This is a genomic window from Bradyrhizobium sp. LLZ17 (assembly GCF_041200145.1).
GTDB lineage: Bacteria > Pseudomonadota > Alphaproteobacteria > Rhizobiales > Xanthobacteraceae > Bradyrhizobium.
On the sequence record NZ_CP165734.1, the window covers coordinates 6,763,146 to 6,816,544 of the forward strand.

The 53,399-nt window shown below is 64.7% G+C and carries 59 protein-coding genes, 3 pseudogenes and 1 riboswitch (1 of these 63 only partly in view); of the genes and pseudogenes, 28 read left to right on the plus strand and 34 right to left on the minus strand.

Annotated features, from left to right (window positions below; genetic code table 11):
- The first annotated feature begins 3 nt into the window (after nt 1-3).
- From AB8Z38_RS32410 to AB8Z38_RS32420, 3 genes are all read left to right on the plus strand, one after another.
- Nucleotides 4-942, plus strand: coding sequence for an SMP-30/gluconolactonase/LRE family protein (locus AB8Z38_RS32410; RefSeq protein WP_369721650.1), 939 nt, complete (start codon nt 4-6; stop codon nt 940-942).
- 117 nt (nt 943-1,059) lie between these two features.
- Nucleotides 1,060-1,653, plus strand: coding sequence for a GNAT family N-acetyltransferase (locus AB8Z38_RS32415; protein WP_369721651.1), 594 nt, complete (start codon nt 1,060-1,062; stop codon nt 1,651-1,653).
- 15 nt (nt 1,654-1,668) lie between these two features.
- Nucleotides 1,669-3,315, plus strand: a complete 1,647-nt coding sequence (locus AB8Z38_RS32420) for a GMC family oxidoreductase (RefSeq protein WP_369721652.1) — start codon at nt 1,669-1,671, stop codon at nt 3,313-3,315.
- Between the two features lie 1,013 nt (nt 3,316-4,328).
- Here the strand turns inward: AB8Z38_RS32420 and AB8Z38_RS32425 are convergent.
- Complete coding sequence (locus AB8Z38_RS32425) at nt 4,329-5,171, minus strand: MoxR family ATPase (RefSeq protein ID WP_027529387.1); 843 nt, start codon at nt 5,169-5,171, stop codon at nt 4,329-4,331.
- Nucleotides 5,172-5,261: 90 nt separating this feature from the next.
- Nucleotides 5,262-5,507 (minus strand): GlsB/YeaQ/YmgE family stress response membrane protein, encoded by a 246-nt coding sequence (locus tag AB8Z38_RS32430; RefSeq protein ID WP_045002165.1) that lies wholly within the window; start codon nt 5,505-5,507, stop codon nt 5,262-5,264.
- Between the two features lie 122 nt (nt 5,508-5,629).
- On the opposite strand from AB8Z38_RS32430, the gene AB8Z38_RS32435 reads away from it, so the two are divergent.
- From AB8Z38_RS32435 to sseA, 3 genes are all read left to right on the plus strand, one after another.
- Nucleotides 5,630-6,805, plus strand: a complete 1,176-nt coding sequence (locus AB8Z38_RS32435) for a VWA domain-containing protein (protein WP_369721653.1) — start codon at nt 5,630-5,632, stop codon at nt 6,803-6,805.
- Between the two features lie 128 nt (nt 6,806-6,933).
- Nucleotides 6,934-7,347 carry a rhodanese-like domain-containing protein gene (locus AB8Z38_RS32440; RefSeq protein WP_369721654.1) on the plus strand — a complete coding sequence of 138 codons (414 nt, stop codon included), beginning with the start codon at nt 6,934-6,936 and terminating at the stop codon, nt 7,345-7,347.
- A 224-nt stretch (nt 7,348-7,571) separates the two neighbouring features.
- Nucleotides 7,572-8,423, plus strand: coding sequence for a 3-mercaptopyruvate sulfurtransferase (gene sseA / locus AB8Z38_RS32445; RefSeq protein WP_369721655.1), 852 nt, complete (start codon nt 7,572-7,574; stop codon nt 8,421-8,423).
- A 3-nt stretch (nt 8,424-8,426) separates the two neighbouring features.
- Here sseA and AB8Z38_RS32450 read toward each other — a convergent pair whose 3' ends face one another.
- Nucleotides 8,427-9,233: a hypothetical protein gene (locus AB8Z38_RS32450; RefSeq protein WP_369721656.1), complete on the minus strand. Its 807-nt coding sequence runs from the start codon at nt 9,231-9,233 to the stop codon at nt 8,427-8,429.
- 367 nt (nt 9,234-9,600) lie between these two features.
- On the opposite strand from AB8Z38_RS32450, the gene AB8Z38_RS32455 reads away from it, so the two are divergent.
- The gene (locus tag AB8Z38_RS32455; RefSeq protein WP_369721657.1) at nt 9,601-10,794 is read left to right on the plus strand and encodes a L,D-transpeptidase family protein; all 1,194 of its coding nucleotides are present in this window, start codon (nt 9,601-9,603) and stop codon (nt 10,792-10,794) included.
- Between the two features lie 156 nt (nt 10,795-10,950).
- Nucleotides 10,951-11,919 (plus strand): NAD-dependent epimerase/dehydratase family protein, encoded by a 969-nt coding sequence (locus AB8Z38_RS32460; RefSeq protein ID WP_369721658.1) that lies wholly within the window; start codon nt 10,951-10,953, stop codon nt 11,917-11,919.
- A 4-nt stretch (nt 11,920-11,923) separates the two neighbouring features.
- Here AB8Z38_RS32460 and AB8Z38_RS32465 read toward each other — a convergent pair whose 3' ends face one another.
- On the minus strand, nt 11,924-12,886 hold the full coding sequence (locus tag AB8Z38_RS32465) for a D-2-hydroxyacid dehydrogenase family protein (RefSeq protein ID WP_369721659.1): 963 nt from the start codon (nt 12,884-12,886) through the stop codon (nt 11,924-11,926).
- 130 nt (nt 12,887-13,016) lie between these two features.
- Nucleotides 13,017-13,232, minus strand: a complete 216-nt coding sequence (locus AB8Z38_RS32470) for a hypothetical protein (RefSeq protein WP_369721660.1) — start codon at nt 13,230-13,232, stop codon at nt 13,017-13,019.
- A 232-nt stretch (nt 13,233-13,464) separates the two neighbouring features.
- On the opposite strand from AB8Z38_RS32470, the gene ettA reads away from it, so the two are divergent.
- Genes ettA through AB8Z38_RS32485 form a run of 3 tightly spaced genes read left to right on the plus strand, consistent with a single transcriptional unit; the run spans nt 13,465 to nt 16,347 of the window.
- Complete coding sequence (gene ettA, locus AB8Z38_RS32475) at nt 13,465-14,823, plus strand: energy-dependent translational throttle protein EttA (RefSeq protein ID WP_369721661.1); 1,359 nt, start codon at nt 13,465-13,467, stop codon at nt 14,821-14,823.
- Nucleotides 14,727-15,113, plus strand: coding sequence for an ATP-binding cassette domain-containing protein (locus tag AB8Z38_RS32480; RefSeq protein WP_369721662.1), 387 nt, complete (start codon nt 14,727-14,729; stop codon nt 15,111-15,113). Before ettA ends, AB8Z38_RS32480 begins: the two co-directional genes overlap by 97 nt.
- A 7-nt stretch (nt 15,114-15,120) precedes the next feature.
- Nucleotides 15,121-16,347: a lytic murein transglycosylase gene (locus AB8Z38_RS32485; protein WP_369721663.1), complete on the plus strand. Its 1,227-nt coding sequence runs from the start codon at nt 15,121-15,123 to the stop codon at nt 16,345-16,347.
- A gap of 83 nt (nt 16,348-16,430) precedes the next feature.
- On the opposite strand, the gene AB8Z38_RS32490 is transcribed toward AB8Z38_RS32485, so the two are convergent.
- Together AB8Z38_RS32490 and AB8Z38_RS32495 are read right to left on the minus strand one after the other, a co-directional pair.
- Nucleotides 16,431-16,715, minus strand: a complete 285-nt coding sequence (locus tag AB8Z38_RS32490) for a hypothetical protein (RefSeq protein ID WP_200512390.1) — start codon at nt 16,713-16,715, stop codon at nt 16,431-16,433.
- 223 nt (nt 16,716-16,938) lie between these two features.
- Nucleotides 16,939-17,268, minus strand: coding sequence for a hypothetical protein (locus AB8Z38_RS32495; protein WP_369721664.1), 330 nt, complete (start codon nt 17,266-17,268; stop codon nt 16,939-16,941).
- Between the two features lie 137 nt (nt 17,269-17,405).
- On the opposite strand from AB8Z38_RS32495, the gene AB8Z38_RS32500 reads away from it, so the two are divergent.
- The 3 genes from AB8Z38_RS32500 to bfr all read left to right on the plus strand — a co-directional run bounded on the left by AB8Z38_RS32500 (nt 17,406) and on the right by bfr (nt 18,754).
- The gene (locus AB8Z38_RS32500) at nt 17,406-17,696 is read left to right on the plus strand and encodes a hypothetical protein (RefSeq protein ID WP_369721665.1); all 291 of its coding nucleotides are present in this window, start codon (nt 17,406-17,408) and stop codon (nt 17,694-17,696) included.
- A gap of 161 nt (nt 17,697-17,857) precedes the next feature.
- Entirely contained in the window at nt 17,858-18,130 is a 273-nt protein-coding gene (locus tag AB8Z38_RS32505) for a bacterioferritin-associated ferredoxin (RefSeq protein ID WP_369726660.1), read from the plus strand.
- A 135-nt stretch (nt 18,131-18,265) separates the two neighbouring features.
- Nucleotides 18,266-18,754 (plus strand): bacterioferritin, encoded by a 489-nt coding sequence (gene bfr / locus AB8Z38_RS32510; protein ID WP_369721666.1) that lies wholly within the window; start codon nt 18,266-18,268, stop codon nt 18,752-18,754.
- A 68-nt stretch (nt 18,755-18,822) separates the two neighbouring features.
- Here bfr and AB8Z38_RS32515 read toward each other — a convergent pair whose 3' ends face one another.
- From AB8Z38_RS32515 to AB8Z38_RS32525, 3 genes are all read right to left on the minus strand, one after another.
- Nucleotides 18,823-19,425: an MSMEG_1061 family FMN-dependent PPOX-type flavoprotein gene (locus AB8Z38_RS32515; protein WP_369721667.1), complete on the minus strand. Its 603-nt coding sequence runs from the start codon at nt 19,423-19,425 to the stop codon at nt 18,823-18,825.
- A gap of 71 nt (nt 19,426-19,496) precedes the next feature.
- Nucleotides 19,497-19,850, minus strand: a complete 354-nt coding sequence (locus AB8Z38_RS32520; protein WP_369721668.1) for a hypothetical protein — start codon at nt 19,848-19,850, stop codon at nt 19,497-19,499.
- Nucleotides 19,851-20,009: 159 nt separating this feature from the next.
- Nucleotides 20,010-21,086, minus strand: coding sequence for an alpha/beta fold hydrolase (locus tag AB8Z38_RS32525; RefSeq protein ID WP_369721669.1), 1,077 nt, complete (start codon nt 21,084-21,086; stop codon nt 20,010-20,012).
- A 122-nt stretch (nt 21,087-21,208) separates the two neighbouring features.
- Between AB8Z38_RS32525 and AB8Z38_RS32530 the strand changes: the two genes are divergently transcribed.
- Both AB8Z38_RS32530 and AB8Z38_RS32535 read left to right on the plus strand, forming a co-directional pair.
- Nucleotides 21,209-21,475 (plus strand): DUF2277 domain-containing protein, encoded by a 267-nt coding sequence (locus tag AB8Z38_RS32530; protein ID WP_369721670.1) that lies wholly within the window; start codon nt 21,209-21,211, stop codon nt 21,473-21,475.
- A 98-nt stretch (nt 21,476-21,573) separates the two neighbouring features.
- Nucleotides 21,574-21,789 (plus strand): hypothetical protein, encoded by a 216-nt coding sequence (locus tag AB8Z38_RS32535; protein ID WP_369721671.1) that lies wholly within the window; start codon nt 21,574-21,576, stop codon nt 21,787-21,789.
- A gap of 3 nt (nt 21,790-21,792) precedes the next feature.
- Here the strand turns inward: AB8Z38_RS32535 and AB8Z38_RS32540 are convergent, their stop codons facing one another.
- The 3 genes from AB8Z38_RS32540 to AB8Z38_RS32550 all read right to left on the minus strand — a co-directional run bounded on the left by AB8Z38_RS32540 (nt 21,793) and on the right by AB8Z38_RS32550 (nt 23,683).
- On the minus strand, nt 21,793-22,311 hold the full coding sequence (locus AB8Z38_RS32540) for a collagen-like protein (RefSeq protein ID WP_369721672.1): 519 nt from the start codon (nt 22,309-22,311) through the stop codon (nt 21,793-21,795).
- Nucleotides 22,312-22,433: 122 nt separating this feature from the next.
- Nucleotides 22,434-22,682, minus strand: a complete 249-nt coding sequence (locus AB8Z38_RS32545) for a helix-turn-helix domain-containing protein (protein WP_369721673.1) — start codon at nt 22,680-22,682, stop codon at nt 22,434-22,436.
- Between the two features lie 233 nt (nt 22,683-22,915).
- Complete coding sequence (locus AB8Z38_RS32550) at nt 22,916-23,683, minus strand: SDR family NAD(P)-dependent oxidoreductase (RefSeq protein ID WP_369721674.1); 768 nt, start codon at nt 23,681-23,683, stop codon at nt 22,916-22,918.
- 110 nt (nt 23,684-23,793) lie between these two features.
- Here AB8Z38_RS32550 and AB8Z38_RS32555 point away from each other — a divergent pair, with 110 nt between their 5' ends.
- Nucleotides 23,794-24,279, plus strand: coding sequence for a J domain-containing protein (locus AB8Z38_RS32555; protein ID WP_369721675.1), 486 nt, complete (start codon nt 23,794-23,796; stop codon nt 24,277-24,279).
- A 78-nt stretch (nt 24,280-24,357) separates the two neighbouring features.
- On the opposite strand, the gene AB8Z38_RS32560 is transcribed toward AB8Z38_RS32555, so the two are convergent.
- On the minus strand, nt 24,358-24,618 hold the full coding sequence (locus AB8Z38_RS32560) for a hypothetical protein (RefSeq protein WP_369721676.1): 261 nt from the start codon (nt 24,616-24,618) through the stop codon (nt 24,358-24,360).
- Between AB8Z38_RS32560 and AB8Z38_RS32565 the strand changes: the two genes are divergently transcribed.
- Both AB8Z38_RS32565 and AB8Z38_RS32570 read left to right on the plus strand, forming a co-directional pair.
- Complete coding sequence (locus tag AB8Z38_RS32565) at nt 24,617-24,955, plus strand: hypothetical protein (protein ID WP_369721677.1); 339 nt, start codon at nt 24,617-24,619, stop codon at nt 24,953-24,955. The two genes, AB8Z38_RS32560 and AB8Z38_RS32565, sit on opposite strands and share 2 nt — an antisense overlap.
- A 197-nt stretch (nt 24,956-25,152) precedes the next feature.
- Nucleotides 25,153-25,587 carry a hypothetical protein gene (locus AB8Z38_RS32570; protein ID WP_369721678.1) on the plus strand — a complete coding sequence of 145 codons (435 nt, stop codon included), beginning with the start codon at nt 25,153-25,155 and terminating at the stop codon, nt 25,585-25,587.
- 131 nt (nt 25,588-25,718) lie between these two features.
- Here AB8Z38_RS32570 and AB8Z38_RS32575 read toward each other — a convergent pair whose 3' ends face one another.
- Nucleotides 25,719-26,411: a glutathione S-transferase family protein gene (locus tag AB8Z38_RS32575; RefSeq protein WP_369721679.1), complete on the minus strand. Its 693-nt coding sequence runs from the start codon at nt 26,409-26,411 to the stop codon at nt 25,719-25,721.
- A gap of 353 nt (nt 26,412-26,764) precedes the next feature.
- Here AB8Z38_RS32575 and AB8Z38_RS32580 point away from each other — a divergent pair.
- Nucleotides 26,765-27,201 (plus strand): annotated as a pseudogene (locus tag AB8Z38_RS32580) (VOC family protein).
- A 307-nt stretch (nt 27,202-27,508) separates the two neighbouring features.
- On the opposite strand, the pseudogene AB8Z38_RS32585 reads toward AB8Z38_RS32580, so the two are convergent.
- A pseudogene (locus tag AB8Z38_RS32585) lies at nt 27,509-28,025 on the minus strand (mismatch-specific DNA-glycosylase).
- Nucleotides 28,026-28,132: 107 nt separating this feature from the next.
- Here AB8Z38_RS32585 and AB8Z38_RS32590 point away from each other — a divergent pair.
- Entirely contained in the window at nt 28,133-28,357 is a 225-nt protein-coding gene (locus AB8Z38_RS32590; RefSeq protein ID WP_369721680.1) for a DUF6429 family protein, read from the plus strand.
- Between the two features lie 155 nt (nt 28,358-28,512).
- Here AB8Z38_RS32590 and thiC read toward each other — a convergent pair whose 3' ends face one another.
- The 6 genes from thiC to AB8Z38_RS32620 all read right to left on the minus strand — a co-directional run bounded on the left by thiC (nt 28,513) and on the right by AB8Z38_RS32620 (nt 34,324).
- A complete protein-coding gene (gene thiC, locus AB8Z38_RS32595) occupies nt 28,513-30,411 on the minus strand; it encodes a phosphomethylpyrimidine synthase ThiC (protein ID WP_369721681.1) in 1,899 nt (632 codons plus the stop codon).
- Between the two features lie 181 nt (nt 30,412-30,592).
- Nucleotides 30,593-31,201: a thiamine phosphate synthase gene (locus tag AB8Z38_RS32600; RefSeq protein WP_369721682.1), complete on the minus strand. Its 609-nt coding sequence runs from the start codon at nt 31,199-31,201 to the stop codon at nt 30,593-30,595.
- Nucleotides 31,188-31,970, minus strand: coding sequence for a thiazole synthase (locus AB8Z38_RS32605; RefSeq protein WP_369721683.1), 783 nt, complete (start codon nt 31,968-31,970; stop codon nt 31,188-31,190). The genes AB8Z38_RS32600 and AB8Z38_RS32605 overlap by 14 nt, the downstream gene beginning before the upstream one ends.
- A gap of 360 nt (nt 31,971-32,330) precedes the next feature.
- Nucleotides 32,331-32,528 (minus strand): sulfur carrier protein ThiS, encoded by a 198-nt coding sequence (thiS, locus tag AB8Z38_RS32610; RefSeq protein ID WP_369721684.1) that lies wholly within the window; start codon nt 32,526-32,528, stop codon nt 32,331-32,333.
- Nucleotides 32,519-33,544: an FAD-dependent oxidoreductase gene (locus AB8Z38_RS32615; protein ID WP_369721685.1), complete on the minus strand. Its 1,026-nt coding sequence runs from the start codon at nt 33,542-33,544 to the stop codon at nt 32,519-32,521. The genes thiS and AB8Z38_RS32615 overlap by 10 nt, the downstream gene beginning before the upstream one ends.
- Nucleotides 33,532-33,660, minus strand: a riboswitch (TPP riboswitch). (Overlaps the previous gene by 13 nt.)
- A 133-nt stretch (nt 33,661-33,793) precedes the next feature.
- A complete protein-coding gene (locus tag AB8Z38_RS32620) occupies nt 33,794-34,324 on the minus strand; it encodes a transglycosylase SLT domain-containing protein (RefSeq protein WP_369721686.1) in 531 nt (176 codons plus the stop codon).
- 239 nt (nt 34,325-34,563) lie between these two features.
- Here AB8Z38_RS32620 and AB8Z38_RS32625 point away from each other — a divergent pair, with 239 nt between their 5' ends.
- Nucleotides 34,564-34,779, plus strand: a complete 216-nt coding sequence (locus AB8Z38_RS32625; RefSeq protein ID WP_369721687.1) for a hypothetical protein — start codon at nt 34,564-34,566, stop codon at nt 34,777-34,779.
- Nucleotides 34,780-34,781: 2 nt separating this feature from the next.
- Here AB8Z38_RS32625 and AB8Z38_RS32630 read toward each other — a convergent pair whose 3' ends face one another.
- Together AB8Z38_RS32630 and AB8Z38_RS32635 are read right to left on the minus strand one after the other, a co-directional pair.
- Nucleotides 34,782-36,110: an ATP-binding protein gene (locus AB8Z38_RS32630; protein WP_369721688.1), complete on the minus strand. Its 1,329-nt coding sequence runs from the start codon at nt 36,108-36,110 to the stop codon at nt 34,782-34,784.
- A gap of 14 nt (nt 36,111-36,124) precedes the next feature.
- Nucleotides 36,125-36,865 (minus strand): response regulator, encoded by a 741-nt coding sequence (locus tag AB8Z38_RS32635; RefSeq protein WP_369721689.1) that lies wholly within the window; start codon nt 36,863-36,865, stop codon nt 36,125-36,127.
- A gap of 180 nt (nt 36,866-37,045) precedes the next feature.
- Between AB8Z38_RS32635 and AB8Z38_RS32640 the strand changes: the two genes are divergently transcribed.
- The gene (locus tag AB8Z38_RS32640; RefSeq protein WP_369721690.1) at nt 37,046-37,633 is read left to right on the plus strand and encodes a hypothetical protein; all 588 of its coding nucleotides are present in this window, start codon (nt 37,046-37,048) and stop codon (nt 37,631-37,633) included.
- Nucleotides 37,634-37,867: 234 nt separating this feature from the next.
- Nucleotides 37,868-38,416 carry a PRC-barrel domain-containing protein gene (locus tag AB8Z38_RS32645; RefSeq protein ID WP_369721691.1) on the plus strand — a complete coding sequence of 183 codons (549 nt, stop codon included), beginning with the start codon at nt 37,868-37,870 and terminating at the stop codon, nt 38,414-38,416.
- 84 nt (nt 38,417-38,500) lie between these two features.
- On the opposite strand, the gene AB8Z38_RS32650 is transcribed toward AB8Z38_RS32645, so the two are convergent.
- From AB8Z38_RS32650 to AB8Z38_RS32685, 8 genes and pseudogenes are all read right to left on the minus strand, one after another.
- Entirely contained in the window at nt 38,501-39,709 is a 1,209-nt protein-coding gene (locus AB8Z38_RS32650) for an ABC transporter substrate-binding protein (protein WP_369721692.1), read from the minus strand.
- Nucleotides 39,710-39,862: 153 nt separating this feature from the next.
- Entirely contained in the window at nt 39,863-40,693 is an 831-nt protein-coding gene (locus AB8Z38_RS32655; RefSeq protein WP_369721693.1) for an ABC transporter permease, read from the minus strand.
- Nucleotides 40,690-41,952 carry an ABC transporter permease gene (locus AB8Z38_RS32660; protein ID WP_369721694.1) on the minus strand — a complete coding sequence of 421 codons (1,263 nt, stop codon included), beginning with the start codon at nt 41,950-41,952 and terminating at the stop codon, nt 40,690-40,692. Before AB8Z38_RS32660 ends, AB8Z38_RS32655 begins: the two co-directional genes overlap by 4 nt.
- Nucleotides 41,953-42,203: 251 nt before the next feature.
- Nucleotides 42,204-43,262 carry an ABC transporter substrate-binding protein gene (locus AB8Z38_RS32665; RefSeq protein WP_369721695.1) on the minus strand — a complete coding sequence of 353 codons (1,059 nt, stop codon included), beginning with the start codon at nt 43,260-43,262 and terminating at the stop codon, nt 42,204-42,206.
- Between the two features lie 66 nt (nt 43,263-43,328).
- Nucleotides 43,329-44,468, minus strand: coding sequence for an ABC transporter ATP-binding protein (locus AB8Z38_RS32670; protein ID WP_369721696.1), 1,140 nt, complete (start codon nt 44,466-44,468; stop codon nt 43,329-43,331).
- A gap of 119 nt (nt 44,469-44,587) precedes the next feature.
- Nucleotides 44,588-46,156: a DUF4403 family protein gene (locus AB8Z38_RS32675; RefSeq protein WP_369721697.1), complete on the minus strand. Its 1,569-nt coding sequence runs from the start codon at nt 46,154-46,156 to the stop codon at nt 44,588-44,590.
- 139 nt (nt 46,157-46,295) lie between these two features.
- Nucleotides 46,296-46,933 (minus strand): annotated as a pseudogene (locus AB8Z38_RS32680) (PQQ-binding-like beta-propeller repeat protein).
- Between the two features lie 27 nt (nt 46,934-46,960).
- Entirely contained in the window at nt 46,961-48,181 is a 1,221-nt protein-coding gene (locus AB8Z38_RS32685; protein ID WP_369721698.1) for a helix-turn-helix domain-containing protein, read from the minus strand.
- Between the two features lie 144 nt (nt 48,182-48,325).
- Between AB8Z38_RS32685 and AB8Z38_RS32690 the strand changes: the two genes are divergently transcribed.
- Nucleotides 48,326-49,117, plus strand: coding sequence for a DUF899 domain-containing protein (locus tag AB8Z38_RS32690; RefSeq protein ID WP_369721699.1), 792 nt, complete (start codon nt 48,326-48,328; stop codon nt 49,115-49,117).
- Between the two features lie 431 nt (nt 49,118-49,548).
- Here the strand turns inward: AB8Z38_RS32690 and AB8Z38_RS32695 are convergent, their stop codons facing one another.
- Nucleotides 49,549-49,887 (minus strand): GIY-YIG nuclease family protein, encoded by a 339-nt coding sequence (locus tag AB8Z38_RS32695; protein ID WP_369721700.1) that lies wholly within the window; start codon nt 49,885-49,887, stop codon nt 49,549-49,551.
- Nucleotides 49,888-50,128: 241 nt separating this feature from the next.
- A complete protein-coding gene (locus AB8Z38_RS32700) occupies nt 50,129-50,830 on the minus strand; it encodes a L,D-transpeptidase (protein ID WP_369721701.1) in 702 nt (233 codons plus the stop codon).
- 275 nt (nt 50,831-51,105) lie between these two features.
- Here AB8Z38_RS32700 and AB8Z38_RS32705 point away from each other — a divergent pair, with 275 nt between their 5' ends.
- From AB8Z38_RS32705 to AB8Z38_RS32715, 3 genes are all read left to right on the plus strand, one after another.
- Nucleotides 51,106-52,158, plus strand: a complete 1,053-nt coding sequence (locus tag AB8Z38_RS32705) for a glycosyltransferase family 4 protein (RefSeq protein WP_369721702.1) — start codon at nt 51,106-51,108, stop codon at nt 52,156-52,158.
- 35 nt (nt 52,159-52,193) lie between these two features.
- A complete protein-coding gene (locus AB8Z38_RS32710; RefSeq protein WP_369721703.1) occupies nt 52,194-52,883 on the plus strand; it encodes a methyltransferase domain-containing protein in 690 nt (229 codons plus the stop codon).
- A 133-nt stretch (nt 52,884-53,016) separates the two neighbouring features.
- A protein-coding gene (locus AB8Z38_RS32715; protein WP_369721704.1) for a hypothetical protein crosses the window boundary here: on the plus strand, nt 53,017-53,399 show its 5' portion. The gene runs 277 nt beyond the window's last position; only the first 383 of its 660 coding nucleotides appear in the window; the start codon lies at nt 53,017-53,019; its stop codon lies off the right edge, out of view.

A 53,399-nucleotide genomic window follows, 5' to 3' on the forward strand; every position in this document is an offset into this window, starting at 1 on the left:
TCCATGTCCGATGTCACGTCCAACGTCCGTGTTCTCGCCACCGACCTCGAATTTCCCGAAGGGCCGGTGGTGATGCCGGATGGTTCGGTCGTGCTGGTGGAAATCCGCGGCCAGCGTTTAACCCGGGTGTATCCTGATGGCCGCAAGGAGATCGTGGCCAAGGTGCCGGGCGGCCCGAATGGTGCGGCGCTCGGGCCCGATGGCAAGATCTACATCTGCAACAATGGCGGCTTCTCCTGGATCCCGACCCGCAACATGATCATGCCCGGCCCGCAGCCGGATGATTATCTGGGCGGTTCGATCCAGCGGGTGGATCTGCAATCGGGCAAGATCGAGACCGTCGTGACCAAATGCGGCGAGCACGAGCTGCGCGGGCCGAACGATCTGGTGTTCGACAAGCACGGCGGTCTCTGGTTCTCCGATTTGGGCAAACGCCGCGCGCGCGAGATGGATGTCGGCGGCATGTATTATCTCAAGCCCGGCATGACCGAGATCGTCGAGGTCGTGCACGGCGTGCTGCCGGCCAATGGCATCGGGCTGTCACCGGACGAGAACACGGTTTACATCGCCGAGACGCCGACGGGGCGGCTCTGGGCTTATGAGCTCTCCGCGCCCGGCACGCTCAAGCCGCGCGACGCGATTTATCGCGGCGAGCGGGGCAGGCCGATCTGCGGGCTCGGCGGCTACCAGATGTTCGACTCGCTCGCGGTGGAAGCGAGCGGCAATATCTGCGTCGCCACGCTCGTCTCCGGCTGCATCTCGGTGATCGCGCCTGATGGCGCGCTGGTCGAGCAGGTGCCGACCGGCGACCGCGTCACCACCAACATCGCCTTCGGCGGCCCCGGGCTCAAGACCGCCTACATCACGCTCTCCGGCAAGGGCGAGCTGATCGCGATGGACTGGCCGCGCGGCGGTTTGCCTCTCAATTTCCTAAACAAATAAACGGTGCTAGTTATCTTCATTGCGAGCGAAGCGAAGCAATCCAGAAATGCGGTCCGCGGAGACAGTCTGGGTTGCTTCGTCGCTTCGCTCCCCGCAATGACGTAAGGAGAGAGTTCAATGCCCTGGCCTGATCCCATCACCCTGCGCGGACAGCATGCCCGTCTGGAGCCGCTGTCGCATGATCATCGCGAGGCGCTGACGAACGCGGTAAAAGACGGAGAGCTGTCAAAACTCTGGTACACGGCGATCCCTCTGCCGGAGAACATGAGCAAGGAGATCGACCGCCGCTTGGGCCTCCAGGCCGCGGGCTCCATGCTGCCGTTCACCGTGTTCGACGGCGGCGGCAACATCGTCGGCATGACGACCTACATGAACATCGATGCCGCCAACCGCCGCGTCGAAATCGGCTCGACCTGGTATGGCAAGAGCGCGCAGCGCGGGCCGCTCAACACGCAATGCAAGCTGCTGCTGCTCACCCACGCCTTCGAGGCCCTGAACTGCATCGCGGTCGAATTCCGCACGCATTTCTTCAACCACCAGAGCCGCCGCGCCATCGAGCGCCTCGGCGCCAAGCAGGACGGCATCTTGCGCAGCCACCAGGTCGCGCCGAACGGCGCACTGCGCGATACCGTGGTGTACAGCATCATCGCCGCCGAATGGCCGACGGTGAAAGCGCATTTGAATTATCAACTCAACGACAAGCCGCGCTAAAGCGGCCGAGGCACCATGGACAGATTTGATTATGTCATCATCGGCGCGGGTTCGGCCGGCTGCGTGCTCACCAGCCGGCTGAGCGAAGATCCCGGCACCAGCGTCTGCGTGCTCGAGGCGGGCCCTTCCGACTGGCATCCCTACATCCACCTGCCGGCGGGTTTCATCAAGACCTTCCACATGAAGAGCATCAACTGGGCCTACCAGCAGGAGGTCGGGGCCTGGACCGGCGGCCGCAGCATCTATGCGCCGCGCGGCAAGACGCTCGGCGGCTCGTCCTCGATCAACGGCCACATCTACAATCGCGGCCAGCGCATGGATTTCGACACCTGGGCGCAGATGGGCAATCGCGGCTGGGGCTATGCCGACGTGCTGCCCTATTTCCGGCGGCTGGAGAAGCGGGTCGGCGAGGGCGAGGAGATTTATCGTGGGCGCGACGGCAACCTCATCGTCACGACGATGAACTGGCGCGATCCGCTGTGCGAAGCCTTCATGGAAGGAGCGGTCTCGCTCGGCATTCCCCGCAACCCCGACTACAACGGCAAGACCCAGGAAGGCGTCTCCTACTGCCAGCGCACCATCGACAGGGGCCTGCGCGTCTCCGGCGCGACCGCGTTCCTCAAGCCCGCGATGAAGCGGCCGAACGTGCATGTGCACACCCACGCGCATGCGACCGAGATCATTTTCGAGGGCAAGCGCGCCGTCGGCGTGCGCTATATGAAGGGCGGCCGCGGTGGCACGCCGGTCGAGGTGCGCGCCAACAAGGAAGTGATCCTGTCGGGCGGTACCTATAATTCGCCGCAGCTGTTGCAGCTCTCCGGCATCGGCTCGCCGGACCTGTTGCAGGCTCATGGCATCCAGGTGCGTCACGCGCTTCCCGTGGGCGAAGGACTGCAAGACCATTACGCCCCGCGCACGGTGGCGCGTGTGAAAGACATCAGGACCATCAACGAGCTACGTCGCGGCCTGTCGCTCTGGGTCGAAGCGCTGAAATGGGCCACCACGCGCGGCGGGCTGCTCTCGCTGTCGCCGACCATGGTTTATTGCTTCTGGCATTCCGGCGAGAGTGCCGAGAGCTCGGACTTGCAGCTCACCTTCACGCCGGCCAGCTACAAGGAAGGCGTGCAGGGTCAGCTCGAGGACGAACCCGGCATGACGGTCGCATCCTGGCAGCAGCGCCCCGAGAGCCGCGGCTATGTCCGTATCCGCTCGGCCGATCCGTTCGCGCCACCGATCATCCAGACCAATTATCTCGACGCCGAGCTCGACCGCCGCGTCATCGTCGCAGGCATGAAGCTCGCGCGGCGCCTTTTGAAGTCGGCGCCGTTGTCGCCCTATTACGCCTACGAGGATTTCCCGGGCCCGAACATCAACACCGACGACGAATTCCTGGCGGCAGCCACCGAGCGCGGCACCACCACCTTCCACCCCGGCTGCACCTGCCGCATGGGTCCGGCGGACTCCACCTGGGCGGTCGTCGACGACCAGCTCCGCGTCCACGGCCTCCAAGGCTTGCGCGTGATCGATGCCTCAGTGATGCCGCGCATGATCTCGGCGAACCTGAATGCATCCACGATGATGATCGCCGACCGCGCCTCCGACCTGCTCCGCGGCAAACAGCCGATGGAAGCCGCGCGCGTGCCGGATGCCGCGGTGGCGTAGAAACCGGCAAGGTAGACCGGATGGTCCTGTAGCCCGGATGGAGCGTAGCGCAATCCGGGATGACTGCACCGGTTTGCACGACTTACCCGGATTTCGCTGCGCCCCATCCGGGCTACTTGGCCGTCGGGCAAAACACCCGCCATCTCGTCAATCCCTCACCGCAAAAACATTCCACTTTACCGAAATTCGGAATTGCGGCATAAATCGAAACAGCCCGGCCTACGGAAGAGGGGCGGTTCGCGAGTCGTTCGAAACGCGGGCCGGGTTGCGGTGGACGCGGCAGCGTCGGCACGAGAGGTGCGGGCAGGGCGGGTAGTCCCTGTGAGTTCGCGGCCGCGTGTAGACGGACGACGCTGAACGCGTACGGCAAAACCGTGTGGTCCTGGCCGTCGTTGCTGCGGTCAAGCCTGTCGCGGAGGTGCGAGCGAGCCCAACCGGGCAGACTGCATCATCCAATTCGCGGGGCGAGGGAGGCCAGAACGAACTCGGCTCCCGGGAGAGCACGGCATAAGCCGTCCAACCATCGCGCAGGGAAGGCCGTGTGTTTGGCTTCACCTGTATGCCGCTGTGCAGTCCTTTTGCGCTATTTGCGCACAGCGGACCGTGGGTGCCAGCCGGCACCCGGCCTTCCCTGCGCCCTCTGGGGGGTGTGAAGGAGAGAGCATAGCTCGGGCGGAATGCGCCGCGAGGATGCGAAGGCGTGTCTGCGACTGAAATGCAAGTTGGTGATTGATGCAGTTGCCCCTTGCTCCGTCATTGCGAGCGCAGCGAAGCAATCCAGAGTCCCTCCACGGAAAGACTCTGGATTGCTTCGCTGCGCTCGCAATGACGAGGTGGAGGGAGGCTCGCACCATACTCTCACCGTCATCGCCCGCGAAGGCGGGCGATCCAGTATTCCAGAGGCGGTTGTGATTGAACCGAGAGGCCGCGGCGTACTGGATTCCCCGCTTTCGCGGGGAATGACGGCGGTGATCGGAGCGGCGGCAGCGCGCCGACGCAGGAAGGCAGTGACTCTAAACTTCCCGCCGGCTCAAAAACGCCAGCCGCTCGAACAGATGCACGTCCTGCTCGTTCTTGAGCAGCGCGCCGTGCAGCGGCGGGATCAGCTTGCGCGGGTCGCGTTCGCGGAGCTGCTCCACGCTCATGTCTTCGTTGAGCAGCAGCTTCAGCCAGTCGAGCAGCTCGGAGGTCGATGGCTTCTTCTTCAGGCCGGGGACTTCGCGCACCTCGAAGAAGATGCGCAGGGCTTCCTCCACCAGGCGCTTCTTGATGCCGGGGAAGTGGACGTCGACGATGCGGCCCATGGTGTCGGCGTCGGGGAACTTGATGTAGTGGAAGAAGCAGCGGCGCAGGAAGGCGTCCGGCAGCTCCTTCTCGTTGTTGGAGGTGATCATCATGATCGGGCGCTGCTTGGCCTTGATGGTCTCGCCGGTCTCGTAGACATGGAATTCCATGCGATCGAGTTCGAGCAGCAAATCGTTCGGGAATTCGATGTCGGCTTTGTCGATCTCGTCGATCAAGAGCACCGGACGCTGCTCGGCGGCGAAGGCGTCCCAGAGCTTGCCGCGCTTGATGTAGTTCTTGATGTCGGACACACGCGCATCGCCGAGCTGGCTGTCGCGCAGGCGCGACACCGCGTCATATTCGTAGAGGCCCTGCTGCGCCTTGGTGGTGGACTTGATGTGCCAGGTCAGCAGCGGCGCGTTCAGCGCCTTCGCCACTTCCTCAGCCAGCACCGTCTTGCCGGTGCCGGGCTCGCCCTTGATGAGCAGCGGACGCTCCAGCACGATCGAGGCGTTGACGGCGACCTTGAGATCGTCGGTCGCAACATAGTCCTTGGTGCCGGTAAATTTCATCGCGCGTCCTTGTTGGTCGGCCGGGGCGCTGCCGCGGTCCGACAAAAGGAACGGCCGCGCAAGGCGGCCGTTCCTGGTTCGGTCAGGCTTTCAGACCCGTTTTATCAGCGAAAGGATGACGAGCACAATCACCGCGCCGATGGTGGCGTCCAGGATCGAGCCGAGCGTCCCCGTGGCCAGCGCGATGCCAAGCTGCGGCAGCACCCACCCTGCGACCAGCGCGCCGATGATGCCGACCACGATGTTGCCGAGCAGGCCAAATCCCGCGCCGTGGACAATTTTGCCGGCAAGCCAGCCGGCGATCGCACCAATGATGAGTGCTGCGAGAATTCCCATTGTAAACGTCCCCAAGACAACCCCGTGAGGCGCCAATTCTAGAGCAAAAAGCCTCCCGGTCCAGCGCGCAAGCGGCATCTCCGCCCCTTGACGTCCGTCATCCGACGGGCAATCTGTCATGCATGTTCCTGCAATTCTTCACCTCTCTGCGCGATGCGCAGGTCCCCGTGACGCTGCGCGAATACCTCACGCTGATGGAGGCGCTCGACGCTGATCTGTCGGACTATTCGGTCGAGAATTTCTACTACCTGTCGCGCACCTCGCTGGTGAAGGACGAGCGCAACCTCGACAAGTTCGACCGGGTCTTCGGCACGGTGTTCAAGGGGTTGGAAAGCCTGCTCGACGCTATGGAAAAGGCGGAGATCCCCGAGGAGTGGCTGAAGAAGCTCGCCGAGAAATACCTCTCCGAGGAAGAGAAGAAGCAGATCGAGGCCATGGGCTGGGACAAGCTCATGGAGACCCTGAAGAAGCGCCTCGAGGAGCAGAAGGGCCGGCACCAGGGCGGCTCGAAATGGATCGGCACGGCCGGCACCTCGCCGTTCGGCGCCCACGGCTACAATCCAGAAGGGGTCCGCATCGGCCAGGAGAAGAACCGCAACAACCGCGCCGTGAAGGTGTGGGACAAGCGCGAGTTCAAGGATCTCGACGGCAATGTCGAGCTCGGCATCCGCAACATCAAGGTGGCGCTGCGCCGCCTGCGCAAATTCGCGCGCACCGGTGCGCCGGACGAGCTCGATCTCGACACCACCATTCGTGAGACCGCCAATCACGGCTATCTCGACGTTCACATGCGCCCTGAACGGCGCAACGCGGTGAAGCTGCTGGTGTTCTTCGACATCGGCGGCTCGATGGATCTGCATATCGAGCAGGTCGAGGAATTGTTCTCGGCGGCGAAGACCGAGTTCAAGCACATGGAGTATTTCTACTTCCACAACTGCCTCTATGAAGGCGTGTGGAAACAGAACAAGCGCCGCTTCACCGACCGCACGCCGACCTGGGACGTGCTGCACAAATACCCGCACGACTACAAGGTCGTGTTCGTCGGCGACGCCTCGATGTCGCCGTACGAGATCATGGTGCCCGGCGGCTCGGTCGAGCACGTCAACGAGGAGCCCGGCTCGGTCTGGCTCGATCGCATCATCCGCACCTATCCGCATTCGGTGTGGCTCAATCCGGTCGCCCAGAAGCACTGGGACTATTCGGAATCCACCACCATCATCAAACGCATCTTCGCCAACCGCATGTACCCGATCACGATCGAGGGGTTGGAGGGTGCGATGAAGGAATTGACGCACTGACTCGCGCCGTCATTCCGGGGCGATGCGAAGCATCGAACCCGGAATCCATTAGGCCGCAAGATCAGCCGAGAAATAGATTCGGGTTCGCGCTCCGCGCGCCCCGGAATGACAACAAGAGGGAGAACTACATGCCCCAAAACATCAGCCGCGGCATCAAGGCGCTGATCGACGAGGCCAATGCCGAGATCGAGACGCTCACCGCCAAGGACGCGATCGAGATATCGAAGAACGGCGACGTCGTCATTGTCGACATCCGCGATCCCCGCGAGATCGAGCGCGACGGCCGCATCCCCGGCGCGTTCGCCTGCACCCGCGGCATGCTCGAATTCTGGATCGATCCGCAGAGCCCGTATGCCAAGCCGGTGTTTCAGCAGGACAAGAAGTTCGTGTTCCACTGCGCCGGCGGCCTGCGCTCGGCACTCGCCGCCAAGACCGCGCAGGACATGGGCCTGAAACCCGTCGCCCACATCGCCGGCGGCTACGCCGCCTGGCGCGATGCCGGCGGGCCAGTCGAGCAATGGGAGCCGAAGAAGAAGGGGTGAGGGTGCTGCGCTGCCGCTCCAATCTCCGGCGTCATTCCCCGCGAAAGCGGGGAATCCAGTACGCCGCGGCCTCTCGGCTCAATCACAATCGCCTCTGGAATACTGGATCGCCCGTTCCTAGTGCGCAATTGCGCACTGGCCGGGCGATGACAGCGGAGTTGGATGCGCGCTGCTTCAACCTCGCTCACGTTGCGCTCGTCCCGGAATGACAAGAAAGACCTCGCATGACCACCGATCCCCTCGTCTCCACCGAATGGCTCGCCGCCCACATCAACGACGCTAACGTCAAAGTGCTCGACGCCACCTTCAAGCTGCCGGGCGTGCTGCCGCTGCCGAAGGACGACTATCTCGCCGCGCATCTGCCGGGTGCCGTGTTCTTCGACGTCGATGCGGTGTCGGATCATTCCAATCCGCTGCCGCACATGTATCCGAGCGCCGAGCAATTCGGCCGTGACACAGGCCAACTCGGCATCTCGAATGCCGACACCGTCGTGCTCTATGATGCCGGCGGCTGGGTCGCAGCACCCCGCGCATGGTGGATGTTCCTGGCCTTCGCGCACGACAACGTGCGAATCCTCAATGGCGGGTTGAAGAAGTGGCGTGCCGAGGGACGTCCGCTCGCGAGTGGCGAGGTGAAGCCAAAGCCTGCGACGTTCAAGGCGAGCTACGATTCAAAGCGCGTCCGCAGCATGCAGCAGCTGATCGCCAATCTCGAAAGCCGCGCCGAGCAGGTGATCGACGCGCGCGCCGCCGACCGCTTTGAAGGCCGCGCGCCCGAGCCGCGCGCGGGCATCCGCTCCGGCCACATCCCCGGCGCGCGCAACGTGCCTTACAATCAGCTGTTCGATGCCGACACCGGGGTGATGAAGCCGCTCGACGATCTGCGCGCCGCCTTCACGAGCGCAGGCGTGAAGCTCGACGCGCCGATCGTGACCAGCTGCGGCTCCGGCGTCTCGGCCGGCGTGCTGACGCTCGCGCTCTATCGACTGGGTATCACCGACACCGCGCTGTACGACGGCTCGTGGTCGGAATGGGGCCAGGAAAAAGGCCCGCAAATCGCAACCGGGCCGGCGTAAACCCTATTGACGCTTGCGCGTCGTCGCCGCCGCGGCGAGCGTCGGCTGTTGCGTGAAGGGATCAAGTGCCTGCTGTACCGGCGGAGGCGGCGGGCGCCGCACGATGCGGTGACGCTTCTTCGGCTTGTGCGCACGCGGCTTGCTCTCGGGCGTCGTCCCGGCGGCTTTGGCCTTCGGCGCAAGGGTCTTGGCCGGCGCGAGCTCGTTCAGCGCAGCCATCCTGGCCGCTGCGATGTCGGCGACGTGCGATGCCGGCAGCGCTGTCGCGGTGCGCGGCAGTTCGGAGGCAATGGCTGCCGGTGCCGGCGTCATCGTGGCGATGGAAGCCGTCGTGTCGGCGGGGGTGAGTGTGTCGGCGGGCGCGGAAGCCGCAGCCTCGCTCTGGGCTGGCTCGCTCTTGGCTGGCTCGGGGGCTGGTGCTTCGGTGGCGGGCGGTGCCGCTTCTATGGCCGCCCCGAGAGCTGCGACCCGAGGCTCAGGCTGGACGTTGCCATCGAGGGTCACGGCGGCCATCTGCTCGGGCGCGGTCTCGACCGCGGGCATCCCGATGCTCGGGACCTGGTCCCGCAGCGCAGGCGTGGCGTCATCGGCGGCCGGCGTGACCTGCTCCACGCGCAGAGCGGCGAGCACAGGCTGGGCCGGCTCGGGAGCCTGCGCGAACACCTGCTCCTGCGGCCCGTTCCGCCAGGACGGGTTGCTGACATATTGCTCATGGGTCGCCCGCAGCAGCGCGGCGGCCCCTAAGCCGAACACCAGGATGGAGGCTGACAGCAGGATCGCGGCAAGCAGGAAGCGAAAGCCGGGAAGCATTGACGGATTACGAATTTCCGCCCCGGCGGGGTGTGGCCAGGGCCCATGAGCCATCTGAACGCGGTGACGGTACTGATCGCCGCATTCGCCAAGCGGAAATCCGGAGCTCAAATCGATGGCGAATCAGGCTGATTCGACCATATCGCAACGTCTCCGCGCCGCTCCCTAAAATTCACGGTCGAGGACTCCGGCAATTTACGGCGAATTGCGATTTTCGCCCCGTGATGCAACGGAGCAACGGTGTGCGCTGACATCACAAATCGCCAAATCGGCGCAATTCGGCCTGTCATGTCTTGAATGTGCCGCTATCTTCGGTCATCTGGCCGTCAGCGGTCCGATAGGGCCTGGGGACCATACAAGAGCGATGATGATCAAACATTTTCTGACGATATGCGCTGCCGCAACAGTCGCTGCGGCGGGAACCTCGCTCGTGCAGGCCCAGTCCTATCCGGTGCAGCAGGCGCCAAGCTACGGTGCCCCGGCCGAATATCACCCCGGCGACCGCACGCCCAATTTCGACGCGCTGGAAGATGACGACGGCGCGATGCCGCAGGCGTCGCTGCCGCCGCCCGGCCCGGCCGACGATCCGCGCTACGCACGCCCGGCCGGCGCTCCGCCGGTCTATTCCGCTGCCCCGCCGCAGGGCCCGGTGATGTCGCCGGATGATCCGCGTTATGGTCGTCCGGCTGGCGCTCCGCCGGTCTATTCCGCCGCCCCGCCGCAAGGCCCGGTGATGTCGCCCGATGATCCCCGCTACGGTCGTCCCGCCGGTCCGCCGGCCGTGATCTATGCCGACCGTCCGGGTCAGGCGCCCGGCAGCGATGGCCTGCGTCCGCCGGAGGCAGTCAGTGGTCCGGGCGAGACCGGAACGGTCTCGCAGCAGCCCGCCATGGGCGCCGATGGCCGTCCGATGTCGATCGCCTCGTTGCCGCCCGAGGAGCAGCCCGACGCCGCCCCCGCGCAGCTGCCGCCGAACCTGCGCCGCCAGGAAGTCTCGCTGGCAACCAAGGAACCGGCCGGAACGCTGATCGTCGATACCCCGAACACCTATCTCTATTACGTGCTCGGCAATGGCCGGGCGATCCGTTACGGCGTTCGCGTCGGCCGCGATGGTTTCACCTGGACCGGCGTGCAGAAGATCACCCGCAAGGCGGAGTGGCCCGATTGGCATCCGCCGGCGGAAATGATCGAGCGCCAACCCTATCTGCCGCGCTTCATGGCGGGAGGCCCCGGCAATCCGCTTGGCGCCCGCGCGATGTATCTCGGCTCAACCGTGTACCGCATCCACGGCACCAACCAGCCGTCGACCATCGGCAAGTTCGTCTCCTCCGGCTGCATCGGCATGCTGAATGAGGACGTCTCGGACCTGTTCGATCGGGTCAAGGTCGGCACCCGCGTGGTGGTGATGCCGGGCGGCCCGCCGCCGGGAACCGCGACCGCGTCCGCGGCGCCGATGCCCGGTGCCGCTGGTCCCGCCCCGATGGCTGCCCAGGCCGGTCCGGTCCCGGGCACCCAGCCGACCGTGGTGCCGCCGCTACCCGCGCCAGTCACGGTGCGCTGAACCGGCTCGCAAGAATTGATCTGATGACGGCGCGTGCACCTCGGTCACGCGCCGTTGTCATTTGACGCGCATGTCTCACTTGCGCGCAGGTCTCACTTGAACCGCTCCACACCTCGACTACGTCCGGGAGGATTGCAACGAATTGAGGAGCACACGATGCGCATCCTTGTTGCGGGCGCGACCGGCGCGGTCGGGCAATATCTGGTTCCGGCGCTGGTTGCCGCGGGCCATTCCGTGACTGGCACGACACGGAGTGAGGCAAAAAGAGACGTCGTACGCCGATTGGGTGCGGAGCCGGTCGTCGCCGACGGCCTCGATGCCGACAGCATGCGCGCTGCGGTCATTGCGGCAAAGCCCGAAATCGTCATCCACCAGATGACGGATCTCGCGGCCGCCACCGATCTGCGTCATTTCGATCGGGCTTTCGCGCGGACCAACGAACTCCGCACGCGCGGAACCGATATTCTGCTCGCCGCCGCACGCGAGGCGGGCGCCAGGCGCTTCATCGCGCAAAGCTTCTGCGGCTGGACTTTCAGTCGCACCGGGGGAGCGGTGAAGACCGAGACCGATGAACTTGACCTGCATCCGCCGCAAGAACTGCGACGCACGCTCGAGGCGATCCGGTACCTGGAGCGAAGCGTCACCGCGTCCACGATGCCGGAGGGCATCGTGCTGCGCTATGGATTCTTCTATGGACCTGAGACCGGCACGCTCTCGCCGGCCATGATCGATCAGCTGCGCCACCGGCGTGTACCGGTGATCGGCGATGGTGGCGGAACGTGGTCGTTCATTCACACCGAAGATGCCGCCTCTGCCACGCTTGCCGCGGTTGAACGCGGACGCGCGGGCAGCATCTACAACATCGTCGACGATCATCCGGCGCAGGTGAAGGATTGGCTGCCTGCGCTGGCCGAACTGCTCGGTGCCAAGCCGCCGCGCCATATCCCCGCCTGGCTCGCGCGCCTGCTTGCGGGTGAGCATATGGTTGCGATGATGACGGAGGTGCGCGGAGCATCCAACGCCAAGGCCAAGCGCGAGCTCGGCTGGCTGCCGGCGCATGCTTCCTGGCGTGATGGCTTTGCCGATGCGGCAAGCCAGCCCGCCAGCCAGCGCTCGGCCGCCTGAGGCCTCAGGCGAGCCGCCGCGGCAGCTCGCCGCCGTTGGTCCAGGCGTCGATCGCCTCGACCATCTGGCCGTAATGCATGCGCAACCCGTCCTCGGTCGCGTAGCCGAGATGCGGGGTCAGCACCAGATTGTCGAGCTTGCGGAACGGATGATCAGTGGGCAGCGGCTCGACCGAGAACACGTCGATGCCGGCGCCCGCGATCTTCTTCTGCCGCAACGCCTCGAGCAGCGCCTGCTCGTCCACGATCGGCCCGCGCGCGGTGTTGATCAGGAAGGCCGTCGGCTTCATCCGCGCGAGATCGTCGCGGCCGACCAGGCCCCGCGAACGTTCGCTCAGCACCACGTGGATGGTGACGATGTCGGCGTTGGCGAACAAGTCCTCCTTGCTGGCGTAACCGACACCGGCCTCCTTGCACTTCTCCGGCGTCAGGTTCGGGCTCCAGGCGATCACATTCATGCCGAACGCTTTCGCGATGGCCGCCATCTTGCTGCCGAGCTTGCCGAGCCCGACGATCCCGAGGGTGCGGCCTTCGATCTCGACGCCGGCAAAGCTCTGCCAGGGCTCGCCGGCATGCATGCGCGCATTTTCGCGGCCGATGCCGCGGGTCAGTTCCAGGATCAGGCCCATGGCGAGCGGGGCGGTGGGGTCGCGCGAATATTGCGTGCCGCCGATCGCCACATTGCGCGCCTTCGCGGCCTCCATGTCGATCGAGGCGTTGCGCATGCCGGAGGTCAGCAGCAGCTTCAGCTTCGGGAGGGCCGCGAACAGGCTCTTCGGGAAGGCGGTGCGCTCGCGCATGGCGCAAACGATGTCGAAGTCGGCCAGCGCGCTGGCGGCGGCTTGCTCCGAGGCAAAGGGATGGCTGAAGACGGTGACGTCGAGGCGGTCGGCGAGCTTTGGCCAGTCCGCGACGTTCAGCGCGAGATTGAAATAGTCGTCGAGAACTGCACAGCGCAGCCGCGTCATCGGCGTTCATCCATGGCGAGAGGGGACGGCGCAAGCGGGAACGCCGTCGTCGGAACCCGGCCATGGTTGCTTGCAATCACCCAGCGCGCAAGCCGCCCAGCTCTTCAAAAATTCGACAGGGAGGGAACAGTCAGAGGTCGCGGGGCTTCAGCCGGAGCGGTGCGTTCATGCCGTGCTTGGCCCGCCAGGCGGGACCGGGGCCGCGCATGTAGTGCAGCTCGGGCCGGTAGGGGTTGAAGGCCGTGGCGAAGAAGTGCTTCCAGAAGCCCTTGATCTCCGAGAGGAGCCCGGAGGCGCGTCCGGCTTCGCCCGGAACGGCAATGGAATTGGTCTCGGTCAGAGCCATGATCGGCCTCGCTGTGCTCCCCGTTCATTCTGAGCGGGTGGCGCTGTTTCCGCGCGAAACCGAGCTTTGGCCTGATTTATTAAAAGATGGTTTCAATTGTCCGGATCGGGGGCCGGATGGTGTCCGTTCCGTATTCATCCGTGGTGAACGGAGGGAAAACATTGCCCTTTGGGGGCGGGATCGCTACATCGGCGGCAAGCAAATTTCCTCAAATCGAAGGTTTTCGGGACCGATGGCGCGCCAGTTCATCTATTTCATGAAGGATCTGACCAAGAGCTATCCGACGCGCAAGCTGCTCGACAACATCAATCTGAGCTTCTACCCGGACGCCAAGATCGGCGTGCTCGGCGTCAACGGCTCGGGCAAGTCGACACTGCTCAAGATCATGGCCGGGCTCGACAAGGAGTACAACGGCGAGGCCTGGGTCGCTCAGGGCGCCCGCGTCGGCTATCTCGAACAGGAACCGCATCTCGACGCGAGCTTGTCCGTGCGCGAGAACGTCATGCTGGGCGTTGCCAAGCAGAAGGCCATCCTCGATCGCTACAATGAGCTGGCGATGAATTATTCCGAGGAAACCGCCGACGAGATGACCAAGCTGCAGGACGAGATCGAGGCCCAGGGCCTCTGGGATCTCGACAGCAAGGTCGATCAGGCCATGGACGCGCTGCGCTGTCCGCCCGACGATGCCGATGTGACGAAACTCTCCGGCGGTGAGCGCCGCCGCGTCGCGCTATGCAAGCTGTTGCTCGATCAGCCCGAGCTGTTGCTGCTGGACGAGCCGACCAACCATCTCGACGCCGAGTCGGTGTCGTGGCTGGAAGGTCATCTGCGCAACTATCCGGGCGCGATCCTGATCGTCACCCACGATCGCTACTTCCTCGACAACGTCACGGGCTGGATTCTCGAGCTCGACCGCGGCAAGGGGATTCCCTACGAGGGCAATTACTCATCCTGGCTGGTGCAGAAGCAGAAGCGGCTGGAGCAGGAAGGCCGCGAGGACGCCGCGCATCAGAAGACGCTCGCCCGCGAGCAGGAATGGGTCGCCTCTTCGCCAAAGGCGCGGCAGGCCAAGTCCAAGGCGCGCTACCAGCGCTACGAGGACCTGCTCAAGCAGGCCAGCGAGAAGCAGACCCAAACCGCCCAGATCGTCATTCCCGTCGCCGAGCGGCTCGGCGCCAATGTGGTCGATTTCGAAGGCCTCAGCAAAGGCTTTGGCGATCGCCTGCTGATCGACGATCTCACCTTCAAGCTGCCGCCCGGCGGCATCGTCGGTGTGATCGGTGCCAACGGCGCTGGCAAGACCACGCTGTTCAGGATGATCACCAAGCAGGAACAGCCGGACAAGGGCACCATCACGGTCGGCGAGACCGTGCATCTCGGTTATGTCGACCAATCGCGCGACGCGCTCGACGGCAGCAAGAACGTGTGGGAGGAGATCTCCGGCGGCAACGAGCTGATCCTGCTCGGCAAGAAGGAAGTGAACTCGCGCGGCTATTGCTCAGCCTTCAACTTCAAGGGCGCCGACCAGCAAAAAAGGTTGGCGCGCTCTCCGGCGGTGAGCGCAACCGCGTGCATCTCGCCAAGATGCTGAAATCCGGCGCCAACGTGTTGCTGCTCGACGAGCCGACCAACGACCTCGATGTCGACACGCTGCGCGCGCTTGAAGAGGCGCTGGAAGATTTTGCCGGCTGCGCCGTCATCATCAGCCATGATCGCTGGTTCCTCGACCGCATCGCGACCCATATCCTCGCCTTCGAGGGCGACAGCCATGTCGAATGGTTCGAGGGCAATTTCCAGGATTACGAAAACGACAAGATGCGCCGGCTCGGACAGGACAGCATCATTCCGCACCGCGTGAAGTACAAGAAGCTGACGCGGTGATGCCGGCATGATGCGACGGGCGCTCATTGCTGCGGTGGTTGCAATCACCTGCGGCTGGTCGCCCGCCCGCGCCGCCGACGTCGCCTTCTCGCAATTCATTGCCTCGCTGTGGCCGGAGGCGCAGGCGGCCGGCGTGTCGCGCGCGACCTTCGATGAGCAGACGCGCGGGCTCGAGCCCGACTACAAGCTGCCCGACCTGCTCCTGCCGGGACGGCCCGCGACCGGTGCGCCGTCGCAGGCAGAATTCGTGCAGGTGCCGGCCGATTACGTCAAGGAAGCCTCGGTCGCGCGCCTTGCCGTCGAGGGCCAGCGGCTGTTGCAGAAATATCGGCCAGCGCTCACCGAGATCGAGAAAAGCTCCGGCGTGCCCGCGCCCGTCATGCTCGCGATCTGGGGCCGCGAGACCGATTACGGCCGCTACACGCTGCCTTATGATCTCGTGCGCGTGCTGGCGACGCAGGCCTATGTCGGCCGGCGCAAGGACACCTATCGCAACGAGTTCATTCTCTCACTGAAGATTCTCGGCGAGGGCGTGGTGACGCGCAAGGAGATGCGCTCGTCCTGGGCCGGCGCCACCGGGCTCACGCAGTTCCTGCCCTCCGAATATTACAAGCACGGTGTCGATTTCGACGGCGATGGCCGCATCGACATTTGGCATTCGGTGCCGGATGCGCTGGCCTCGGCTGCACAGCAGCTCGTCAACAAGGGCTGGCAGAGCGGCGTACGCTGGGCTTACGAGGTTCAGGCGCCGGCGAGAGTCGATTGCACGATTGGCGTGCCGGAAGTGACGAAGCCGATCGGCCAGTGGCTGCGCGACGGCTTCGTGCCGGTTCGGGGACAAAAGCTCAGCGCCGCCGAGCAGGCGCAGCCCGCGTCGCTATTGCAGCCGGAAGGCATCTACGGCCCGTCGTTCCTGACCACGAAGAACTACTTCGTCATCAAGGAATACAATTTCTCCGATCTCTACGTGCTGTTCGTCGGCCATCTCAGCGACCGCATGACGAGCCCGCTGCCATTCGCGACGCCATGGTCCGCATCGAAGCAATTGCGGACCAAGGACGTCGAGGCGATGCAGCGCGGGCTGACGCGCGTCGGGCTCTACAAGGACAAGATCGACGGCAAGGCCGGCATGCAGACGCGCGCAGCGCTCGGCGCCTATCAGAAGTCGGCAGGCCTGAAGGTCGACTGTTGGCCGAGCGAGGAGGTGCTGCATTCGATCCAGGCCGCGCGCTGAACAAGCCTCGCAAAAGAAAAAAGCCCGGCCGATGCTCTCGGCCGGGCTTCGATCGCGGCGCTTGCGCGCGCGTTACGATCAGATCAGTAGCAAACGCGAACCGGGCGGACGGTCCAGCCGTAACCATCCCAATAGCGCTGGCGCTGCCAGTAGCAGGGCGGGGGCGGCGGGCCGGGCTCGGCCACATACACCGGTCCGCCATAGGCCGGACGGCTCGACGCGATGGCGCCGCCGATAATCGCGCCGCCGAGCAGGCCGGCAGCGATACCGACACCGACGCCGTCATGGGCCTGCGCGGACGGAGTGGCGGTCACCAGCGAACCGGCGATCGTCGCAACCGTGAGGGCGGCAACTAAAGTCTTCTTCATGCTCTTGGCTCTCCTGAGAGATGGACGCACCTGGTTAGAAGCGCCCGGGGTTCAAAGGTTCACGCAGACTCTGATGGAATTGGTCTTGCAGCTAGGAAGCGCGCAAATGGTCAATCCTCAGTAAACGCACCGGGAGCTGTGACGAGAAAAAGCGGTCTTTTTCAGGCCCCGAGATGAACGGCGCGCCTGTGATAACCGGTCGGCTGAAGCGGTCCGGCGTGTCTCAGCCGCAGACCCGGACGCGGCGGACGCGCCACGCATAGCCGTCCCAGAAGCGTTGCTTCTGCCAGACACAGCCGTCGCCGTAATACTCGTCGGCGGCGTAGCCGGGGTCCGGCGCGTAATAGCGGGGCGGGTAATAGCCCGGGCTGTAGCCCGGACCATATGCATAGCCGGGACCTGGTCCGTAATAGTACGGAGAGGCCAGTGCGCCGCCGACGACGATAATGCCGGCGGCGACGCCAGCGGCGACACCGCGCTGGGCATGGGCCGGCGTTCCGGCGGTCAGGACCAGGGTGACGACGGCGGCGACTGCCAGGAGCGTTTTCTTCATGGGCTCGACCTTTCACACACCAACACGGAACCGTTGCGGCCAAGGTTCCATACTTCGCTTGAATGATCAATGAACGGCACAATTGCCGGCTGCGACCAATGGGTAGAAATCGCGGTTTTCAAGCCTGGGAGACGATCATGAACGGCGTCCTGACCAATGCCCTGATCGCGGCTGGGGCGATCGGCGTGATCGGCTATGCCCTGATCACCCATCTGCAGCACCGGGGTCCGCGCTCGCGCGCAGGGGCCGGGGGCGATCGCGGCGGTGGCGACAGCTATTCGGACAGGACGAATGACGGCTTCTCACCGGGAAGCTGGTTTTCCAGCGACAGTTCGGGGAGCTCGACGGACGGCAGCAGCTGCTCGACTGGCGATAGCGGCGGCGGAGATTGCGGCGGCGACAGTGGGGGCGGCGCTGGCGGCGACTAGGCTGCTTCAATCTTGATCCAGCGCAACGCTCGAATTTAGAGCCGTTCTAGGCTGCTCCCGGGCCAGTTTGGAATAGCTTCAAATTCCGGTTTTTCCTTTTGCATCCGGCCGGCCCCTTAAATATCGATACTGCCGCATCACCAAAGGGCCTGCTGCTTTCCATGATCGTCTGTTCCTGTAACGTGCTGAGCGATGACGACATCCGCGCCGCCGTCGCCGAGTCCGACGACGCCGTGCGTCACGCCAAGCAGATCTATGGATGCCTTGGCTGCAGCGCCGAATGCGGCCGCTGCGCCCGCACCATCAAGACCATTATCGACGAAGCGCTCGGCCCCTGCGCCAAATCCTGCTGCTCCGGCTGCCCGCACAACCACACCGTCGCCGCCAATGATGAGTCGGCCGAGCCTGCCCAGTTCGCGCTCGCCGCCTGCTGATAGCCCTCCGCATCACCGTTTGAGCTTATCCCGGACTGCGTTCCTGTTCGCCGGTTGCTCCCGTTCCTGAACTGTCTTAGAAGCCTTCTAAATTCGGTTGCCGGCCGGATCGAACCGCAAAAGCTGGAGTGAATCATGCAGGGCGACGCAAAAGTCATCGACTACCTCAACAAGGCGCTGCGTCACGAGCTGACTGCGATCAACCAGTACTGGCTGCACTATCGCTTCCTCGACAATTGGGGCCTGCGAGACATGTCCAAGGTCTGGCGCAAGGAATCCATCGAGGAGATGGAGCATGCCGACAAGCTCACCGAGCGGATCCTGTTCTTCGACGGCTTCCCGAACATGCAGGTGCTCGATCCCCTGCGCATCGGCCAGAACGTTAAGGAAATCATCGAGTGCGATCTTGCCGCCGAGATGAGCGCGCGGGCGCTCTACCAGGAAGCGGCGACCTACTGCCACGGAGTCAAGGACTACGTCACGCGCGACCTGTTCGAGAAGCTGATGAGCGACGAGGAGCACCACATCGACTTCCTCGAGACCCAGCTCGATCTGATCGGCCGCATCGGCCTCGAGCTCTACACCCAGAAGCATGTCGGCGGGCTCGAGGGCGACGCGCACTAAGCGTCGGCCCCACACATCCGGCGTCGTCCCGGCCCGCCCCGGGACGATAATTTGTATCGTTGCGATAGCTAAAGCTGCGTCTTGTACCGCGCTTCAACCACGTCCTGCGGTTCCGGCTCACCAAGGCTGGTCTGGTCGTGGATGACTTCAGCGATGCTTGGCATCACCGAGCGCTGCACCCTCTCCGTCGACCACAGGTTCGAGCGCATCAGCGCCTTGCCGCAGTGGAAATAGACTTCGCTGACGTCGACGCTCAGCACCGCGCGCGGCGGCTTGCCGAATTCCACCATCGAGGCGAGCAGATCCGGGTTGGCCGACAGCGTGCCGCGTCCGCCGACGCGCAATGTCTCGTCGATTCCGGGGACGAAGAACAACAGATGCACGAAGCCGGAGCCTTCGACGACGTTCCGAAAGCTGTCGATCCGGTTGTTGCCGGAACGGTCGGGCATCAGCAGCCGGTTCGGGCCGGCGACATGGACGAAGCCAACGCTCCCGCCGCGCGGCGAAGCGTCGACGCTGCCGTCCGCGCCGGACGTCGCGAGCACGCAGAACGGCGACATCTCGATGAATTTCTTCGCATGCGCATCGATCGCGGGCCTCGCCTTCGCGACCACGCGCGGGGTCGGCTTCGGATAGATGGCGGCGAGGTCTTCGGCGCAAATCTCGGTCACGAAGGTCTCCCTGATTGAAGGGTTGAGGATATCATTCCGCGGCCCCGTAGAGGCTTACTAGTAGAGCGGGCCTACACCGCGTCGGCCGGCACGAAACAGCTGATGATGATGGCGCCGCGGTGGTGGACGTACCATACGACGGCCTGGCCGACCGGGTTGCCGCGGTCGCGGATGACGGCGCGGTCGGGCACTGCCATCCATTGTCCCTCGATCGGCACCCAATAGGCGCCGTTGCGCACGTCGTAGTCCGTGCGGTGTCCGTCTGAAATGTCGCAGCAGGGTACGCCGTTCGGCGCCATCACGCTCTTGAACCAGGCGCGGATGTCAGGCGCGACGTTGTCATATTGCCCGTTGTCGAATGCGAGCGCGGCGCTCGCAAGCGCGGGCATTGCGGCTAGCAGGGCGAACAGCGCAAGCTTGCGCATGCGATCCTCCTCACCGCGTCTCGTGCCAACGGCGCGAGATCGCGTCGCGTGTCGATTCGTATCGTTGCTCCAATTAAGCCCGAGCCGTCAGCGCATTGCATGCTCAAATAATATGCGCCGCACATGATGCATTGCGATATGAGGGCGCGCGCGCTGTCTTTACATCGTGCGCTGCGGCGCAGTTTGCAGCAACTGCCGGACCTGTTCGCTGTAGAATTTCGCGTTGCCGGTGGTGCCGTGGCCGCGCGTTTCGGTGCTCGCAGGGATCAGGTAAAGATGCCCGTTCTTGACCCGTTTCATCGCAGCGTCGGTGACGCCGGTCTCGGGCGGGTTGCGCTCGTCGTCGGCGGAGTTGATGAGCAGCAGCGACGCCTCGATCTGCTCCAGCCCATCAGCGGCATTGTAATCGTGCGAAGCCTCCCACTGGTAGACGAAGTCGTTGGCATCGGCCGTGATCGGGGTCGCAAGCCGCTCGTCGACGGTCTTGTCGGCCTTCGCCGCCGTCGGCGCTTGCGACTGATAGGCCAACGTTCCGCCGATGCTCGCGATGCCGTAGGCGGTGATTGCGTATTTCATCATGCGCGGCTGGCTGGTGTAGTTGCCGCCGTTGTAATCGGGATCGTTGCGGATGGTATCGAGCATGATCCGCCGCAGCATCCAGTTGCGCGATGCCATCTCGGTCGGCTGCGAGGCCATCGGGACCAGCGCGTCCATGGCCTTCGGATGTTTCTCACCCCATAGCCAGGCGTGCATGCCGCCCATCGAATTGCCGATGACGAGCCGCAGGTGCTTGACGCCGAGACCTTCCGTCACCAGCCGGTATTGCGCCTCGACCATGTCGTCATAGTCGTATTTCGGAAAGCTCGTCTTCATCCCGTCGGATGGTTTTGACGATCGGCCGTGGCCGATGGCGTCGGGAATGATGATGTAATATTTGGAGGCGTCGAGCGGCTGTCCGGCGCCGAACAGCTCTCCTGCGAAGCTAGCCGTCAGCATGCTCGCGGCCGAGCCCCCCGATCCATGCAGTACCAACACGGGCTGGCCGCTCGGCTCGCCAACGGTGGTGTAGTGCAGCCGCAGTTCCGACATCGTCTCGCCGGTGTGGAATTTGAAGTCCTTGGCGACCCAGTCGCCCTGCTTCGGTGCAGGATAATCAGCGGCCATGACCGATACAGAGGTGGCCAACGTTGAAATGGACAGCAGTATGGCCGACAGCACCGCGCAAGAAGGTTTCATGTGTCTCTCCCCATGCGGCTCGTGATCGGCGGCCGCGTTACGCGGACCTTAGCAGAACTTCCCGGAGGATGTAGAATTTCGCCTCAGCCAATCGTCTTTGAGGGAACATCGGGAGAGACTGCATGTGCCGCAACATCAGGACGCTGTTCAATTTCGATCCGCCGGCGACGGAACATGAGATCCATGCCAGCGCGCTGCAGTTTGTGCGGAAGCTATCCGGCTTCAGCAGGCCGTCGCAGGCCAACCAGGCCGCGTTCGATCGCGCGGTGGCGGAGGTGTCGGAGGCGGCGCGAAAGCTGCTGACGTCGCTGCACACCAGTGCCCCGGCGCGCGACCGTGAGATCGAGGCGGAAAAGGCCAAGGAGCGTTCGCGGCTGCGCTTCGGTTAGCTGTTCCGCAACAATCCGCTCCGTGATCCGGCTCACGGAAACAGCGGTCTTGGCGCGCGATGATGCTCACCGGGGTTTTGACAACCCGGAGCACGAGAATGAGCCGCCCCCTTCTTCCGCTGAAAGCAGGTGCCATCGTCTTCACGCTGCTGTGGACGGCGTGGATGATGTGGTGGAGCAGCTCGTTCTCGAGCGCGAACGCAGTGATCCTCGCTTTGTGCGGCGCGGCGGTCGGCTATCTCTGGTACCGCGCCATGCGCTGGCAGTTCGAGCGCATGGGCATGCTACCGCGGCGCGACGATCAGGCGAACTAACCGCTACTCCTTCTGGCCGTGCTTTTTCTTTTTCTTCTTTTTCCTGTGCTCATCGCCTTCGCTCTCGTCGCCGTCGTCATCGACGATCGCCTCGTCGGTCTCATGCACGGCGGCCTCGAGCGCGGCGCGCTCGGCGGCTTCCTGCTCGCGCTGGCGGCGGCGTTCGTCCCAGGCGTCGAACAGCTGATCGAGCCAGGGCAGCACTTGCTCGATCGAGGGCAATTGGCCGGGCGGACCGGCCTCGCCGCGCGGGCCTTGTGGACCGGCGGGACCTTGGATTCCGGCGGGGCCCTGTGGTCCGGCTGGTCCGCGCGGACCGGCCTCGCCCGGCTTGCCCGGCGGACCGGCCTTGCCCTGCGTTCCGGTCTTTCCGGCCGGCCCAGGCTTGCCCTGCGGTCCGGGCTTGCCGCGCGTGCCGTCCGGCCCGCGCTTGCCCGGGTGACCCTGCGGCCCCGGCCGTCCCGGCTCGCCCTGCCGCCCGCGCGGACCCGGAGGTCCCTGCCGTCCCTGATCGTCTGCCACGCCACTGCTCCCTTTACGGACGCAAGCTACTTAGCGGCGTTTGACGACAGCAGCAATTCCGCCCGCGCATGCCGCGGGGCGTGATCAACATCAATCGGCGCTGCGGCACGCGACCTCGCGCGTCAATCGTGATAGGCGGGCACGTCGATGCCGGAGGCAGCATAGAGCCTGATCTTGTTGCGCAGCGTGCGCACCGACAGGCCGAGCACACGCGATGCGCGCGTACGGTTGCCATCGCAGCGCGCGAGCGTCTGGAGCACGAGCTCGCGCTCGACCTCGTCGACGGTCGCGCCGATCAGCAGCGGAACGATCTGGTGAGGGGCAAGGAATTGCGCGCCCTGGTCGGGCACCGCGACATGAACAGTGGTCATCAACATACTCCCCGATCAACGCCCGCTTCCATCGTTGGAAGCGGATCGAGAACAAACGACCCCCAAGCCGTAGATCTACGGTGGGCGGGTTTGGTTAATGAAAGGTTAATTGCCGGGTGTTCGCACCAATTGACCTTGGGAATGCCGCAGCGCCGCCGCGATTGGCGCAGGATGCATGGCGATGCGGACCGATGCCGATCGCAGAACCCGCAGCCGTGCGTCGCGCCGCGCGCTCACACCGTCCGATATCCGCCATCCACCATCACGATCGTTCCGGTGACGTAAGCCGACAGATCGGACGCAAGGAAGATCGCGGGGCCGACGATGTCCTCCGGCTTGCCCGCCCGCGCCAGCGGGGTGTGATCGACGAAGGCCTGCACCAGCGCCGGATTGGTGGCGCGCACATTGGCGTTGAGGTTGGTCTCGATGAAGCCCGGGCCGATCGCGTTGACGCGCACGCCTTCCTTGCCGAGCTCGACCGCGAGCGCCTTGGTGAAGCCGAGCACGCCGTGCTTCGAGGTCGTATACGCCGCCGAGCTCGGCGTGCGCAGATGCATGAAGGACTGGATCGAGCCGATATTGACGATGCGGCCCTTGGCTGCGCGCAAGGGGGCGAGGAAGGCCTGCGTCATGTTGAAGACGCCGTTGAGATTGAGCGCGATGATGTCGTTCCAGTCCTTCGCGACCGTCTCGGTGTCAGCGGTGAAGGCATTGCGGCGGGTGATGCCGGCATTGTTGACCAGGATCGAGACCTGTCCGACCTTGTCGGCGACCTGCTTGGCCAGCGCAAAGCAATCGTCGCGTTTGGTGACGTCGAGCGCAAAGCTCTCGGCCTTGCCGCCGGCCCTGCGGATCTCCTGGGTTGCCTCCGCGATCGTATCGGGGTTGACGTCGAGCAGCACGACTTGCGCGCCCTCGCGCGCGTAGCCGGCCGCGATCGCCCGGCCGATGCCGGAACCGGCGCCCGTGACGACCGCGAGGTGATCTGCGAGCAAGGCCATGACATTTCCTCCCGGATTCATTTCGAAGTTTCATGAAAGGCTAACTCGAAATTAAGCGGTCGGAAACGGCGGCCTTGGCATACTGATGTTGATTGCTAAACGTTGCGCGCATGATGGAACGAGTTGAATCCTGGAAACTGGCGCTGGAGCGCCTGCGGTCGGGCGACGCCGCCGATTGGACCGAGGCGGGCCGGCTCGTGGCCGAGATCGCCCGCGTCAGCTCCGAGGCCACGCTGCGGCAGGCCGCCGACCAGGCGCTGCCCGTGCTGCGCCAGGCCGCGGTCAACGACGATCCCACCATCATCCTGGCCGCTCAGCGCCGGATCGGCGTGATCCTCGAGGTCCTCCACGATCTGACCGCGCCGCGCTTCGGCCGCCGCAACGTCATGCCGAAGAAGCTGTCCAGCGAGGACCGCGCGCGCAGGATGCTCGGCCTGCCGCTCGCCGTGCAGCTGACCTGTGATGACATCAACCAGGCCTATCGCCGCGCCGCCAAGGGCAAGCATCCCGACCAGGGCGGCAGCGCGCAAGCCTTCATCGAGCTCGCCGCCGCGCGCGACATCCTCATCCATCCAGGCGTCCACAAGGACGCGTGAGCGGCCGTCGTGGTCGTCAAGATGAAGGGCGGGCCGCTCGCGCAACCCGCCCTCGACTTCGATCGGCTGTGAGCCTGCTCAGAGCGTGCAGCGGCGCTCCCCGCGCAGCTTGATCTGGAGATCGGAGGCCGCGGTGAAGGTCGGCAGCGGCTTGCTGACGACCTTGTAGGTCGACACGCCCCACTGCAGCGGCTTGTAGCGCAGGTCCTCGTTCCAGACCTGGCAGATGCCGGTGTTGTCCCAGCGGATCACGTAATAGCCGGCTGCCGCCGAGGCCGGCACGGCAAATGCGGACGAGGCGATGCCGGCAACGGCACAAAGGGCGAGAACGCGACGCATGAAAAATCTCCTGATGGGAATGCGAGAAGGAAACTGGTGCGGCAAAACTGCACAGCTTGCAAGCCGCTCCATGGCCGATCACGGATATGTCAGCCCGGCTTCGTTGAGCGTAGCGGCCCGTCAGGGTCGCTCCAACGAAATATACGAAAACAACCCCATGCACAGTAGACATCAAGCAGAAATCATTGATCTTTTTCTGAGTTCGGGAAAAGCAAAATATTCGTTTGCTCCGTCGGGCAAAACAGGAGCAGAATGGCATGATCGCGATGGCATTTTCGGTGGCGCACCAGGCATCCGCACCGTCATGGCCGGGCCTGTCCCGGCATCCACGCCTTGATCCACGGCACACAAGAACGTGGATGCCCGGGCCTTCGCCTCGCCGAAGCGGCTTCGGCCGCGCAGGCGGGACAAGCCCGGGCATGACGAGCGCTACGACTCGCGCCCGCGCGATCATGTTGCCGCCGCGATCGATCGGATAGATTTGCGGCGTCTGATTCGATTCCATCCTTGAAAGATAGCCCCCGGAGATTCCCCATGAAGATCGCTACCACCTTGCGCGCCGCGCTCGTTGCCATTGCGGCCCTGGCCGGCCTCTCGACCGCGGCGCGCGCCGACGGCGGCACGGTGGTGCTGACGATCTACAAGGCCGGCTGGATCATCGGCGGCTCGGGCGGCGGCGGCGTGCTCAACTTCCGCGGCCGCTCCTATTCGCTCTCCACCGGCGGGCTCGACTACGGCCTCGTGTTCGGCGGCTCCAAGACCGTGCTGCGCGGTCGCGTCTCCAACATCAACCGTCCCTCGGATGTCGCCGGCGTCTACGGCGCCGCCGGTGCCGGCCTTGCGGTCGGCCGTGGCGCCCGCGCCATCGTGCTGACCAACCAGAAGGGCGCGGTGCTGGAGCTGAGCGGCACGCAGGTCGGGTTGATGGCGAACGCGGATCTGAGCGGGCTTGCGATCACGATGCGGTAGGGGCGGGTGCCGGAGGACTCGGTGCCGTAGGGTGGGCAAAGGCGCGCAAGCGCCGTGCCCACCATGGTGCAAGCGGCATACGAAAAGTTGGTGGGCACGCTTCGCTTTGCCCACCCTACGAGACCTGCGGATTACGCGCTCACCATCGCATGAATCCGCTCGCAATGCGCGACCAGATTCTTGTGCGCCTCGATAAACGCCTTCAGCGGCGTCGGGATCGGAAAGTAATGGATATTCGCGATGAAGCCGTAGATGCCGGCATCACAGCTGGTCGGCCGCTCGCCGTGCACGAAGGCCGCCGCGGGCACGATCTCGGCCAGCACCTGCAAATCGGCAAGCCCCCGCGCATAGGCCTGTTCCGGCGTGTAGCGGCCGATGCCCTGGAAATGATAACGCTGCGCATTGTAGGCCTTGGCCTTCTCGAAGCCAGCCGCGTCGATCTGCGGATGCTGCGCGATGAAGCCGTCGCGGAAGGCGGGATAATAGCGCTCGTCCTTCCAGCGCGAATACGACATCACCCAGTAGAGATCATCCAGCATGCGGGTGACGAGATGATTGGTGCGGCGCTGCTCGGGTGACAGCGCGGCATCGATGGTGAGATGATATTTCGCGATCGCGTGCGCGATGATCGTCTCGCTGTCGCCGATGGTCTCGCCGTCGTCGACGATATAGGGCAACTGCCCGCGCGGCGCGGCCGAGGCATCGAACACATGCTCGTGCACGAAGGGCATGCGCGCGAGCTTCAGGAAGGCATAGACCTTGAGGCCGTAGCCATTGTTGTCGGCGACGCCGAACAGTTCCGGGTAGGAATAGAGGGTCAGCATGGTTGCTCCCTTACGCGCATGATCCGGACCCGAAGGGCCGCGCTGGCGCAAAGTGTGACGCGGTTTTCCGGAAAGATCATGCCGGTTGCGCCCGGCTGTTCGACCCAAAGTTGTTATCGCTCCCGCGCCGGGCTTGCAACAGCGATGACCTTGGTGCGCGGGGTCGTTCGATCAGCGGGCGATTGGGGGCGATCTGGAGCCTGGTCTGCGCGACAATCCGGGTGGGTCTCACCGAATGGGCCGATCCTTGCGAAAAATGCGACCCCCTCTGTCGGATCGCCGCTCGCCCGTTCGTCCTTCGAGCGGCCGCTCGTGTCGGGCGCGTCTCGTTTCACATCCCGGGATATCCGCCCATGACCTCCATCACGCCGTTTCTCTGGTTCGACAACAACGTCCCCGAAGCCGTCGCCTTCTACAAATCGGTGTTTCCCAATGCCAAGGTGGAGAGCGTCAGCGATTTCATGGCGGTGTTCGAACTCGAAGGCCAGCGCTTCAACGCGCTCAATGGCGGGCCGATGTACCGCTTCAACGAGGCGGTGTCGTTCTTCATCAGCGTGGAGACGCAAGTCGAGGTGGATTATTTTGGAAAGCGCTGACCGCCGACGGCGGCGCGGAATCCAAATGCGGCTGGCTCAAGGACAAGTTCGGCCTGTCCTGGCAGGTGATCCCATCAGCGCTCGGCCGCTATCTCGGCGACGCGGACCGCACCAAGGCGAACCGCGTCATGCAGGCCATGATGGGGATGCGGAAGATCGTGATTGCGGAGTTGGATCGGGCGTATGCGGGGTGAGGGGCCGATGGTGCCGTAGGGTGGGCAAAGGCGCGCCCTTCGCGCGCCGTGCCCACCGTTCTGCCGGTTGCGTGGAGAGATGGTGGGCACGGCGCAAGCGCGCCTTTACCCACCCTACGAAACTGCGTATTTGAGTGAGACCGCGAGTCAGTTCCTCGGTGTCGTCCTGGCGAAAGCCGGGACCCATACCGCGTGATCTATCGGTTGCGGCGGGTAGAAGTACCGAACGACGAGTCTTCGCCAAACCGCTGTCTGGGGCTATGGCTCCCGGCCTTCGCCGGGACGATGACTGGGCGCTATCGTTGCCTCACACTAGGGCGATCCACCTCGCCAGCTCCCGCCACGGCTCGATCGTCCAATGCCCGGACGCAGCACCCGACGGCGAGGGCAGCACGAATATCTCCGGCAAACTTTCATCGCGCGGCTGCCGCCCCAACAAAATCCCGCGCGACGGCCTGCCACAAAACAAGCTCGCCGCCTTCTTGCTCGTGAACGCAATCGTCCTCGGCCGATACTTGTCGATCTTGGCCCTGAACCCCGCCACGTCGATCGTGTCAGCCGCGATCTGGTGATCCATCCCAGCGCCCGACTTGGAGAGATCGGTGAAGCCGATCCCGAGCTCCAGCAAGCCTGCGAACTCCCCCGGCTGACCAGCGCCGCGGCGTGATGCCGGCCTCATGGATCGCGCGCCAGAAGCGGTTGCCGGGATGGGCGTAGTAGTGCCCGAGTTCGGCCGAGCGCGTGCTGGCGGCGGTGCCGACGAAGACGAGGCGGAGGTCGGGGCGGAGCTGGTCGGGCAGGCGGTGGCTCTTGCTGTCAGGCATGTCCGTGAACCCATGACCCCGTCAGACATATCGACCGTGTCGAGGACCATTGAAGATCGTCCGTTCCCGAATAGGATAAGCTCAACGCTGCTCTGTGGGAGATCAAGATGAGCATCAACAAGGACAAGATCGACGACGCGGCATTGGCGCTGCTTTATCTGACCTTGCACGATGGCTATCGGGCTTGGAAGGGCTTCGACTGGGACGTGCTTGGGCGCTTGCACGACAAGGGAATGATTGACGATCCCGTCGGCAAGGTAAAGTCGGTGGTGTTCACGGAGGAAGGCCTCGAACGCGCGAAGACTTTGTTCAAGGAGTTATTCGAGGAATAACACGGCAGTGCCGTAGGGTGGGCAAAGGCGCGCTCTTCGCGCGTCGTGCCCACCGCTCTGTCAGGTTGCGTGGAGAGATGGTGGGCACGGCGCAAGAGCGCCTTTGCCCACCCTACGAAGCTACTGCTTGAGGCGAGATGTCGAGTGTCAACGTCTCACAACACCCGATTACTCTCCTTCACCTTCTCCGCATCCAGATACACACTGCTGCCCATCTCCTTGAATTTCGCGCTCATCTGCTTCATGCCGTCCTCAGCGGTCCCGCTCATCGACATGCCCACCGCCGCCGGGTCGTTCAGCGTCGCCGCATAGTCGCGCACGTCCTGGGTGATCTTCATCGAGCAGAATTTCGGGCCGCACATCGAGCAGAAATGAGCGACCTTGTGGGCTTCCTTCGGCAGGGTCTCGTCGTGGAAGTTTTTTGCGGTGTCGGGATCGAGGCCGAGGTTGAACTGGTCGCTCCAGCGGAAGTCGAAGCGGGCGCGGGACAGCGCGTTGTCGCGCAGCTGCGCGGCGGGGTGGCCCTTGGCGAGATCGGACGCGTGGGCGGCGATCTTGTAGGTGATGACGCCGGTCTTGACGTCGTTGCGGTCGGGGAGGCCGAGATGCTCCTTTGGGGTGACGTAGCAGAGCATGGCGCAGCCGAACCAGCCGATCATGGCCGCACCGATGCCTGAGGTGATGTGGTCATAGCCCGGCGCGATGTCGGTGGTCAGCGGTCCGAGGGTGTAGAACGGCGCCTCGCCGCATTCCTTGAGCTGCTTGTCCATGTTGATCTTGATCTTGTGCATCGGCACGTGGCCGGGGCCTTCGATCATGACCTGGCAACCCTTGTCCCACGCGATCTTGGTCAGCTCGCCGAGTGTTTCCAGCTCGGCAAACTGGGCGCGATCGTTGGCGTCGGCGATCGAGCCCGGACGCAGACCGTCGCCGAGCGAGAACGAGACGTCGTATTTGCGCATGAGGTCGCAGATCTCGTCGAAATGCGTGTAGAGGAAGCTCTCCTTGTGATGCGCCAGGCACCACTTCGCCATGATCGAGCCGCCACGCGACACAATGCCGGTGACGCGATTGGCGGTGAGGTGGATGTATTGCAGGCGCACGCCCGCGTGGATGGTGAAATAGTCGACGCCCTGCTCGCACTGCTCGATCAGCGTGTCCTTGTAGAGCTCCCAGGTCAGCTGCACCGGATCGCCGTTGCACTTCTCCAGCGCCTGGTAGATCGGAACGGTGCCGATCGGCACTGGCGCGTTGCGCAGGATCCATTCGCGCGTGGTGTGGATGTTGCGGCCGGTGGAGAGGTCCATCACGGTGTCGGCGCCCCAGCGGATCGCCCACACCATCTTCTCGACCTCTTCCTCGACCGATGAAGTCACCGCCGAGTTGCCGATATTGGCGTTGATTTTCGTGAGGAAGTTGCGGCCGATGATCATCGGCTCCAACTCTGAGTGGTTGATGTTGCAGGGGATGATGGCGCGGCCCCGCGCGATCTCGGAGCGCACGAATTCCGGGGTGATGAAGGCGGGCACGGAGGCGCCAAAGCTTTCGCCGTCGGCAAGGGCTGCCTCCGCGCGTTCGAGCTGCTGCTTGCGGCCGAGGTTTTCGCGCTCCGCGACGTAGATCATCTCCTTGGTGATGATGCCGGCGTGGGCGAATTCGAGCTGGGTGATCTTGTGGCCGTCGAGGCCGCGCAGCGGCTGGTGATAGGCCGAGAAGGCGCGCGCGGCCTTGTCGGTGGAGACACTGCCATTGTCCTCCGGCTTGATCTGGCGGCCCGCATATTCCTCGACGCCGCCGCGCTCCAGCACCCATGATTTGCGGTTGCGCGCGAGACCTGCGTTGACGTCGATGGTGACGGACGGATCGGTGTAGGGGCCGGAGGTGTCGTACACCGGCAGGTTCGGCTCGCCCGCGCCTTCGGACAGGATGATCTCGCGCAACGGCACGCGCAAATCGGGCGCGGCGTCAGGGGACGCGAAGATCTTTCGCGAGGAGGGCAGCGGGCCGGTGGTGACGGCGGGGATGGTCTTGTCGGGATTGGAGCGGATGTTCATGGGGATCCTCCTTAATTCAGTTCGTTGGCGTCGCTGCGCGAGAGACAAATACCGCTGTCATCCCCGCGAAGGCGGGGATCCAGTATTCCAGAGGCTGTCGTGGGATACGGAGAGGCTGCGGCGTACTGGATCGCCCGGTCAAGCCGGGCGATGACGGCGGAGTGTGTGGCGATAGCGTGCATCACGCGGCCTCCGCGGGTAGGCCGAGCCACTGCCGCACCCGCGCATCGGGGTCGGCGTTTTGCGTCACGTCGCTGACGACGGCGATGGAATCCGCGCCCGCGGCGAAGATCTCCGCGGCGTGCTCGAACTTGATGCCGCCGATCGCGACCAGCGGGATGGAGCCGATGCGCTTTTTCCATTGCGTGATCTTCGGGATGCCCTGCGGCTCGAAGCGCATCGATTTGAGCGTGGTGAAAAAGATCGGGCCGAGCGCGACATAGTCGGGTTTGGCTGCGAGCGCGGTTTCGAGCTCGGCGTCGTCATGGGTGGAGATGCCGAGCGACAGGCCGGCCTCGCGGATGGCCTTGAGGTCGGCATCGGCGAGATCCTCCTGACCGAGATGCAGGTATTTCGCGCCCGCGACGATCGCCGCGCGCCAATAGTCGTTCACCACGAGTTTTGCCGACGTGCCCCTGGTGATCTCCAGCGCGTCGGTGACGATCTGCAGCGCCTCGGCGTCGTTGAGGTCCTTGGCGCGCAGCTGAATCGTGCCGACGCCGAGGCTGCTCAGGCGCTCGACCCAGGCGAGGCTGTCGACGACGGGATAGAAGCGATCAGGATACGGCATGCCAGAAAGGTGTCCCAACGACAGGGGTGGAAGGAGAGGCGAAATCGCGGGCGTTCATCAGCCCGGCTTCGTAAGCGGTGCGGCCGGCCTCGATCCCGAGGCGGAAGGCGTTGGCCATGGCGATAGGATCGGCGGCTTTCGCGATCGCGGTGTTGAGCAGCACGGCGTCATAGCCGAGCTCGAGTGCTTCGGCCGCGTGCGAGGGCGCGCCGATGCCGGCGTCGACCACCAGCGTGATATCGGGCAGCCGCTCGCGCATCAGCTTGAGCGCGTCGCGGTTGGTGATGCCCCTGGCGCTGCCGATCGGGGCGGCCCACGGCATCACCACCTTGCAGCCGGCATCGACCAGACGGTTGGCGACCGAGAGATCCTCGGTGCAATAGGGGAACACTTCAAAATCGTCCTTGATCAGGAGGCTTGCTGCTTCGACCAGGCCGACCACGTCGGGCTGCAGCGTGTCGTTGTCGGCGATGACTTCCAGCTTGATCCAGGAGGTCGCGAACAATTCGCGCGCGAGCTTGGCCGTCGTCACCGCCTCGCGCACGCTGCGGCAGCCCGCGGTGTTCGGCAGCACGGTGACGTCGAGTTCGCGGATCAGGTTCCAGAACGCATCGCCGGTCTTGCCGCCGGCGGATTCGCGACGCAGCGACACCGTGACGATGTTGGCGCCGGACGCCCGGATCGCGCCTTGCATGATCGCCGGCGAGGGATAGAGCGCGCTGCCGATCAGGAGGCGAGAGGGGAAGGATTTGCCGTAGAAGGTCACCATGTGGAAGGTGTCTCCGTGATTGACGCTGTCATCCCCGCCACCGGGTCTCGCCTTCGGCGAGCCCGATGACAGGCTCCGGCGGGGATCCAGTACGCCGCGGCCGCGCGGCTAGAGCCGAGAAGCCGCGGCGTACTGGATCGCCCGGTCAAGCCGGGCGATGACAGCGGAGTGTGTGGTGACGGCACGAACAACAAGGCCGTCGTCCCGGCGAAGGCCGGGACCCATACCGCGTGATTTCTCTTGGGGCACTTTGGCAGAGACCCTTCACCACAATGAAGATTTGTGGTTATGGGTCGCGCCCCCCGTGCGCAACTTGCGCACTAGGCCGGGACGACGAGGGGAAAGAGTGTGCGATCATCCTCACCCTCCCTGCCGCGGGGTGATGATCTCGATCTCGTCGCCGGCCTTGAGATGCGTCTCGGCCCAGCGGCTTTTCGGCACGACGTCGTAATTGAGCGCGATGGCGAAATGGGTGCCTTCGTAATCGAGCTCGCCCAGCAGCGCGTCGACGCTTGCCGAATTGACCTCGCGCTGCTCGCCATTGATGATCAAACGCATTGCATCACCTCGTTGTCGATCTGGCCGCGCTCGACATAGGCAAGCGTCAGCTCGGCGAGCGCCGGCGCGATCAGGAAGCCGTGGCGGTAGAGGCCGTTGACGGCGATGGTCTCGCCGCGAACGCCGATGCGCGGCAAATTATCGGGGTAGGCGGGGCGAAGGCCGGAGCCGAACTCGACGATGCGCGCCTCACCGAAAGCGGGATGCACGGCATAGGCCGCACCCAGGAGCTCCAGCGCCGAGCGCACGCTGACGCCGGTGTCCTCGGCCTCGACCGAGGTCGCGCCCAGCATGAACAGATTGTCTTCGCGCGGAATCACGTAGAGCGGCCAGCGCGGGTGGATCAGCCGCACCGGGCGCGCCAGCTGCACCTCGTCGGTCTCGATCAAAATCATCTCGCCCTTGACGCCGCGCAGCTGCGGTTGCTCGTCGCGCGCGCCGAGGCCGCGGCAGTCGATCACGAGGTTTTTAGGATTGAGATTCGCGAGATCGGCCGCCGTGACGTCGCTGTCGAACTTGATGGTACCGCCGGCAGCAACGATGCGCTCGTGCAGTTTCGGCAGCACGCGGCGCGGCTCGACATGGCCTTCAGTCGGGAAGAACAGCGCATCGCGGAAGCGGCCCTCCAGCGACGGCTCGAGCTGCGCCAAAGCCGCGGCATCGAGCCGGCGGTGGCCCTCTGTCATGCGGGCAAAGCGCTCGAAATCGTTGCGCTCGCGCGGGTGGGCGACCACGAGGGAGCCGTTGAACGGCGTGTCCGGCAATTCGCGCCGCCAGATGTCGAGCGAGCGCAGGCCGAGCCTGGAGATGATGGGTTCGGAGACTTCCGCCTCGCAATAGGGCGCGAGCATGCCGCCGGCCCAATGGCTGGTGGCATCGGTCATGGCGGCGTCGCCGCGCTCGTGCAGCGTCACGGAATGGCCGGCCTGCGCGAACAGCAGCGCCTGCCAGGCTCCGGCGATGCCTGCGCCGATGATGGATACCGGGGAATCCGGTCGTTTGGTCGTCTGCAACATCCCTGTCCCTTCGCCGGCATGACCCGGATCAGGTTCAAAGGGTCACCGCGGTCCTGGGCTCCTTTGCCCATTTAGCGGTATCTCAGCTCCTCCTCGGAGCACCCCTCGGAACGGCTCTAATGTAGGCCAGTGGGACGGGGTGGTCAACGCGTTAGCCGCAGACCTTGTCATTCCGGGGCGGTCCGCAGGACCGAGCCCGGAATCTCGAGATTCCGGGTTCGATGCTCACGCATCGCCCCGGAACGACGGTTAGCGCGGAACCTGCGCCCGGGCGTTGCGGAGCTGCTGCGCCAGCTTGCGATGCGGGGCTGCGCCGAACATCGGCTGCGGGTTGCCGTTCGGCTCCAACTGGGGTTCGAAGCTCGCCTGCTGCACGGCTTCCTGGCGCTGCCGCTTTGCGGCGTAGTAATAACCGCCCGCGAAATAACGCACGGCCCGGGCGTGGTCGCCGTTGGCGGCGTGATAGGCGCCGGCGAGGTATTTGACCGCGTAGGTGAGATTGGTGTCGGGGTCGCGCAGTCCGGCGGCATCGCCGGTGTAGCCGAGGCCGCGGGCGGTCGCGAGCTTGATCTGCATCAGCCCGATGGTGCCGCCATGGCCGACGAGGCCGGGCTGATACCGGCTCTCGCGCATGATGACCCGATGCACCAGCGCTTCCGGCACGCCGTTGGCGCGCGCATGGGCGGCGACCATCTCGGCGTATTCGGCTTGGCCTGCGAATGCCGCCTGGGGCAATATCAGTCCAGCCGCGAGCAGCGCGGCGACGCGTAAAATCTTCATGGAAATATCCCGGGTCCCTGGGTGACCTGCGCCCGGCTGCCGTTAGGCCCGGGGAACACGGCGATGATGTGGCGAGACGCCGCTCGTGAGGATTTTGCGGTGCCGAGCCGCGGTTACGTCTCAATGCTGGCGTACGGGTCCCGTTGGGCGAACGAACCCCGCTCGCGACAGCACGCCTGTCCATTCGCGCGCGAGCGCGAAAGCGAGTAAGAAAACACCGCAAAATCGGGAGAGGTGCCATGACAAAAACCAGCATGGCCACAGCACGCACCGGCGACATTCCCAGGCAGAACCCCTGTGCCCAATGCGGCACACCGATCGCACAGCCCGACTGGATCGAGCCGGGCGAGGGGCGCATTTCCTATCTCTGGAATTGCCGCGCCTGCGGATATCGCTTCGAGGCGGTGGCGATTTTTGACGAGGTTCCCATCGTGCACCCGCCGCTCGCGGCTTAAGATTACGCCGCCAGCCGCGGCTGCTGCGATACCGGCAATTGCATCCGCACGATGAGACCGTGCGGCGCGCGGTCGTGGAGCGACAGCTCGCCGCCATGCGCGATCGCGATCGCGCGCGCGATCGACAGGCCGAGGCCGAAGCCGGTGGACTCGTCCATGGTACGGGCATCGTCGCCGCGCACGAACGGCTCCAGCATCGCCTGCTTGCGCGCGTCGGAAATGCCGGGGCCGTCGTCCTCGACGTCGATGATCAGTTTGGTGCCCGCGATAGCGAGGCGGATCGTCACCTCGGCGCCGAAGCGCACCGCGTTCTCGACGAGGTTGGTGATGCCGCGGTGCAGATCGTCGGGACGCGCGGCGGCGGTCGCCGACAGCGGGCCGTCATAGTGCACGACATGGCCCATGTCGCCGAACTGGTCGGCGACGAGCTGCAGCGAGCTTGCGATGTCGACCAGCGTCACGGCTTCGATCTTGCGATCGTTGCGCAACAGCGACAGCACGGATTCCAGCATCGAGCGCATCTGGTCGAGATCGATCAGCATGCGCTTGCGGTTGCCTTCGTCCTCGATGAACTCGGCGCGCAGGCGCAGCCGCGTGATGGGCGTGCGCAGATCGTGGCTGATCGCCGCCAGCATCCTGGTGCGATCCGACATCAGCCCCGCGATCCGTTCATGCATGCGGTTGAGCGCGCGCGCGACCGAGCGGATCTCTTCCGGGCCGCGTTCCGGCAGCGGGTCGGCGGCGCCGTCGAGGCTGAAATTCTCGGCGGCCGTGGCGAAGGACGACAGCGGCGCCGCCAGCGCCCGCGCGGCCCACAGGCCGAGCACGCTGACGCAGATGAAAGCGGACATCAGCGCCGTCAGCCACGGCGCGCCCCAGAACCACGGGCGCGAGCCGTTGCCGACCTGGGCCGCGATCACGGTGCCGTCGGGTAATTCCACGCCGATGCGGTGCGGGCCGCCGTCGGCGGACGCAAGCTGCACCACCCTGTAGCCGCGGCCGAGGTGACGACGCATCCCGTGCAGATGCTGGCCCTCGCTCTCCGCGGCGACGCTCACCGTGCCGGGCGCGTGCGTCTCGATGTTGAGCTTCGGGAACGCGCGCGCGAGATCGTCGAGCAGACGCGGCCGCTCGCTCTCGCTTGCAGCGCCGAGCAGCAGCGCGGCATCGGCCAATTGCGGCGCGCCGTCAGGCGCGGTGTCCGGGCGATCCGGCCGGCTGATCAGGAAGGCGGTGGTGACGACGAGATGCAGCGCGACGGTCGACGCCAGCACCAGTGCGGCAATCTGCCCGCCGATACCCTTGAGGTGGAAGAACCCGAGCGGCTTCATGCGCGCAAGCCTCGTCAGCTGCTCAGGGCCGCCGCGACCGCTTCCGTTCTGGGTGTGAACAAATAGCCGCCGGAGCGCACTGTCTTGATCATGGACGGATCCTGCGGATTGGGCTCGATCTTGCGGCGGATGCGGCTGACCAGCACGTCGATGGAGCGTTCGAACGAGCCGGTGTTGCGGCCCTGCGTGAGGTCGAGCAGGCTGTCGCGCGACAGCACGCGGCCGGGCCGTTCGCAGAACGTCCTGAGCAGATCGAATTCGGCGCTGGTCACCGCGACCCGCGCGCCTTGCGGATTGCGCAGCTCGCGCAGCCGCAGGTCGATGCGCCAGCCCTCGAAGGCCAGCGTGGCGGCGCCTTCGATCGCGCTTGCGGCTTGCGCCGAGGCCTGGCGGCGCAGCACCGCGTTGATACGGGCGAGCAGCTCGCGCGGGTTGAATGGCTTCGGCAGATAATCGTCCGCGCCCATCTCGAGGCCGACGATGCGGTCGACGTCCTCGCCGCGCGCGGTCAGCATGATGATCGGCGTTTGCGCCCCCGAGCGCACCTTGCGGCACAAGCTGAGCCCATCTTCGCCGGGCAGCATCACGTCAAGGATGATGAGATCGACGCGGTGATCGGCGATGGCGCGCGACATCTCGCGGCCGTCGCTCACTGCGGTAACGTTGCAGGAATTGTTGCGCAGGTACTTCGCAATCAAGGTTCGGGTTTCGCGATCGTCTTCGACGACCAGAATGTTGGGGGAGGAAATGGCCATGAGCTTTGTTTGTCCAAGATTCGGGCCAAAAGGCGAAGATTTTTGTTTCGGATTGTTGCTGGACCTCGGCCCGCAACACCCCGCAAATAGTGCGAAGTGGGACGGCAAGGTCTCGTTAAGGCCGTTAACCATAGCGTTGCGTGGTCCGCTACGAAACCCCGCATAACCCACGGAGCCATCATGACCTCGATATCGGCGGCCTCCGCCAGCAGCTACCAGTCGCCACTGCAAAAATTGCAGCAGGAGCTGCAATCCGAAGTTTCCGCCGGCACGGTCTCCTCCTCGGACCAGTCCGCGCTCTCGACGGCCCTGACCGACATCGACACGGCGCTCCAGCAGAGCCGCTCCAGCGATCAGTCGAGCGGCACCAAATCGTCCAGGCACGATGTGAAGTCGAAGATCGACGACCTCATCGCCAATGAGGTGTCGAACGGGACCCTGACCTCCGACCAGGCCACCGAGCTGAAGGGCGTGTTTCAGTCGGCGTTCGCCAAAGGTCCAGGCGGCGCCGGCGGCCCCGGTGGTGCGGGCGGCCCGCCGCCCGGTCCGCCGCCGTCGGACGACAGCTCGTCTTCGGATTCGTCGTCCGCGGATTCGACGGGCAGCAGCTCGACCGATTCCACCACGGCCAAGATCATCGAGCAGTTCCTCCAGGCACTGCAGCAGTCGCAGTCCTCGTCAAGTTCGTCTTACGGCGCGAATGGCAGCGCAGCGAGCGCGTCGAGCAGCTCGGATTTTTCAGCGCTCTTGATCGACTACAAGAGCTGACCTGGGCGAAGCAGGTCCGCACGTCCTTCGCCGCGATGATGCGTCGCCCAGGGTGCATCATCGTCGGCGAGGAACCGTGCAGGGCGAACGTTCCTGCGAGACAACGTTTCGCAGCCGACTGGAACTCTCGTTGCAATGCAGCGCCATCATCGCGCGACGAAATTGCCGCAGCTTCGGAACTGCATCTGATCGGGGCCGTTCTCTCCGCACAAGGTTTCTGAAGGAGAGGACAACATGTTGATGAAATCGATCGCTGCCGGTCTCGCCGGCACAGCGCTGCTTGCGACCGTCGCGTTTGCACAAAACCCGTCCGCCACCACCGACAAGTCCGCCGCGAACAACGCGACGACGACCACCACCTCCGCCTCGGGCGACTGGCGTGCGTCGAAAATGGCCGGGTTGAAGGTCTACAATGACGCCAACGAAAACATCGGCTCGATCAACGATCTCTTGATGGACAAGAGCGGTAGCATCAAGATCGCCGTGATCGGCGTCGGCGGCTTCCTCGGCATGGGCGAGCACCTGGTCGCTATTCCCTATGACAAGCTGAAATTCGTCAACCAGGCGGTGGCCTATAACGGCACCGGCGCCAACAACAATGCTGCCACCAACACGGCTGCCAACCGGCCCGCTTCCACCACCACGACCACGGGTGCTGCGACCGGCACCGACAAGACCGCGACCACGACGACGTCCTCGTCGAAATGGTATCCGGACCACGCCGTGTTCAATGCGAGCAAGGACGAGCTGAAGAAAATGCCGGAGTTCAAGTACTCGGAGTAATGCGGGTCACGTGACGGCATAAGCGAAGCGCGCCCGGTTTTCACCGGGCGCGCTGTCGTGTTCTTTTTCCGCTGTCAGCAGGCTTTACTTCACCAGCGGGCAGCCGCCCTTGTCGAGCGGGCGGAAGGCTTCGTCGCCGGGGACGGTGGCGATCAGCTTGTAGAGATCCCACTCGCCTTTGGACTCTTCCGGCTTCTTCACCTCATACAGCGACATGTCGTGGACCATGCGGCCGTCGATGCGGATCTTGCCGTTCTTGGCGAAGAAGTCGTTGATCGGCGTGGCGCGCATCTGCTCCATCACCTTCGGTGCCTCGTCGGTCTTGATGGCGTCGATCGCCTTCAGATAATGCATGGTCGCCGAGTAGAGGCCGGCCTGGATCATGGTCGGCATGTGGCCGACCTTGTCGTTGAAGCGTTTCGAGAAGGCCCGCGTCTCGTCGTTCGTGTCCCAGTAAAACGCGTCGGTGATGATCAGGCCTTGCGTCGCCTTGACCCCGAGCGAGTGAACGTCGGTGATCTCCATCAGCAGAGCGATCATCTTCTGGCCGCCTTGGGTCAGGCCGAACTCCGCGGCCTGCTTCAAGGCATTGGTGGTGTCGCCGCCGGCGTTCGCCAGCGCGACGACTTTAGCCTTCGAAGCCTGCGCCTGAAGCAGGAAGGAGGAGAAGTCCGAGGAGTTGAGCGGGTGGCGGACCTCGCCGAGCACCTTGCCGCCGCTCTCCTTGACGACGTTGGCGGCGTCGCGCTGCAGCGCCTGGCCGAAGGCGTAGTCGGCCGTGATGAAGAACCAGGTGTCCTCGCCGCGCTTCACCATCGCCTTGCCGGCGACGTTCGACAGCGCATAGGTGTCGTAGGTCCAGTGCACGGTGTTGGGCGAGCAGGCCACGCCGGTGATATCGGAGGAGCCGCCGCCGGAATTGATGTTGATCTTGTTCTTCTCGCGCGTCAGGGCCGAGATCGGCAGCGCCACCGACGAGGTCGGTACGTCGAAGATCGCATCGACCTTCTCGTTGTCGTACCAGTTGCGGGCGATGTTGACGCCGACGTCGGGCTTGTTCTGGTGGTCGGCCGCGACCACCTGAACCGGCTTGCCGGCGACCTTGGCGCCGTAATCGGCGACCGCCATCTCCACTGCGGCAAGCGATCCCTTGCCGGTCGCATCGGCATAAAGGCTCGACATGTCCGTGAGCACGCCGATCTTGACGACATCGTCGGATATCTGCGCCTGCGCTGCGCCGCAGGATGCGGCCATGGCGAAGCTGGCCACAATTGCGGTCCATAGTTTGTGCATTGTTGTTCTCCCTTGGGATTGTTGTTTGGGATGTTGTTGCAAGGGCCCTCTAGCCGCAATCGTGGCTCGCCGCAACGTCAGGCGAGCGCAAGTGAGGGTGTTCCGCGACTAATCCCGCCACGAGGAATTCGCGGAGGCGGATCCCGCCGCCGCTCAGGCGCTGCTGCCCTTGAGCCGTTCGTTGCGGCGGCGCAAGCCTTCCAGGGTGGCGAGCAGGATGATCGAGACCGTCGTCAGAATCACCGCGGCTGCCGTGATGGTCGGGCTGATGTTCTCGCGGATGCCGCTGAACATTTCGCGCGGCAGGGTGCGCTGCTCGGGCCCTGCCATGAACAGCACGATCACCACCTCATCGAAACTGGTCGCGAAGGCGAACAGCGCGCCTGATGCGAGGCCAGGCAGGATCAGCGGCAGGATCACGCGGCGGAACGCGTAGAGCGGCGAGGCGCCAAGCGACGCGGCGGCGCGTGCCAGATTGGTGTCGAAGCTTTGCAGCGTTGCGCCGACGGTGATCACCACAAAGGGCGTCGCCAGCGCGGTGTGGGCCAGGATCAAGCCGAGATAGCTGCCGGTCAACCCGATCGGCGCGAAGAAGAAATAGAGACCGACCGCGGTGATGACGCCGGGCACGACGACCGGCGAGAGCACGAAAGCCAGCACCAGCGGCTTGAAGCGGCTCTTCCACTGCGCCAGCCCCAGCGCGGCCAAGGTGCCAAGTACCATGGACAGCAAGGTCGAGGCGACGCCGATGATCATGCTGTTCTTCAACGAATTCATCCAACGCGGCGAATTGATGAAGTCGTCGTACCAGCGCAGGGAGAGGCCTGGCAGCGGATAGGTAAGGTAGGAGCCCGAGCTGAAGGACAGCGGCATGATCGCCAGGATCGGCGCGATCAGGAAGATGAACACCAGCGTGGAGACAACGATGGTCGCGGTCCACGCGATGCGTTGGCTGGGCGTGCGGAGGGAGACATTATCGCTCAATTCTTCATTCCTCCCGTGACCTGCTGGCCCTGCACCAGCTTGCCGTAGACGAGAGCGAGCAGAATAGTGGCCAGCAGCAGCACAGCACCGAGCGCCGAAGCCAGGCCCCAGTTGGCGGTCTCGGTCGTGTAGAGCGCGATGAAGTAGCTGATCATCTGATCGGCGGCGCCGCCCACGAGTGCCGGTGTGATGTAATAGCCAAGCGCCAGGATGAAGACGAGCAGGCCTCCCGCGCCGATACCGGGCAAGGTTTGCGGCAGGTAGATCCGCAGGAAGGCGGTGAGCGGCGGCGCGCCCAGCGAGGCGGCGGCACGCATGTAAGCAGGGGAGATCGCCTTCATGCTGCTGTATAGCGGCAGGATCATGAATGGCAGGAGAACGTGGGTCATGGCCACGCAGACACCGAAGCGATTGTAGATCAGGCGCAGCGGCTCGTCGATGATGCCAAGCCAGTGCAGGCTGTCATTCACCACGCCGTTGCTCTGCAACAGCACGATCCAGGCGCAGGTGCGGACCAGAAGCGAGGTCCAGAACGGCAGCAGCACGAAGATCATCAGCAGGTTCGACCGGCCCGGCGGCAGCGTCGCCAGGAGATAGGCGACCGGGAAGCCGAGGATCAGGCAGAGTACCGTGACGCTGAGGCTGATGAGGAAGGTGCGGGCGAAAACGTCGCGGTAGATGGCCTGATCCGGCGGGGCTGCGATGATCGCGCCGTCCGCGTTTCGCGTCAGGTCGAGTGCCGCCAGAAGGTAGAAGCCGGTGACGGGACCGCCGGCGTCTTTGATCGTCGTCCAAGTGCTGCGCTCGTGCCAGGCCGGGTTGATCTTGCCCAGCGTTTCCTTGGCCCTGCCGAGCTCCGGCACCGCCTTCAGATTGCGCGCCGTGCTGGTCAGGATGGTGCGGAAGCCGTTCTGCGCGTAGTTGAGCCGCTTGGCCGCGATGGCAATGGTGCCGGAGGCGCGCGCCGTCAGGATGTCGCCTGCCAGCGCCGCGTAGGCCTTTTCGTCCGGCAGGTCCTTGCCATTCCAGCTGGCGAGAGCCGCTATTGTTTGCGGCAGAGCCTGACGCACCTCCCTGTCATCGACCGCGCGCCACAGCATGCCGGCGATCGGGCCTGCGAAGGTGAAGAGCAGAAACAGCAGAAGCGGCAGCACCAGCGCCAATGCCTTGACCTGGCGCGCTCGCTCCGCCCGCTTCAGGCGGAGCTTGAGCGGCATCTCGGCCTGGGCATCGGCGCCGGTTAAGGCGGCTGCCGTCATCGGGACCCCCATCGTGACCGGACATCTCTCGCGATTTTGGCTGTGGCAATGGCGTGTGGCCTTTCGGAGCGACCTGAGCAAGCGCCTCGTCCTTCGAGACGACCGCTTCGCGGTCTCCTCAGGATGAGGCTCTCCGAACTCGCCGCCGCACACTCCGTCCTCATCCTGAGGAGCCCGCCTAAGGCGGGCGTCTCGAAGGATGGCCGCGACGAAACTGCTGTCGATGTGCGCCGCACGCCGGTTCGGCCGCGCTATTTCGCGGCCCATTTGTTGAAGCGCTCGGTCAGGCGGTCGATGTTCTCGAGCCAGAAGGCCACGTTGATCTCGACCGCGTTCTTGATGTTGTCAGGCGCGGTCGGCAGATCCTTCAGGACGGCCGGCTGGATCAGGGCGGCGGCGTCCTTGTTCGAGGTGCCGTAGGCGATGTTCTCCGACAGCTTGGCCTGGTTCTCCGCCTTCCCTGCGAAGTCCAGGAATTTGTAGGCCGCGTCCTTGTTCGGGCTGCCCTTCAGGATGACCCAGCTGTCGAGCGTGAACAGCGCGCCGTCCCACACCATGCCGAAGTTCTTCTTCTCGTTCTTGTTCGCGGTGTCGATGCGGCCGTTGTAGACCGAGGTCATCGCCACCTCGCCGGAGGCGAGCAATTGCGGCGGCTGGGCGCCGGCCTTCCACCAGACGAGGTCGCCCTTGATGGTGTCGAGCTTCTTGAACGCGCGGTCGACGCCTTCGTCGGTCGCGAGCACCTTGTAGACGTCCTTCGGCGGGACGCCGTCGGCCATGAGGGCGATCTCGAGCGTGGTCTTCGGGCCCTGACGCAGGGCGCGCTTGCCCGGAATCTTCTTGGTGTCGAAGAAGTCCGCCCAGCCCTTGGGCGCGTCCTTCAGCTTATCCTTGTCGTAGCCGAGCACGAAATCATAGAGGATGGCGCCGACGCCGCAGGGGTTGACCGACGGCGGGATATAGGCGGCCTCGCCGCCGATCTTGGAATAATCCAGCTTTTCGAACAGGCCCTCCTCGCAGCCGACCGCCAGCTCGTCGCTTTCGACCTGGACGAGGTCCCAGGTGGCGGCGCCACCCTGCACCTTGGCGCGCAGCACGCCGACGCCGCCGTCCCAGGACTCATCGTTCATGGGCGTGCCGGTCGCCTTCTTGAACGGCTCGAAATAGACCTTCTTCTGCGCATCCTGATAGGCGCCACCCCACGACACGACTGTGAGATCACGCGCCTGCGCGGCTGTCGCCAGCGCGGCGCTGGCAGTGAGCGCTGCGGCGAAACCCAGGGCAATCTTGCCAATCTTGTGCTTCAGCATGGTCCTTGTTCCTTCTTCATATGCATTGCGTTGAGGTTGGTCGATGCAGGTTCGCTTGCGTTGAGATCAGACGGGATCGAGGGCCAGGCAGTCCTCGGGGCGGAAGGTGATGAACACGTTTTCGCCAGGTGTCAGGCGTCCAGGTGTTACGCTTCCAGGTCTCAGGCCGTCATGTGCGTCGGGCTGAAGCTTGACCATGAACTCCCCGTTGCCGGCGACGTCGAGCACCGCCAGCGCGTGGTCACCGAGATAGATGGTGTTCTGCACCCTGGCGGGCAGACGGTTCGGTCCCTCGCTGGAGGTGCCGTCCAGGACAATCGAGATCCGCTCCGGCCGCACCGACAGGGAAGTCGATGCGCCCGCGCCTGATACGTTGACCGCCCGCGCGGTCACGATGCCGCCAGCAGCGAGCGCGACGCGGCAATAATCCTTGTCGACCGTCTCGACGGTGCCGGCCAGCACATTATTCTCGCCGATGAAATGAGCGACGAAGCTGTTGACCGGATGCTCATACAGCGCGTCGGGCCGGTCGATCTGCTGCACGATGCCGTCGTTGAACACGGCGATGCGGTCCGACATGGTGAGGGCTTCGCTCTGATCGTGGGTGACGTAGACGACGGTGATGCCCATGGTCTCGTGCAGTTGCTTGATCTCCAGTTGCATCTGCTCCCGCAGGCGCTTGTCCAGCGCGCCCAGGGGCTCGTCCATCAGCACGAGCTGCGGGTTGAAAACCAGCGCGCGGGCCAGAGCCACACGTTGCTGCTGGCCGCCGGACAGCTGCCCGGGCCGCCGCTGTGCCATGGTTTCCATCTTGATCATGCGCAACGCCGCGTTGACGCGCTCCTGCGCTTCCGCCTTGTTGACGTTGCGAACGGAGAGCGGGAAGGCGATATTCTCCGCGATCGTCAGATGCGGAAACAACGCGTAGTTCTGGAACACCATGCCGATGTCACGCTTGTGCGGCGGCATGTTCTTGATCGACCGGTCAGCGAGGTAGATCTCGCCATGGGTCGGAACCTCGAAACCAGCCAGCATCATCAGCGTCGTCGTCTTGCCCGAGCCCGACGGGCCGAGCAGGGTGATGAACTCGCCCTTCCTGATGTCGAGATCGAGGTTCTTCACCACGAGGTGCTCGCCATCGTAGGTCTTCTGAATGCCGGAAAAGCGCACCAGCGCCGGCGCAGGCGTAACCATGCCGGCTTCCATGTCGTCCTCGCGTCGTCAGCCACATTGCTGTCAGTCACCTCGTCCGAGGCTGGGACAGCTTAGCATCCTCCAATGAGAATGCCAGCGGCGCAAGCGCGCGCCCCGCGAGTGAAACCGCGCTACATTCCCGACAGCTTCGTCACGTACACATTCAGCGAACCGCCGGCTTGGGCGACGATGCGCAGCGTCTTGGAATCGAAGGCGATGTCGGCGAGCGTCAGGCTGTCGATCCTGGCCTCGACCTTGAGGCCGTCCTCGCTCTTCTGGTAGTCGGCGATCGCGGCCGCGATCTTCTCGCGGGCATTGGCAGCGATCGGCTTCAGGTCGAGTGACGCCTTCTGCGCCAGCGCCTGCTGCATCTGAGGCACCACTGCGCGCGCAGCAGCCCCCAGCAAGCCGAAGGCCGCTTCGGACTCCACCGCGAGCTGGACGTCGGCAAGCCGCAGCGTCTGCTGCGCCTGGTCCAGCATCGGCCGCCCCCAGATGTGCACGGTCGCCTCGGCGCCGAGGCCGAGCCAGCTCTTCTTCTCCTTGGCGCGCACCAGGAGCGAGATCAGCAGCCGCTCGCCCGATGGGACCACGTTGACGCTTTTCACGGTGACGTCGACCGGGCCGGAGCCGTCCTCGGGATAGGTGTGGCCGACCATTTGCGCTGCGATCAGCTTGTTGATCTCGGTGAAGGGCACGTCGATGGGGACGCCGATGTTCACGCCGCTGCCGGTCGGCGGCACGATCGAGATCTTGTCCGGGAACGGGCAGTCCGGCTTGGTCGGCGTCGTCGTGACGCGCGTCTCAGCCTCCAGACCGAGCAGCAGCGTCACGGCCTGTGCGTCGACGCGCGGCTGCGCCGCGATCGCCCGCACTGGCTTCATCTCCAGCCAGAGCGGCGGCAGCGCGGTCGAGGAGCCGGTGCCTTGCAACGGGATCGAGCGGCAGGCCTTGGCCCATTGCGTCTTCGCGTTGTCGCCCAGACTCGGGTCGTTGCGAATGCGCTCGGAGACCACGTTGAGCTGCTCGCCGACCGTCTTGTCGATCAGCGGCTTCACCTGTGCCGGCACGTTGACCTTGGCGCCCGCAACCGACAGATCGGTGTTGCCGAGATTGACTTGGGCGCCGAGATTGGGCTCGAGATGCCAGTTGGCGGCAAGCTTCGGGCGCGAGGTGACGACCACGTTGCCCTTGATCTCGGCGCTGGCATTCAGGTTCTTGATATTGACCGCGCCAATTTGTTTGGCGGCATTGCCGCCGACCACGCTGCCCAGCGCCTCGCCGAGCGCGCCAGTGGCTTTCGACGACAGCGAGCCGGTCACGTTCAGCTTCCCGGTCAGCGCGGTCGACAGCGTGAGCACGTCCTTGTCGCCGGTGGCCGACATCGGCCCGCGGACGGCGCTCCAGCCGATATCGGCGTTTTGCAGGATCTGCGAGATCGGGTTCTCGGCCTTGCCCGCGAAATTGCGCGGCGAGGCCCTCTCGGCCTGATCCCGGATCGCCGACAGCGCGATCGCGACCGGCGCCACCACGATCGAGCTCTTGGAGACGGGCGGCAGCGGCGGCAATTGCGCAATCGCCGGTGCCGAATTGGTCGCGCGCGGCGACAGCCAATCCATCGCCTTCAGGCTGATGAAAAACGACGTCGCGACCACCACGACCGCGATCAGGACAGTTTTGAAATTCAACGTCAGACGCATCAATCCCCCAAGCCGCCCGGTGGGGATTTTACAGGGCGGGCGAGGAAGGCGCTAGAGCGCACCGATGGGGTGGAATTGGGGCGAACGGGTTAACGGCTGCGGCCGTGCTGTTTCTCTGTATTCAGCCCGTCATCGCGCCCTAGCTGCGCCTGGGACGGCGCACCGCTCTCACAGTGCCGCGGTCGCCGCCGCCGCAGAACAAGCGATCGCCGCCATCGGACTCCAACCCTGAAACCATCGTCCCGGCAGGCAGATCGAGCTGCTCCAGCACTTTTCCCGTTTCGGGATCGATCCGCCGCACGTCGCTGTCGTCGCCTTCCCAGGTGCCATGCCAGAGCTCACCGTCGACCCAAGTGACCCCGGTGACGAAGCGCTTGGTTTCAATGGTGCGAAGAACCGTCCCCGTGTCCGGATCGATCTGATGGATCTTGCGCTCGCGGTATTGCCCGACCCACAGCGAGCCTTCGGCCCAGGCCAATCCGGATCCCCGCCGCCACCGGGCGCAGGGATGGTGGTGAGCAGTTTTCCGGTCGCAGCGTCGATCTTCTGGATGCGATCCTCGGCGATTTGGAACAGGTGCCGGCCGTCGAACGCCGTTCCCGCATGTGCGGCGACATCGATCGAGCGCGCGATCTTGCCGTCGGCCGGATCGACCGCATTCAATCTGTCACCCGATGCGAACCAGACATGCGTGCCGTCATAGGTGACGCCATGCACATGCTCGACGCCGGTGAACGGTCCGTACTCGCGGATGATTTCGGCGGCTGAGCGTTTCATCGCGTGATCCCTGTGAATTGATCGATCCTATGTCTTCAGGAGCGGTCCAGGGAGTAACAAGCCTGTCGGGAAACCCGGGACCGGCGGGGTCATCCAGCGGCGCGCCCGCCCGCGTCCGAACGACTGCACCTTGCCTGATCCTGCGAGCTGCTCCAGCGCGCGTTGCACGGTGCGTGGGCTCATGCCAAGCGCCAGCGCCAGCGCCGAGCTCGACCAGGGCTCGCCATCCGAGAGAAAGGCGAGCAAGGCCGCGTGCTTCTCCTCGACCGGCCGGGCCAGCACGATGACGTCGTGCGTCTTGCGCGGCGCCAGCACAAAACCCTGCTTCGTTGCGCTGATATCCGCCAAGGTCTTGAGCTCGGTGCGGAGCCGGCCGATCTCGACCCGCAACCGCGCGCGATGCGATTCATCGGCGTGCTTTGCCCGGAACGCGCCGGCGATCAGAGTTTCGCGCGAGACATCCGCAGGCCATGCCTGCGCCAGGAGACGGGCGAGCGCGAACAGCACCGGCCGTGTTCCGAGCGATACGATGCGGCCTTGCCTGCGCACGGCATGATGAAAGGTGTCCACGACCAGCGCCGTCGACGTCGCCAGCCTTTCGACCTCTCCCAGCAACAACGGGTGTTCGCTGCCGCGTGTGATCAGGCGCGCCGCCGGCGTGTCGAGGACGAGGTTCGCGCTCTCGACCTCGGCCACGAGCGCCGGGATGTTCGCTTGCCGGGCGGCGCTGGCCGCGCGGTCGAGCGCCGCGCGCGCATCTTTCGTTCTGACCCGCCTGATGGCGATGCCGGCGATCACGAGCTCGCGGACTACTTGCGATGCAGGCGGGAGGGAAGCGGGGCTGAGTTCGGCCAGCGTGCTCTCGGCTTCGTCGAGACGTCCCACAAGGAGAAGACGGCGCGCCTCGATGTGACCCGCATGGGCTGCATTGGCGAGATCGCCGTGCTTGTCCAGCGTCGCGCGCGCCGCGGTGAGCGTCTTCACCGGCCAGCTCAGGTCCCGTGACACGAGCGCGATCTCGGCCTCGGCCACTACGCAGCGTGCGCGCGCGACCGCCTCCCTTGGACCGAACGCACGTGCGGCGCTTCGCAGCAGTGCCTTGGCTTTCGGGAGGTCGCCGAGCTGCGCCATCGCGATGCCGCGCAACGCGAGCGAGGGCGCATCGATGCGCAGCGCCACGCGGTTCAACGCGCCGAGCGGATCGCCGGCTTCGAGCGCGCGCGCGGCGGCAGTGATCAGCGATTCCATGAAAATCCCGCCACACTTGTTACTCCCACCGCGCCATCGTCCGGTGCGAGAACTGGCTCACGAGCGACGACGTAGGACAGGAGGCGAGCGGATTTGCGCCGGTAAGGCGCAGGACCATCGCCCGAGCAAGAGGTTTGGAAAGCCATGACAACAGCCAATCAATCAGCCAAGAACGGACAGAACGCCGGACAGCCCGCCATGCAAACACCGCCTGTGGTGTCGCCGCAAGACTGGGAGGCAGCCCGTCAGCAACTGCTCGTGAAGGAGAAGGCGCATACCCGGGCCCGCGACGCCCTGGCCGCCGAGCGCCGGCGCATGCCCTGGATGGCAGTGGACAAAACTTATGCGTTCGAGGGGCCCGGCGGCAAGGTCAGTCTGCACGACCTGTTCCAGGGCCGGCGGCAGCTGATCGTCTACCGCGCCTTCTTCGAGCCGGGCGTGTTCGGCTGGCCCGATCATGCCTGCCGCGGCTGCTCGATGGTGGCCGACCAGGTCGCCCATGTTTCGCATCTGAATGCCCGCGACACCACGCTGGTGTTCGCCTCGCGCGCGCCGCAAGCCGATATCGCGCGGCTGAAGCAGCGGATGGGCTGGGAGATTCCGTGGGTCACCATCACGGACAGCTTTGACGCCGATTTCAGCGTGGATGAGTGGCACGGAACCAACGTGTTTTTCCGCGACGGCGACCGCATCTTCCGCACCTATTTCGTCAAGAGCCGCGGCGACGAGCAGATGGGCGGCACCTGGAACTATCTCGACATCACGCCGCTGGGCCGCCAGGAGGTCTGGGAGGATTCGCCGCAAGGCTATCCGCAGACACCGACCTATAAATGGTGGAACTGGCACGATAGCTACGAGGAAGGCGCTGCGCCCGATAAAAAGTGGGTCGAGGTGTCGACCGCTGGAGAGAAGGCATTCCGCGAGGCGGGCGCGTGAGCGAGGCCTGTTCTGTCGGCGGGAGCGCCGGACTCCTCGGTGAAGGCAGAAGCGGCGCGGCCGCTTCTCGCCTCGCTCGATGGCTCGGTCTTGCGGCCACGCCGACCTTCGCGGTTATGGCCCTGCTGACCGCCGTTCCCGGCGGCGGCTCGGCGGCTATGCTTTGCTCCGCCAGCCACGGCCTGTCGCTGGGCGGGATGGTACCGATGTATCTGCTGATGGCTGCGTTTCATGCAGCGGCGTGGCTGAGGTTGGTGTCGGAGCGAAAGCGCGCGGAGAGGTGTGAGGGGCTGTCGCCGGAGTGAACGCCTCGCCCTTCGAGACGACCGCTCCGCGGTCTCCCCAGGATGAGGCTAACTGGCATCTGCAGGGCTGGCAGAGGATTAGCGCGTGGCAGTTTAGCGGCAACCTGGCTTTTGCTCGCCCGAACCTCAGTCCTCATCCTGAGGGCCCGCCGAAGGCGGGCGTCGCGAAGGATGATGTGATCCGCGTTTCGCCAGCTCATGGAGGTCCGCGAAGTCACCGCGCATGAAGGCTTCCTTCTTGGCGCGGCTCCATTTCTTGAGCTTCCGCTCGCATTCGATCGCATCGGTGATGCGGTCGAACCATTGCGAGAAGTCCAGCGTCACGGGCCTGCGTGACTTTGTGTAGCCGCCGAACGTGCCGGCGTTGTGCTGCGCGATTCTGATCTCGAGCTCGGTGCGAGTCGTGCCGATGTAGTAACTGCCATCAGCACATTTGAGAATGTAGAGGTGCGCGCCTTCCGTCATCGTGCCCGCCTCGTCCTTCGAGACGCGCGCAAGAGCGCGCTCCTCAGGATGAGGCTAACTGGCATCCGTGACCTGGCGCAAGCGACGACTGGTGCTTGATCCGGCCGAGCCGCAAATTCAAATCCTCATCCTGAGGGCCCGCCGCAGGCGGGCGTCTCGAAGGATGTACCACGAGCGCCGACACCAAACGAAAATGGCCCCGAATTCATCGGGGCCGCTATCGTCACAATGTCCTGTCGCTTTACCGCATCGCGCTGCCAAGCTCCGCTCTCCGCTCGGTCATCGGCAGCACCACGACCTTGGTGCCGACGTTGACGCGGGAGTAGAGGTCGGAGACGTCGTCATTGGTGAGGCGGATGCAGCCGGAGGAGACGTGCTTGCCGATGGTGTCGGGGGCGTTGGTGCCGTGGATGCGGTAGACGGTGCCGCCGAGATACATGGCGCGCGCGCCGAGCGGGTTGCCCGGACCGCCGGCCATGTGGCGCGGCAGATAGGGCTGGCGCTGGATCATCTCCGGCGGCGGGGTCCAGTCCGGCCACTCGGCCTTCTTGGTCACAGACTGCGTACCGGACCAGGTGAAACCGTCGCGGCCGACGCCGATGCCGTAGCGCACGGCCTGGCCGTTACCGAGCACGTAATAGAGGTAGGTGTTGGGCGTATCGATGATGATGGTCCCCGGCGCCTCGCGCGTCGCGTACGCAACGGTCTGGCGGCGGAAGCGGGCCGGCGTCTCTACGGCGTCCTGATCCTCGGACGGCGCGGCCTGGTAGGGCGTTGCCTGATAAGGCTGAACCGGCGCGGTCATCTGCGGCAGCGGCTGGAAGAACGGGAAGAGCTGCACGGGCGCGGCTTTGGCCGGACCGGCGAATGCGATTGCGGTCACGGCCACTGCACTGACAGCAACGGCGCGCGAATAATTCTTCAACGTGTCCAGATTGAACATTGATCGCCCCTGTTTGCGCGGTGTTTCTTGGTCACCCCGGCACCGCTTGCGGTGCTCTGTTGCCTAAATCACTAACGGCAAAAGGTTTCGGGACGTTTGCGCGGAAAACCGAAAACGGTTTCATGGTGGCAAGGATTGTTTCATGACGGTTTCGTGGCCCGGCGAACCCGTTAACGAACAAAACAGCAGGCCGACACTTCTGTGACGTCACACGCCTGAAATATCCGTGGTTGATGGTCCTAAGCCGAGAATCATCAAACTCTCGGGATTTTCCCATGCGGGTATTAATCGCGACTGACGCCTGGCATCCGCAGGTCAACGGCGTGGTCCGGACGCTGACCTCGCTGGCTGCGGCCGCCAAGGCCCTCGACGTCGAGGTCGATTTCCTGACGCCCGATGGCTTCCGCTCATGGCCGCTACCGACCTATCCGGGCCTGCGCATCGCGCTGCCGAGCGGCAAGGAGATCGCGCGGCGGATCGAGAAGGCGGCGCCGGACGCGCTGCACATCGCGACCGAGGGACCGATCGGCTGGGCCGCGCGGGCCTATTGTCGTCGCAACAGGCTCGCCTTCACCACCTCCTATACGACGCGCTTTCCGGAATATGTCGCGGTGCGGACCGGCATTCCCGCCGCGGTCGGTTATGCCGTGCTGCGCCACTTCCACGATGCAGCCGCCATGACCATGGTGGCGACGCCCTCGCTGCGGCAGGAGCTCTCCGAGCGCGGCTTCAAGCGCCTCGGTTTCTGGACGCGCGGCGTCGACACCGAGCTGTTCCACCCAGACGCTCCGGCGCGGCTCGATCTGCCGCGGCCGATCTTCATGACCATGGGGCGCGTTGCAGTGGAGAAGAATCTGGAAGCGTTCCTCTCGCTCGATCTGCCCGGCACCAAGGTCGTTGTCGGCGACGGTCCGCAGAAGGCGGCGCTCGAAAAGAAATATCCGGGCGTTGTGTTTCTCGGCGAGAAGAAGGGCGCCGATCTCACTGCCCATCTCGCCGCCGCCGACGTGTTCGTGTTTCCGAGCCTGACCGACACGTTCGGCGTGGTGCAGCTCGAGGCGCTCGCCTGCGGCACGCCGGTCGCGGCGTTTCCCGTGACCGGGCCGAAGGATGTCATCGCCGATCATCCGATCGGCGCGATCGATCACGATTTGCGTGCCGCCTGCCTGCGTGCGCTGACCATGTCGCGCGAGACCTGCCGCAATTTCGCGCTGGAGCGCTCCTGGGAGAACAGCGCGCGCCAGTTCGTCGGCAATCTCACCTCACTTCAGCCCAGCCGTGCCTTGCGCGCCTCGCCGGTCATGGCGCGGCGTCCGGTGCGCGGCTGATTCCTTTGTTTTGAACCACAGCGAGAACCTCAGAGATGGCCAAGATCATGAACCTTGACGGCACCCAGCAGCTTGACCTCACCCGTGGCACGGTCGAGCAGGCTTACGACCGTTGGGCGCCGGTCTACGATCTCGTGTTCGGCGGCGTGTTCGCCAAGGGCCGGCAGGCAGCGATCGCGGCCACCAACAAGATCGGCGGCCGCGTACTCGAGGTCGGCGTCGGCACCGGCATCTCGCTGCCGCTCTACGCGCCGCATCTGCGCATTTTCGGCACCGATATTTCGGAAGCGATGCTCGACAAGGCGCGCCAGCGCGTCGCCGAGGGCGGCTTGAAGAACGTCGAGGGCCTCGCGGTGATGGACGCCGAAAAGCTCGAATTCCCCGACAACTCCTTCGACGTCGTGATGGCGCAATATGTCGTCACCGCCGTGCCGAATCCAGAAGTCGCGCTCGACGAATTCGCGCGCGTGCTGCGCCCGGGCGGCGAGCTCATCATCCTGACCCGCGTCAGCGCCGATGCCGGCATGCGCCGCTTTATCGAGCAGAAGCTCCAGCCGGTGGTGCGCCCGCTCGGCTTCCGCACCGCGGAGTTCGCCTGGTCGCGCTACGCGAAGTGGCTGGCCGGTGCGAAAGGCATCGAGCTCGCCGAGCGCCGCCTGATTCCGCCGCTCGGCCATTTCTCGCTGGTGCGCTTCCGCAAGGTCGACGTCGCCAAGGCGGCTTAGGCAAGGTGACGTGAGCCGAAGCTCACGTGCCTCACCGCGCCGCTGCACATCGTCACATGACAAAATGATGATGTCACACGGCCTACATCGAATCCCTGTAAATCCTGAACCCGAAAGCATTTTGGGGGAGAGCATGATCAAGAACTATCTCGAGCAGCTGCGGATCCAGCGCTGGGACGACCATCGTTACTATCACCACAGCCGGATCAACCAGAGCCTGCACTTCGTCAGCGCGCTGAGCTTCCTGTTCGCCTATCTCTGGATGTTCGTCGATCCGATGATCTCTGCGCTGGTCGGCTGGCTGGTCTCGATGACGTCGCGCCAGGCCGGTCACTTCTTCTTCGAGCCGCATGATTACGATCACATCAACCAGGCGACGCACGAGTACAAGGAAGACATCAAGGTCGGCTACAATCTCCACCGCAAGGTGGTGCTGATGTCGATCTGGGCGGCATCGCCGCTGGTCCTGTTCGTCGATCCCTCGCTGTTCGGCCTCCTCACACCCTGGGCCGGCGC

Bases quoted from the DNA above. Each gene is read 5' to 3' on its own strand.
- AB8Z38_RS32695 (WP_369721700.1), bottom strand. From the start codon at position 49,887: ATGACGGAAGGCGCGCACCTCTACATTCTCAAATGTGCTGATGGCAGT.
- AB8Z38_RS32495 (WP_369721664.1), bottom strand. From the start codon at position 17,268: ATGAAGAAAACGCTCCTGGCAGTCGCCGCCGTCGTCACCCTGGTCCTG.
- AB8Z38_RS32550 (WP_369721674.1), bottom strand. From the start codon at position 23,683: ATGGCCTTGCTCGCAGATCACCTCGCGGTCGTCACGGGCGCCGGTTCC.
- AB8Z38_RS32500 (WP_369721665.1), top strand. From the start codon at position 17,406: ATGAACGGCGTCCTGACCAATGCCCTGATCGCGGCTGGGGCGATCGGC.
- AB8Z38_RS32600 (WP_369721682.1), bottom strand. From the start codon at position 31,201: ATGCCGTATCCTGATCGCTTCTATCCCGTCGTCGACAGCCTCGCCTGG.
- AB8Z38_RS32485 (WP_369721663.1), top strand. From the start codon at position 15,121: ATGATGCGACGGGCGCTCATTGCTGCGGTGGTTGCAATCACCTGCGGC.
- AB8Z38_RS32465 (WP_369721659.1), bottom strand. From the start codon at position 12,886: ATGACGCGGCTGCGCTGTGCAGTTCTCGACGACTATTTCAATCTCGCG.
- AB8Z38_RS32690 (WP_369721699.1), top strand. From the start codon at position 48,326: ATGACAACAGCCAATCAATCAGCCAAGAACGGACAGAACGCCGGACAG.
- AB8Z38_RS32675 (WP_369721697.1), bottom strand. From the start codon at position 46,156: ATGCGTCTGACGTTGAATTTCAAAACTGTCCTGATCGCGGTCGTGGTG.
- AB8Z38_RS32575 (WP_369721679.1), bottom strand. From the start codon at position 26,411: ATGCTGACCCTCTATTCCTACCCGGAACTGTTCGGCGTCGCCGACAAC.
- AB8Z38_RS32470 (WP_369721660.1), bottom strand. From the start codon at position 13,232: ATGGCTCTGACCGAGACCAATTCCATTGCCGTTCCGGGCGAAGCCGGA.
- AB8Z38_RS32505 (WP_369726660.1), top strand. From the start codon at position 17,858: ATGATCGTCTGTTCCTGTAACGTGCTGAGCGATGACGACATCCGCGCC.
- AB8Z38_RS32685 (WP_369721698.1), bottom strand. From the start codon at position 48,181: ATGGAATCGCTGATCACTGCCGCCGCGCGCGCGCTCGAAGCCGGCGAT.
- AB8Z38_RS32410 (WP_369721650.1), top strand. From the start codon at position 4: ATGTCCGATGTCACGTCCAACGTCCGTGTTCTCGCCACCGACCTCGAA.
- AB8Z38_RS32545 (WP_369721673.1), bottom strand. From the start codon at position 22,682: ATGACCACTGTTCATGTCGCGGTGCCCGACCAGGGCGCGCAATTCCTT.
- AB8Z38_RS32430 (WP_045002165.1), bottom strand. From the start codon at position 5,507: ATGGGAATTCTCGCAGCACTCATCATTGGTGCGATCGCCGGCTGGCTT.
- AB8Z38_RS32565 (WP_369721677.1), top strand. From the start codon at position 24,617: ATGAAAAATCTCCTGATGGGAATGCGAGAAGGAAACTGGTGCGGCAAA.
- AB8Z38_RS32525 (WP_369721669.1), bottom strand. From the start codon at position 21,086: ATGAAACCTTCTTGCGCGGTGCTGTCGGCCATACTGCTGTCCATTTCA.
- AB8Z38_RS32705 (WP_369721702.1), top strand. From the start codon at position 51,106: ATGCGGGTATTAATCGCGACTGACGCCTGGCATCCGCAGGTCAACGGC.
- ettA (WP_369721661.1), top strand. From the start codon at position 13,465: ATGGCGCGCCAGTTCATCTATTTCATGAAGGATCTGACCAAGAGCTAT.
- thiS (WP_369721684.1), bottom strand. From the start codon at position 32,528: ATGCGTTTGATCATCAATGGCGAGCAGCGCGAGGTCAATTCGGCAAGC.
- AB8Z38_RS32615 (WP_369721685.1), bottom strand. From the start codon at position 33,544: ATGTTGCAGACGACCAAACGACCGGATTCCCCGGTATCCATCATCGGC.
- AB8Z38_RS32425 (WP_027529387.1), bottom strand. From the start codon at position 5,171: ATGAAATTTACCGGCACCAAGGACTATGTTGCGACCGACGATCTCAAG.
- AB8Z38_RS32660 (WP_369721694.1), bottom strand. From the start codon at position 41,952: ATGACGGCAGCCGCCTTAACCGGCGCCGATGCCCAGGCCGAGATGCCG.
- AB8Z38_RS32535 (WP_369721671.1), top strand. From the start codon at position 21,574: ATGAGCCGCCCCCTTCTTCCGCTGAAAGCAGGTGCCATCGTCTTCACG.
- AB8Z38_RS32710 (WP_369721703.1), top strand. From the start codon at position 52,194: ATGGCCAAGATCATGAACCTTGACGGCACCCAGCAGCTTGACCTCACC.
- AB8Z38_RS32605 (WP_369721683.1), bottom strand. From the start codon at position 31,970: ATGGTGACCTTCTACGGCAAATCCTTCCCCTCTCGCCTCCTGATCGGC.
- AB8Z38_RS32620 (WP_369721686.1), bottom strand. From the start codon at position 34,324: ATGAAGATTTTACGCGTCGCCGCGCTGCTCGCGGCTGGACTGATATTG.
- thiC (WP_369721681.1), bottom strand. From the start codon at position 30,411: ATGAACATCCGCTCCAATCCCGACAAGACCATCCCCGCCGTCACCACC.
- AB8Z38_RS32635 (WP_369721689.1), bottom strand. From the start codon at position 36,865: ATGGCCATTTCCTCCCCCAACATTCTGGTCGTCGAAGACGATCGCGAA.
- bfr (WP_369721666.1), top strand. From the start codon at position 18,266: ATGCAGGGCGACGCAAAAGTCATCGACTACCTCAACAAGGCGCTGCGT.
- sseA (WP_369721655.1), top strand. From the start codon at position 7,572: ATGACCACCGATCCCCTCGTCTCCACCGAATGGCTCGCCGCCCACATC.
- AB8Z38_RS32490 (WP_200512390.1), bottom strand. From the start codon at position 16,715: ATGAAGAAGACTTTAGTTGCCGCCCTCACGGTTGCGACGATCGCCGGT.
- AB8Z38_RS32645 (WP_369721691.1), top strand. From the start codon at position 37,868: ATGTTGATGAAATCGATCGCTGCCGGTCTCGCCGGCACAGCGCTGCTT.
- AB8Z38_RS32650 (WP_369721692.1), bottom strand. From the start codon at position 39,709: ATGCACAAACTATGGACCGCAATTGTGGCCAGCTTCGCCATGGCCGCA.
- AB8Z38_RS32420 (WP_369721652.1), top strand. From the start codon at position 1,669: ATGGACAGATTTGATTATGTCATCATCGGCGCGGGTTCGGCCGGCTGC.
- AB8Z38_RS32670 (WP_369721696.1), bottom strand. From the start codon at position 44,468: ATGGAAGCCGGCATGGTTACGCCTGCGCCGGCGCTGGTGCGCTTTTCC.
- AB8Z38_RS32590 (WP_369721680.1), top strand. From the start codon at position 28,133: ATGAGCATCAACAAGGACAAGATCGACGACGCGGCATTGGCGCTGCTT.
- AB8Z38_RS32555 (WP_369721675.1), top strand. From the start codon at position 23,794: ATGATGGAACGAGTTGAATCCTGGAAACTGGCGCTGGAGCGCCTGCGG.
- AB8Z38_RS32665 (WP_369721695.1), bottom strand. From the start codon at position 43,262: ATGCTGAAGCACAAGATTGGCAAGATTGCCCTGGGTTTCGCCGCAGCG.
- AB8Z38_RS32560 (WP_369721676.1), bottom strand. From the start codon at position 24,618: ATGCGTCGCGTTCTCGCCCTTTGTGCCGTTGCCGGCATCGCCTCGTCC.
- AB8Z38_RS32630 (WP_369721688.1), bottom strand. From the start codon at position 36,110: ATGAAGCCGCTCGGGTTCTTCCACCTCAAGGGTATCGGCGGGCAGATT.
- AB8Z38_RS32530 (WP_369721670.1), top strand. From the start codon at position 21,209: ATGTGCCGCAACATCAGGACGCTGTTCAATTTCGATCCGCCGGCGACG.
- AB8Z38_RS32415 (WP_369721651.1), top strand. From the start codon at position 1,060: ATGCCCTGGCCTGATCCCATCACCCTGCGCGGACAGCATGCCCGTCTG.
- AB8Z38_RS32570 (WP_369721678.1), top strand. From the start codon at position 25,153: ATGAAGATCGCTACCACCTTGCGCGCCGCGCTCGTTGCCATTGCGGCC.
- AB8Z38_RS32640 (WP_369721690.1), top strand. From the start codon at position 37,046: ATGACCTCGATATCGGCGGCCTCCGCCAGCAGCTACCAGTCGCCACTG.
- AB8Z38_RS32520 (WP_369721668.1), bottom strand. From the start codon at position 19,850: ATGCGCAAGCTTGCGCTGTTCGCCCTGCTAGCCGCAATGCCCGCGCTT.
- AB8Z38_RS32455 (WP_369721657.1), top strand. From the start codon at position 9,601: ATGATCAAACATTTTCTGACGATATGCGCTGCCGCAACAGTCGCTGCG.
- AB8Z38_RS32700 (WP_369721701.1), bottom strand. From the start codon at position 50,830: ATGTTCAATCTGGACACGTTGAAGAATTATTCGCGCGCCGTTGCTGTC.
- AB8Z38_RS32625 (WP_369721687.1), top strand. From the start codon at position 34,564: ATGACAAAAACCAGCATGGCCACAGCACGCACCGGCGACATTCCCAGG.
- AB8Z38_RS32435 (WP_369721653.1), top strand. From the start codon at position 5,630: ATGTTCCTGCAATTCTTCACCTCTCTGCGCGATGCGCAGGTCCCCGTG.
- AB8Z38_RS32440 (WP_369721654.1), top strand. From the start codon at position 6,934: ATGCCCCAAAACATCAGCCGCGGCATCAAGGCGCTGATCGACGAGGCC.
- AB8Z38_RS32460 (WP_369721658.1), top strand. From the start codon at position 10,951: ATGCGCATCCTTGTTGCGGGCGCGACCGGCGCGGTCGGGCAATATCTG.
- AB8Z38_RS32450 (WP_369721656.1), bottom strand. From the start codon at position 9,233: ATGCTTCCCGGCTTTCGCTTCCTGCTTGCCGCGATCCTGCTGTCAGCC.